General features: G+C 66.0%; 53 protein-coding genes and 4 pseudogenes (1 of these 57 only partly in view). 32 read left to right on the top strand and 25 right to left on the bottom strand.

Annotated features, from left to right (window positions below; genetic code table 11):
- The 3 genes from PHA84_RS16585 to PHA84_RS16575 all read right to left on the bottom strand — a co-directional run.
- Positions 1-172, bottom strand: the beginning of a protein-coding gene (locus PHA84_RS16585; protein ID WP_270889247.1) for an ATP-binding protein. 1,073 nt of this gene lie to the left of the window's left edge; 172 of the gene's 1,245 nt are visible here — the first part of the coding sequence; its start codon is at positions 170-172; its stop codon lies beyond the left edge, outside the window.
- 178 nt (positions 173-350) lie between these two features.
- Complete coding sequence (locus tag PHA84_RS16580) at positions 351-1,796, bottom strand: SCO6880 family protein (protein WP_333742362.1); 1,446 nt, start codon at positions 1,794-1,796, stop codon at positions 351-353.
- Between the two features lie 22 nt (positions 1,797-1,818).
- Positions 1,819-3,057 (bottom strand): hypothetical protein, encoded by a 1,239-nt coding sequence (locus PHA84_RS16575; RefSeq protein WP_270889245.1) that lies wholly within the window; start codon positions 3,055-3,057, stop codon positions 1,819-1,821.
- A 9-nt stretch (positions 3,058-3,066) separates the two neighbouring features.
- Here PHA84_RS16575 and PHA84_RS16570 point away from each other — a divergent pair, with 9 nt between their 5' ends.
- The gene (locus tag PHA84_RS16570) at positions 3,067-3,195 is read left to right on the top strand and encodes a hypothetical protein (protein ID WP_270889244.1); all 129 of its coding nucleotides are present in this window, start codon (positions 3,067-3,069) and stop codon (positions 3,193-3,195) included.
- A gap of 673 nt (positions 3,196-3,868) precedes the next feature.
- Here PHA84_RS16570 and PHA84_RS16565 read toward each other — a convergent pair.
- Positions 3,869-4,153, bottom strand: a complete 285-nt coding sequence (locus tag PHA84_RS16565; RefSeq protein WP_270889243.1) for a DUF6112 family protein — start codon at positions 4,151-4,153, stop codon at positions 3,869-3,871.
- A gap of 83 nt (positions 4,154-4,236) precedes the next feature.
- On the bottom strand, positions 4,237-5,307 hold the full coding sequence (locus PHA84_RS16560; RefSeq protein WP_270889242.1) for a C40 family peptidase: 1,071 nt from the start codon (positions 5,305-5,307) through the stop codon (positions 4,237-4,239).
- A gap of 102 nt (positions 5,308-5,409) precedes the next feature.
- Between PHA84_RS16560 and PHA84_RS16555 the strand changes: the two genes are divergently transcribed.
- Positions 5,410-5,886 carry a hypothetical protein gene (locus PHA84_RS16555; protein WP_270889241.1) on the top strand — a complete coding sequence of 159 codons (477 nt, stop codon included), beginning with the start codon at positions 5,410-5,412 and terminating at the stop codon, positions 5,884-5,886.
- A gap of 16 nt (positions 5,887-5,902) precedes the next feature.
- On the opposite strand, the gene PHA84_RS16550 is transcribed toward PHA84_RS16555, so the two are convergent.
- Together PHA84_RS16550 and PHA84_RS16545 are read right to left on the bottom strand one after the other, a co-directional pair.
- The gene (locus tag PHA84_RS16550) at positions 5,903-6,304 is read right to left on the bottom strand and encodes a hypothetical protein (protein WP_270889240.1); all 402 of its coding nucleotides are present in this window, start codon (positions 6,302-6,304) and stop codon (positions 5,903-5,905) included.
- On the bottom strand, positions 6,301-6,924 hold the full coding sequence (locus PHA84_RS16545; protein ID WP_270889239.1) for a hypothetical protein: 624 nt from the start codon (positions 6,922-6,924) through the stop codon (positions 6,301-6,303). The genes PHA84_RS16550 and PHA84_RS16545 overlap by 4 nt, the downstream gene beginning before the upstream one ends.
- A gap of 138 nt (positions 6,925-7,062) precedes the next feature.
- Between PHA84_RS16545 and PHA84_RS16540 the strand changes: the two genes are divergently transcribed.
- Positions 7,063-7,836, top strand: coding sequence for a helix-turn-helix domain-containing protein (locus PHA84_RS16540; RefSeq protein ID WP_270889238.1), 774 nt, complete (start codon positions 7,063-7,065; stop codon positions 7,834-7,836).
- A gap of 18 nt (positions 7,837-7,854) precedes the next feature.
- Positions 7,855-8,322, top strand: a complete 468-nt coding sequence (locus PHA84_RS16535) for an NUDIX domain-containing protein (RefSeq protein ID WP_270889237.1) — start codon at positions 7,855-7,857, stop codon at positions 8,320-8,322.
- On the opposite strand, the gene PHA84_RS16530 is transcribed toward PHA84_RS16535, so the two are convergent.
- The 3 genes from PHA84_RS16530 to istA (PHA84_RS16520) form a co-directional block, all read right to left on the bottom strand.
- Positions 8,319-8,792, bottom strand: coding sequence for an HD domain-containing protein (locus PHA84_RS16530; RefSeq protein WP_270889236.1), 474 nt, complete (start codon positions 8,790-8,792; stop codon positions 8,319-8,321). The two genes, PHA84_RS16535 and PHA84_RS16530, sit on opposite strands and share 4 nt — an antisense overlap.
- A 502-nt stretch (positions 8,793-9,294) precedes the next feature.
- Positions 9,295-10,113, bottom strand: coding sequence for an IS21-like element helper ATPase IstB (istB, locus tag PHA84_RS16525; protein WP_270889235.1), 819 nt, complete (start codon positions 10,111-10,113; stop codon positions 9,295-9,297).
- Positions 10,113-11,342, bottom strand: coding sequence for an IS21 family transposase (gene istA, locus PHA84_RS16520; protein WP_442952922.1), 1,230 nt, complete (start codon positions 11,340-11,342; stop codon positions 10,113-10,115). The genes istB (PHA84_RS16525) and istA (PHA84_RS16520) overlap by 1 nt, the downstream gene beginning before the upstream one ends.
- 477 nt (positions 11,343-11,819) lie before the next feature.
- Between istA (PHA84_RS16520) and PHA84_RS16515 the strand changes: the two genes are divergently transcribed.
- The 3 genes and pseudogenes from PHA84_RS16515 (at position 11,820) to PHA84_RS16505 (ending at position 16,740) form a co-directional block, all read left to right on the top strand.
- On the top strand, positions 11,820-13,235 hold the full coding sequence (locus PHA84_RS16515) for a ParB/RepB/Spo0J family partition protein (RefSeq protein WP_270889233.1): 1,416 nt from the start codon (positions 11,820-11,822) through the stop codon (positions 13,233-13,235).
- Between the two features lie 257 nt (positions 13,236-13,492).
- Positions 13,493-14,472, top strand: a pseudogene (gene mobF / locus PHA84_RS20845) (MobF family relaxase); the annotation flags it as partial.
- Between the two features lie 153 nt (positions 14,473-14,625).
- Entirely contained in the window at positions 14,626-16,740 is a 2,115-nt protein-coding gene (locus PHA84_RS16505; protein ID WP_442952925.1) for an ATP-dependent DNA helicase, read from the top strand.
- A 298-nt stretch (positions 16,741-17,038) separates the two neighbouring features.
- Here PHA84_RS16505 and PHA84_RS16500 read toward each other — a convergent pair.
- A pseudogene (locus tag PHA84_RS16500) lies at positions 17,039-17,173 on the bottom strand (IS256 family transposase); the annotation flags it as partial.
- Positions 17,174-17,301: 128 nt separating this feature from the next.
- Here PHA84_RS16500 and PHA84_RS16495 point away from each other — a divergent pair.
- Positions 17,302-18,509, top strand: a pseudogene (locus tag PHA84_RS16495) (IS30 family transposase).
- Between the two features lie 583 nt (positions 18,510-19,092).
- Here the strand turns inward: PHA84_RS16495 and PHA84_RS16490 are convergent.
- The gene (locus tag PHA84_RS16490; RefSeq protein WP_270889231.1) at positions 19,093-19,218 is read right to left on the bottom strand and encodes a hypothetical protein; all 126 of its coding nucleotides are present in this window, start codon (positions 19,216-19,218) and stop codon (positions 19,093-19,095) included.
- A gap of 326 nt (positions 19,219-19,544) precedes the next feature.
- Between PHA84_RS16490 and PHA84_RS16485 the strand changes: the two genes are divergently transcribed.
- Positions 19,545-20,795, top strand: a complete 1,251-nt coding sequence (locus PHA84_RS16485) for a glycoside hydrolase family 5 protein (RefSeq protein WP_270889230.1) — start codon at positions 19,545-19,547, stop codon at positions 20,793-20,795.
- Between the two features lie 335 nt (positions 20,796-21,130).
- Here PHA84_RS16485 and PHA84_RS20840 read toward each other — a convergent pair whose 3' ends face one another.
- From PHA84_RS20840 to PHA84_RS16435, 11 genes are all read right to left on the bottom strand, one after another.
- Positions 21,131-21,313 carry an alpha-L-rhamnosidase C-terminal domain-containing protein gene (locus PHA84_RS20840; RefSeq protein ID WP_442952921.1) on the bottom strand — a complete coding sequence of 61 codons (183 nt, stop codon included), beginning with the start codon at positions 21,311-21,313 and terminating at the stop codon, positions 21,131-21,133.
- 199 nt (positions 21,314-21,512) lie between these two features.
- Complete coding sequence (locus tag PHA84_RS16480; protein ID WP_270889229.1) at positions 21,513-22,556, bottom strand: aldo/keto reductase; 1,044 nt, start codon at positions 22,554-22,556, stop codon at positions 21,513-21,515.
- A gap of 65 nt (positions 22,557-22,621) precedes the next feature.
- The gene (locus PHA84_RS16475; RefSeq protein ID WP_270889228.1) at positions 22,622-23,305 is read right to left on the bottom strand and encodes a cyclase family protein; all 684 of its coding nucleotides are present in this window, start codon (positions 23,303-23,305) and stop codon (positions 22,622-22,624) included.
- A 2-nt stretch (positions 23,306-23,307) separates the two neighbouring features.
- Positions 23,308-24,993: a CocE/NonD family hydrolase gene (locus PHA84_RS16470; RefSeq protein WP_270889227.1), complete on the bottom strand. Its 1,686-nt coding sequence runs from the start codon at positions 24,991-24,993 to the stop codon at positions 23,308-23,310.
- 95 nt (positions 24,994-25,088) lie between these two features.
- Positions 25,089-25,829, bottom strand: a complete 741-nt coding sequence (locus tag PHA84_RS16465) for an SDR family NAD(P)-dependent oxidoreductase (RefSeq protein WP_270889226.1) — start codon at positions 25,827-25,829, stop codon at positions 25,089-25,091.
- A gap of 37 nt (positions 25,830-25,866) precedes the next feature.
- Positions 25,867-26,853, bottom strand: coding sequence for a Gfo/Idh/MocA family protein (locus PHA84_RS16460; protein WP_270889225.1), 987 nt, complete (start codon positions 26,851-26,853; stop codon positions 25,867-25,869).
- Positions 26,850-27,743, bottom strand: coding sequence for a sugar phosphate isomerase/epimerase family protein (locus tag PHA84_RS16455; protein ID WP_270889224.1), 894 nt, complete (start codon positions 27,741-27,743; stop codon positions 26,850-26,852). Before PHA84_RS16455 ends, PHA84_RS16460 begins: the two co-directional genes overlap by 4 nt.
- Positions 27,740-28,291, bottom strand: a complete 552-nt coding sequence (locus tag PHA84_RS16450; RefSeq protein ID WP_270889223.1) for a VOC family protein — start codon at positions 28,289-28,291, stop codon at positions 27,740-27,742. Before PHA84_RS16450 ends, PHA84_RS16455 begins: the two co-directional genes overlap by 4 nt.
- A complete protein-coding gene (locus PHA84_RS16445; RefSeq protein ID WP_270889222.1) occupies positions 28,288-29,256 on the bottom strand; it encodes a LacI family DNA-binding transcriptional regulator in 969 nt (322 codons plus the stop codon). The genes PHA84_RS16450 and PHA84_RS16445 overlap by 4 nt, the downstream gene beginning before the upstream one ends.
- Positions 29,257-29,260: 4 nt before the next feature.
- Positions 29,261-30,256 (bottom strand): Gfo/Idh/MocA family protein, encoded by a 996-nt coding sequence (locus PHA84_RS16440; protein ID WP_270889221.1) that lies wholly within the window; start codon positions 30,254-30,256, stop codon positions 29,261-29,263.
- A complete protein-coding gene (locus PHA84_RS16435; protein ID WP_270889220.1) occupies positions 30,253-31,212 on the bottom strand; it encodes a Gfo/Idh/MocA family protein in 960 nt (319 codons plus the stop codon). Before PHA84_RS16435 ends, PHA84_RS16440 begins: the two co-directional genes overlap by 4 nt.
- Positions 31,213-31,696: 484 nt before the next feature.
- On the opposite strand from PHA84_RS16435, the gene PHA84_RS16430 reads away from it, so the two are divergent.
- The 17 genes from PHA84_RS16430 to PHA84_RS16350 all read left to right on the top strand — a co-directional run bounded on the left by PHA84_RS16430 (position 31,697) and on the right by PHA84_RS16350 (position 47,634).
- Positions 31,697-32,668: a phytanoyl-CoA dioxygenase family protein gene (locus PHA84_RS16430; protein WP_270889219.1), complete on the top strand. Its 972-nt coding sequence runs from the start codon at positions 31,697-31,699 to the stop codon at positions 32,666-32,668.
- A gap of 76 nt (positions 32,669-32,744) precedes the next feature.
- Positions 32,745-33,677: a dihydrodipicolinate synthase family protein gene (locus tag PHA84_RS16425; RefSeq protein WP_270889218.1), complete on the top strand. Its 933-nt coding sequence runs from the start codon at positions 32,745-32,747 to the stop codon at positions 33,675-33,677.
- A 70-nt stretch (positions 33,678-33,747) separates the two neighbouring features.
- Positions 33,748-34,299 carry a MaoC family dehydratase gene (locus PHA84_RS16420; RefSeq protein WP_270889217.1) on the top strand — a complete coding sequence of 184 codons (552 nt, stop codon included), beginning with the start codon at positions 33,748-33,750 and terminating at the stop codon, positions 34,297-34,299.
- A gap of 69 nt (positions 34,300-34,368) precedes the next feature.
- Complete coding sequence (locus tag PHA84_RS16415; protein WP_270889216.1) at positions 34,369-35,751, top strand: aldehyde dehydrogenase family protein; 1,383 nt, start codon at positions 34,369-34,371, stop codon at positions 35,749-35,751.
- Complete coding sequence (locus tag PHA84_RS16410; RefSeq protein ID WP_270889215.1) at positions 35,748-36,683, top strand: fumarylacetoacetate hydrolase family protein; 936 nt, start codon at positions 35,748-35,750, stop codon at positions 36,681-36,683. The genes PHA84_RS16415 and PHA84_RS16410 overlap by 4 nt, the downstream gene beginning before the upstream one ends.
- Positions 36,680-37,909 carry a CaiB/BaiF CoA transferase family protein gene (locus PHA84_RS16405; RefSeq protein ID WP_270889214.1) on the top strand — a complete coding sequence of 410 codons (1,230 nt, stop codon included), beginning with the start codon at positions 36,680-36,682 and terminating at the stop codon, positions 37,907-37,909. Before PHA84_RS16410 ends, PHA84_RS16405 begins: the two co-directional genes overlap by 4 nt.
- Positions 37,906-39,051: a glycoside hydrolase family 88 protein gene (locus tag PHA84_RS16400; RefSeq protein WP_270889213.1), complete on the top strand. Its 1,146-nt coding sequence runs from the start codon at positions 37,906-37,908 to the stop codon at positions 39,049-39,051. The genes PHA84_RS16405 and PHA84_RS16400 overlap by 4 nt, the downstream gene beginning before the upstream one ends.
- Before the next feature lie 61 nt (positions 39,052-39,112).
- Complete coding sequence (locus PHA84_RS16395) at positions 39,113-39,829, top strand: sulfite exporter TauE/SafE family protein (protein ID WP_333742360.1); 717 nt, start codon at positions 39,113-39,115, stop codon at positions 39,827-39,829.
- A gap of 49 nt (positions 39,830-39,878) precedes the next feature.
- A complete protein-coding gene (locus PHA84_RS16390) occupies positions 39,879-40,340 on the top strand; it encodes a VOC family protein (protein ID WP_270889211.1) in 462 nt (153 codons plus the stop codon).
- A 288-nt stretch (positions 40,341-40,628) separates the two neighbouring features.
- Positions 40,629-41,276: a hypothetical protein gene (locus tag PHA84_RS16385; protein ID WP_270889210.1), complete on the top strand. Its 648-nt coding sequence runs from the start codon at positions 40,629-40,631 to the stop codon at positions 41,274-41,276.
- Positions 41,273-41,803, top strand: a complete 531-nt coding sequence (locus PHA84_RS16380) for an AAA family ATPase (protein ID WP_270889209.1) — start codon at positions 41,273-41,275, stop codon at positions 41,801-41,803. The genes PHA84_RS16385 and PHA84_RS16380 overlap by 4 nt, the downstream gene beginning before the upstream one ends.
- Positions 41,804-41,918: 115 nt before the next feature.
- Positions 41,919-43,241, top strand: a complete 1,323-nt coding sequence (locus tag PHA84_RS16375) for an extracellular solute-binding protein (RefSeq protein WP_270889208.1) — start codon at positions 41,919-41,921, stop codon at positions 43,239-43,241.
- A 163-nt stretch (positions 43,242-43,404) separates the two neighbouring features.
- Positions 43,405-44,154 (top strand): carbohydrate ABC transporter permease, encoded by a 750-nt coding sequence (locus PHA84_RS16370; protein ID WP_270889207.1) that lies wholly within the window; start codon positions 43,405-43,407, stop codon positions 44,152-44,154.
- A complete protein-coding gene (locus PHA84_RS16365; protein ID WP_270889206.1) occupies positions 44,151-44,996 on the top strand; it encodes a carbohydrate ABC transporter permease in 846 nt (281 codons plus the stop codon). The genes PHA84_RS16370 and PHA84_RS16365 overlap by 4 nt, the downstream gene beginning before the upstream one ends.
- Entirely contained in the window at positions 44,942-45,823 is an 882-nt protein-coding gene (locus tag PHA84_RS16360) for an SDR family NAD(P)-dependent oxidoreductase (protein WP_270889205.1), read from the top strand. The genes PHA84_RS16365 and PHA84_RS16360 overlap by 55 nt, the downstream gene beginning before the upstream one ends.
- A 33-nt stretch (positions 45,824-45,856) precedes the next feature.
- The gene (locus PHA84_RS16355; protein ID WP_270889204.1) at positions 45,857-46,849 is read left to right on the top strand and encodes a Gfo/Idh/MocA family protein; all 993 of its coding nucleotides are present in this window, start codon (positions 45,857-45,859) and stop codon (positions 46,847-46,849) included.
- Positions 46,846-47,634 (top strand): IclR family transcriptional regulator, encoded by a 789-nt coding sequence (locus PHA84_RS16350; RefSeq protein WP_270889203.1) that lies wholly within the window; start codon positions 46,846-46,848, stop codon positions 47,632-47,634. Before PHA84_RS16355 ends, PHA84_RS16350 begins: the two co-directional genes overlap by 4 nt.
- A 333-nt stretch (positions 47,635-47,967) precedes the next feature.
- Here PHA84_RS16350 and istB (PHA84_RS16345) read toward each other — a convergent pair.
- Positions 47,968-48,774, bottom strand: a pseudogene (istB, locus tag PHA84_RS16345) (IS21-like element helper ATPase IstB).
- Positions 48,774-50,036 (bottom strand): IS21 family transposase, encoded by a 1,263-nt coding sequence (gene istA, locus PHA84_RS16340; protein WP_270889202.1) that lies wholly within the window; start codon positions 50,034-50,036, stop codon positions 48,774-48,776. The pseudogene istB (PHA84_RS16345) and the gene istA (PHA84_RS16340) overlap by 1 nt, the downstream one beginning before the upstream one ends.
- A 302-nt stretch (positions 50,037-50,338) precedes the next feature.
- On the opposite strand from istA (PHA84_RS16340), the gene PHA84_RS16335 reads away from it, so the two are divergent.
- The 6 genes from PHA84_RS16335 to PHA84_RS16310 all read left to right on the top strand — a co-directional run bounded on the left by PHA84_RS16335 (position 50,339) and on the right by PHA84_RS16310 (position 56,730).
- Positions 50,339-50,839: a winged helix-turn-helix transcriptional regulator gene (locus tag PHA84_RS16335; RefSeq protein WP_270889201.1), complete on the top strand. Its 501-nt coding sequence runs from the start codon at positions 50,339-50,341 to the stop codon at positions 50,837-50,839.
- Positions 50,840-51,436: 597 nt separating this feature from the next.
- The gene (locus PHA84_RS16330) at positions 51,437-52,147 is read left to right on the top strand and encodes a flavin reductase family protein (protein ID WP_270889200.1); all 711 of its coding nucleotides are present in this window, start codon (positions 51,437-51,439) and stop codon (positions 52,145-52,147) included.
- Positions 52,148-53,185: 1,038 nt separating this feature from the next.
- Positions 53,186-54,364: an alpha/beta fold hydrolase gene (locus PHA84_RS16325; RefSeq protein WP_270889199.1), complete on the top strand. Its 1,179-nt coding sequence runs from the start codon at positions 53,186-53,188 to the stop codon at positions 54,362-54,364.
- Between the two features lie 25 nt (positions 54,365-54,389).
- Complete coding sequence (locus PHA84_RS16320; protein WP_270889198.1) at positions 54,390-55,295, top strand: alpha/beta hydrolase; 906 nt, start codon at positions 54,390-54,392, stop codon at positions 55,293-55,295.
- Positions 55,296-55,339: 44 nt separating this feature from the next.
- A complete protein-coding gene (locus PHA84_RS16315; RefSeq protein ID WP_270889197.1) occupies positions 55,340-56,125 on the top strand; it encodes an enoyl-CoA hydratase/isomerase family protein in 786 nt (261 codons plus the stop codon).
- On the top strand, positions 56,125-56,730 hold the full coding sequence (locus PHA84_RS16310) for a CGNR zinc finger domain-containing protein (RefSeq protein ID WP_270889196.1): 606 nt from the start codon (positions 56,125-56,127) through the stop codon (positions 56,728-56,730). Before PHA84_RS16315 ends, PHA84_RS16310 begins: the two co-directional genes overlap by 1 nt.
- Positions 56,731-57,252 lie beyond the last annotated feature (522 nt).

Genomic DNA, 57,252 nt, shown 5'->3' with positions numbered 1-57,252 from the left:
CTTTGCCAACGACGCCTGCGAGGAGGCAGTTCGGGTTGGTGAGAACGCCCTGGCGATAGAGCTCCCAGGGGTCGAAGCAGAACCCACCTCCGGACCAGGCGTCCTGCCCGACGTAGACGCCTTCGCTGCCAAGGCCTGCCTCCGCGAGGAACGGGTAGGCGCCAGCCAGCACATCGGAGGTCGCTCGGTGCGAGGGTACACGGAACGCTCGGTGTGACCGAAGAGCATCCGGTCCGGTTTCTCCAGCGCGCGGAAGCAGGGCCGGCAGTTCGCTGTCGTGGTTGCGGCGCGAGCGACCGGCCGACCGGCGTCGGAGAGCAGCCCGGGCGGCATACCCGATGGCGGGCATCTCAGCTCACCCGCCGCGCGAGCGGCAGTGCTGCGGCTGTGAAGGCCTGGGCCTGTTGCCCCAGAAGTCGCCGGGTCTCGCAGCCACACTGGATGGCTGCCCGTTCGACGGCTGCGACGGCCGCCTCAAGGTCGTCGGCGGTTGTGGCGGTGATGGTGACCATGCCGGTGAAGCGCAGTTCGGCGTGGCCCGCAACGAGAGCGCGTTCTCGGTCTAGGACGTCGTTGAGCTCGGCCGCGTCGGCGAGGTCGGTGATGGCCCCGATTCTGGCCCGTTGCATTGCATCGGTGGCGTGCTCGACCTTGGCGCGGCGGATGTCGCGGATGGCCTTGCTGACGGGGACTGGTGTCGCGGTGATGGACAGGGTGCGTCGGACGCCGGGCTGAAAGACGAGGGAGTGCAGGAAGTGGCTCGGGACCTCGACGCGCGGCCACTCACGGATCCACAGGACGCATGAATAACCGGTGTCGTGTCGCAGCCGGTGCCACTCCTCGTGGATGGCCATCGGGCCGGCGGCACTAAGTGACGAGTGCAGCGGTCCTGTGGGCCGCTGGTCGATTCCGGGGTCGTAGGCCCCCAGGAGGGTTCGAGCGAGCTGGGTCTCGTCGAGCCAGTGGACGAGCCGCAGCTCGGCCCCGATCAGGGTGGAGCCGAGCGCGTCCATCTCCCGGCTAAGGACGGCGGCGGCTCCGGTGATCCCCCTGCCGGATCGTCGGATGGCCGGCGCCGCCGCCTTGAGGTCGATGGCGATGGCGATCAGGGTGCGGTGGGTGGCCGCCGAGGGGGCGCAGCGCCGCATGAGCTGTTGGTACTGGTGCACAGCCCACTGGTGGTTGTCCTCGCTCCCCCGGGTCTGCCACCAATCAGTGATGGTTCGGCCCGAGTCTGGCAAGGAGGACTCAAGGACCTGGATCCTTGCGGTGGAGCCGTTGGCCAGGGTGGCGAGGCTGCGGCTCCAGCCGTGGACGCGTCGCCCTTGCTCTTCGGGGGACAAGAGTACGTATGCCGGGTGCTGGATCAGGGCGACGGCGGTGAGGGTCTGTTCGTGAGGGTCATGAACCATCGCCGCTCCCGACGGGCCGTCGATGTGAAACCTCAGCGCGCAGGCGTCGCCTGGGAGGGCAAGCGTTCCGGCAGGCCGCGGCGCGTCGGGCCGGGCGAGGAACCGGGTCTGGCCCCTGACACGTCGCGCCAGGAAATGGCCAGCGGTGGGCAGCGTCTCAACCGCAGCGCCGCCGTTCCACGGAGCGAAAGCAAGCGCAACGAAGCTGAGCCACAGGGGAGCGGACATGAGGGCGCCAACGATTCCCATCCACGTGAGGGCGGGGATGACGGTCCCGGCCGCGCCAGCGACGCACACCACCCGTGGGGTCGATAGGCCGAGAATCAGGCCGCGCCGGGGCAGGCGGCCAAACCGAACGGTGAGAGGTTGAGACGCCGCGATCATGTGGCTTTCCGCCTTATCGATGTCAGGGCTGGCTCGGTGGGGTGCGACGTGGCGGCTGCGGTGGCTCTGCCCTCGCTGGTTGGCGAGCGCCCGCCGGCTCCGCAGTTGGACTCTCGGCCTGGGTTGGTGCCGGGGCCGCTCCTGGAGCGATTGCTCCGTCGATGGCGGCCCCACCTGCAGGCGCCTGCGGCGCCGTGGGGGCTGGCGGCGTCGACGGCGGCTCTGTCGTCGCGGCGATTTGAGCCGTTGGCCGAGGCGGTGCTTGGAGAGTGCCGGAAGTGGCATTGGATGCGCCGGTCAGCTTGCCGACCTGCCAGTGCAGGGCGGCGACCTTCTGCGGGGCTGCAACCACCGTGCGAGCGCCGGTGGATGCCTGCGCCGCCGTGAGGTGGGCGGCGTGAAGGGTGTCACCGGCGAAGGAGAACATTTTGATCGCCATCCATGGCGAGAACCCGCCTAGGAGGAGGATTAGCGATCCGGCGGCGAGCTGGGTGCCGGTCTGCGTGACCCCGGCGCCGTCCTGGCCGGCCCCCATGACGACGCTGACGCCGATGCTGAGAATGATCACCAGCAGCAGCTTGGAGACGACCATCGCGCAGACGAACTCGATCCAGCGCCGCGTCCATGCCCGGGTGATGTCGGCGGTTGCTCCGGCGAAGGCCAGGGGTGCCAGGACAGCGGCGATGAGAAGCATCATCTTGCGGACGGTCATGGCCGCCCAGACGATGACGACGGCGACGAGGATGACCGCCGCAAAGAGCAGGGCGACGGCTGGGTTCTGTACGCCTGCCAGCTGGGTGAAGTCGAACATGGCCCCAATCCCGGCCATGTTGGTATCAAGGGTGAACGCGACGACACCCGCACTGAGGGCATCAACGGCGCCAAGCAGGGCCCTCGTAGTGACGAGGGCAAGCGCGGAACCGATAAAGCTGACGACCAGGCCGGTGACGGCGCGGGCCAGTCCACCGGGTTCACGTCGCAGCACCGAGGCGACGACCTGGATGAGAAACAGGCCAAGGCACAGGACGCCGGCGATCGCGGCGGTCGCCGCCATCTCACGCAACAGATGCGGCGAGGCCAGGTCAAGGCTGGTCGCGGTGTCGAGCTGTTTCCACAACCACTGGGTGGCGTCCGTCGCTGCGACGGTGAAGTGCGCGGCTATGCCGGTGAACGCGCCGTCAGCGGCGTTTGCTGCCTGGTCGCCGACCAGGGAGGCCGCTTGGCACAGGGGGCTCACGGCCAGGACCCCCGTACAGCTCACGGTGCCCCCATGGGAACGGCCCGGTACGTGATGACGGCGACGAAGGCCCAGGTGTCGCGGGTCGGAGGACCGACCAGGTTCAAGGTCAGCGCGATGCTCGAGACGGTCGACGTATCAGGCGCACCCGAGCCGGTGTGAAGGGTGACGAGGGCGGTCACCTCCCGGGCCGTGACGCCGGGATCCGAGACTCGGCCTGCCTCGGCAGCGTTCGACCAGACGAGAGGTTCGGTGACTCGCTGCACGGTCGCGGTGGTGTGAGCGCCCAGTGCGCCAAGCCGATCCCACTCCGCGGGAGAGGGAATCGGTGCCGGCCCGGGCCCTTGGCTTGTTACCGAGAAGAGTGCTACCCGGTTGCGCAGCTCTGGGGGAACCAGACCGGTCACCAGCGGCTCGTCGGTTCGTGCGGATTCGGTCTGGACCCACGCCAAGTGCTTCTCGCGGCTGGTCCGGTAGTCCTGGGTGAGCAACCGTTGAACGAAGGCGCGCGCATAGAGGTCTGGTTGGTTGCGGGACTCGTCCGGGGTTTGCAATCCGGCAGTCCGCTTGGTTGGGGTGGGAGGACGAATGGCTTTGAGGCGGGCGATGTCTGCCTCAACGTCGGCGTCGGCTATGGGCGCTCTCGTGGGTCGCGAAGACGGGCCAACCGGGTGGCGCCGCTCGACCGTGTTGGGCGCGGTGCCGGCTCCGCCGTCGGAGTGGCTCCGCTGACGAATGCTCCAGATTGTGGCCGCCAGCACAGCGGTCAGGAGGGGCACCGCCAACATGATGAGTCCGCGCTGCGCTCTTGTGACGCCATGTCGGCGATGGCGCATCATCGAATCGAGGCCCCCGCGTTGGTGAAGAACGTGACGAGGGTGTTGGCGGCGCCGATCAACATGGCCGCGGCCGCCGCCACGATGACGCCGGTCTTTCCCCGCCCCGCGAGGTGCGGATTGGAGGAGTTGGACCCGATCGCCCAGGTGATTGCGGACAAGGCGACTCCGGCAACGGAGGCCACGAGGCCGAAGGTGAGAAGGGCGCCGACGATCTCAGACAGTGCCTGAATGCCCGGCAGGCCTGAGCTGTTGGGGCGGATGTCGATGGCTGGCAGCGCCATGAGGTCTCCTCTCGGTTACGCGAGCCCGGCCCCGCGTCGTAGGGGTAACCCCGGCTACGGGGCACCATGGGAATCGCCGCCGCTCAGGCGATGTGTCGTACGCCCGCCAAACCGCCGCTGATGAACCGCGTCAGCCGTGTCACCCGGACGACGTCACCGCTCTTCGGGGCGTGAACGACCAGCCCGCTCCCCACGTAGAGGCCTACGTGGGTAGGTGAGGCGAGTGAGCCATCCGATCCGGGAATCAGGACCAGGTCGCCGGGGCGTATGGTGTTGATGGATGTGGGGGAGCCCTCGGCGGCTTGGTCCCACGTCGTTCGACCGAGCTGGTGACCCCCTGCCCGCCAGGCCGCCTGTGTGAGCCCCGAGCAGTCGAAGCGGTCAGGGCCGGTGGCACCCCACAAGTAAGGCTTACCGAGCTGGGCCAGCGCGAAGGTCACGGCACGGCGGGCGGCAATGGGGGTGTCGGGCGAGATCCCGTAGCCGGGGGGCAGTCCGAACGATCCAGCATTGGATATCTGGACCGCCGAGCCCGCCGCGGCGCCGCATGTCGCGGTGCCCGCCGTCACGCCGATGTCGTTGAGGATCGCCCGAGCCTGGGCTTGGTGGGTTAGGTAGTTGCCCCCGTAGGCGCTGGAGCCGCCGTTGCCGAGGCTGGGCATGCCGTTGAAGGCGGATTGCTGGACGTCTTGCGCGACCTGCCAGGCCGGCTCGGTTCGCCAGCCTGGGTGGGCCTCGACCGCATCCAGGAATAGGTTGGTGGAGGCGACGGGATCCATGCGGGCGGCGGCTGTGCCCCAGCCTGGCCGTTGTTGGAAGAGCCCCAGGGAGTCGTGGTCGTAGCCGAGTCCTTGGTGGGGGTATGCCGTTCCGGTCGGGTCGTGCGGGTTGGCCAGGGTGCGTAGGTTGGACTCGGTCAGGGCGGTCATCACGGCGATGAGTGCGGCGTCCGGGCCCAGTCTGGCTTCCGCTATGGCTGCGACGATGCGCGCGTTCTCCGCTTGGCCGTCCGTCAGACCGGACAGCGGCCCGGTGGTCGTGCATGCCGGTAGCCGTGTCGGCTCGGGAACCCAGGCCGGGGCCGCTCCCAGGGCCGCCACAGCAACCAGGATGACGGCGGCGCCCACCGCAACCATCGCACGCAACGCAGGCATGGTTGGGAGACGGGCCAGCGGGGGCACCATGGAGCGGCTGGTTGGCGATGTCCCTACCGTGAGGCACAGTGTGAGGGCACCTGTCTTGGGAGGTGATCGGTGGTGAGACTCAAGCGCAGGTCGTCAGGCGACATCGACGCTGCCGCGCTGGTGGTCGCGGACGCCCGGATGCTGGCGCTCGAGTACGCCGGGCTGCGGTCCGCCATGGCCATCGACGCCCATCTCCTGGGTGTGGCGCTTCGACCAGATGAGACCATCCGGCGGGTGGCAGCGACATGGTTTCGCGTGCGACTGGACGGCCAGTGGAGCGAGGCTTCGCCGTCGCAGGTGATGATCACCGACCGCAGGCTCATCCTGCGGCTGGGCAGCGGCGAGCTGGCTTCGTTGTGGTGGGGTTCCCTGATCGGCTTCGAGGCCGACCTTGATGCCGGGCATGTGGTGCTCGACTTTGGTGACGGCCGGCCTCGGCTGTTTTCCGGGGAAGCGTCATCCCTGGTCGCCGTCGCGGCAGTGGCCCAGATCTATGGCGTTACAGCCCTAGCGACCCACCCCTGCCTGGAGCCGCTCAGGGCCAGGTGACGGGCAGCGATTTCGCCTACTGCCTCCCCGCGCGGGCAGCCGGCTGCACCGAGAACACCTTGAGCTGGCGCCTCGCGTACTGGCGATCGACCGGCGAGAGCTGAATGCCGGCGGCATACAACCGAAGCAGCCCCGGCCAACCGCTGGCGGAACCGGCGAGCAGCCGCTGCACCGCTCGCCGCTCGGCTGGCGTATAGCCCAAGTGCTCGAGCATGCGCTTGGTGCACAGGCGCGAGTTGCCGCCAGCGTGCTTCGTCGAGCCGGTGGACACCGGATCGTTCGAGCCTCTCCTGCGGGCGAGCTCGAAGCGTGAGACCAGCAGGTCAAAGGCAGCGTCCAAACGCATGCTTTCGATCTGGGTGTCGTCGATCTCGAGCTCACGGGCCACCCATACGTGAAAGGTCTCCTCCGGTTTCATGCCGCGCCGGTCTCCTCCAGGTCGCACCACGTGACCGGAGCGCCCGGCGGCACATCGGTCAACCCGCGCAGGAGATCTGCCTGAGCCGCGCGGGCCGATCCAAAGGCACCTCGCGTGGCGTGGCCCCTTAATGCGACGTACAGCGCCGTGGGTGAGAGGAGGCGAGCTGTCTGCTCGTGTCGCAGGAGCCACTGCATGGCCGAGATCAGCTCGTCGGTGGCGTGTTCGGGTGTCACCTCCACGGCGTTTCTGGAGCCGTGCGGGGCAACGGTGAACGTGGTGTTCGTGCATACGGCGCGCTGCACCGTGAACCACAGCTCGTCGCGCTGCGTGCTCGTCTCGGAAAGGGAGGAGCAGGCCGCCAGGGCGCGGTGCAGTCGGTGGCCTGCACGTTCTGCATTCGACATGGCCTTCCCGTCCACTTCCCGCAGCACAAGGCCGCAGGTCCCGTTCTCCTCGCACAGGGAACCGTGCGCCCCTCGCTCAAGGGATCCCGGGGAGCCCAACGGCGGACAGTTCGCGCCGCTGACGGCAACATCCACAGGGCGGCCATCGTTGCTTGACAGGTGGCTGCCGTCGGAGGTGGCCAAGCGTTGGCCGGTGTGGAACGTCGATTTCATGGCGGCCGGTCCTCTCGTTCGTGGTCTTCTCCTTGTCACTAGTCAGGCCGCCAACGCTTGACGTTCACACCGCGCATGTGGGACGTTCAGGACGTTTACGTCAGGACAGCTGGCGTCCGGGGCGTCCTGAGGGGTGCTGTGAGCAACGAGCGAATGACCGCCGCCGTCACCCGATCCGGGCTGACGCTGGAGCAGCTCGCCCGCAAAGCCGACGTGGACCCCAAGACCGTGCAGCGGTGGCTCGCCGGTCGGACGCCACACCCACGGCACCGGTACACGATCGCCGCACTGGTGGGAGAGAGCGAAGAGTTCCTATGGCCGGGCGCACGTCGTCGACCGGCGGATGCTCTGGGTGCGGCAGCGGAGCTGGTATCGGCCCACCCACACCGCACGGATCTCAACGCAGACCGTTGGTGGGACTTCTTCAAGACCGCAGGGGCACAAATCGACTTGCTCGGCTACACGCTGTACTTCCTGCCGCACCAGCATCCGCAGCTGGTCGAGCTCCTCCTGGACAAGTGCGAGCAAGGTTGTCGGGTGCGCGTCGCTCTCGCCGACCCGCAGTCCGAGCATGTCCAGCGGCGCGACGCGGAAGAACACGAGGCGATCACCCTCGTGCCCCGAATCAGGTCGACGCTTGACGCCTTCCAGCCGTTGCTCGACTGTCCGAATGCAGACCTGAGGTTTCAGGACGCGCCGCTCTACAACTCGGTCTTCAGGTTCGACGACCAGATGCTCGTCACCCCGCACCTCTACGCGACCCCCGGGAGGTCAGCGCCGTTGCTGCATCTGCGTCGGCTCGGGCCGAACGGAATCTTCTCTCGCTTTTCGGCTCACTTCGAGGGGATATGGTCGGACAGCCGGCCGATCGACCCGGATCGGCCCGCCACGCCGATCCGAGCCGGCACCTGAACCGCAAAGGAGGCAACAATGGGCCGCCGCGACTTCTACGACGACCCAGCGGCTCCGGCGGCAAACTCCTTGGTTCCGGCGGCGTCGGCCGTCGTCGTCGACGACCGCGGCCGGATCGTGCTCCAGCGGCGGCGCGACAATGAGATGTGGGCGCTGCCCGGTGGCGCTATGGAGATCGGTGAGTCCGTGGCTGACTGTGCGATTCGTGAGACCCGCGAGGAGACTGGGCTCGAGGTCCAGGTTTCAGCTATTGTGGGCATCTATAGCGACCCCAAACATGTGTTCGCTTACGACAACGGCGAAGTCCGTCAGGAGTTCTCGATCTGCGTCCTGGCCCGAGTCAGCGGCGGCAGCATCAAGGTGAGCGACGAATCCCACGAGGTAAAGGCCTTCGCACCCGAGGAGATCGCGGAGCTACCCATGGTCCCGTCAATCCGTTTGCGGATCAGCGACTACCTCACCGGCCAAACTCCCGCCATCCGTTAGACAGACACCCCAGCCGCCTCGCATAGATGGCGGATCTGCTCACGGCCACGCTCAAAGTCAGGCACGCCCTCAAGGACCGCACGAGACACCACGTGGTCATCGCCATAGCGACGCACAATCTCGATGACACGTTCCTCGAGGCTGACCGGTCGGCCGTCCGGACTCGTTGTGAGGTCGCAGAACGTCAACGCTGTGTCGAGGATCGTTCCCTCATAGGGGAACTCAGCCTCATACCCCTGGAACCCACGCAGCTGCGCCTCGTATCTGGCGTTGGTGTGATGGGCAACCAGGCGAGCCAGGTCCTCCTCGCCGACCGACCGGAGGAACCGCGCGCCATCGATGGGGTGAAAGCCGGTATGAGCCAGATCGCGCGAGTAGCCGATGTCATGCAGGTATGCCGCTGCAACCAACCGCTCGTGATCAGCACCGACGAAGGGGAGAGACGCAGCGCGTGCTGCGACGGTTTGCACGTGTCTCCATCGACGCCCCAACGGCGGCATGTAGCGCTCCGCCACGGCGCGCGCCCATACAAGCCGGTCGCCCACGAGGACCACGTTACTCACACAGGTCCGCCGGAGGCCGATGAACGCTGAGGCTGCTTCACCACCATTCGGCGGACAACCGCGGGGCGGACTTGCCATCTGCGGAAGGGCTGGTGCGACGCATCTCACTGAATCTGGTCTCGCGTCAGCCCGGCATCACGGGCCATCTGTCGCACGACCTTCACGGACTCATCGGTAAGCCGGGCGGCGCGCCCCGCTCCGGACACCCGCACCAGCTCGACCATCGCCCTCGCCACCTCGGCCTGCGCCGATGCGACACGATCCTCATGCTTCCTCCGAAGCTCGAGAGCACGATGTACCGCCCGCAGGGCCGTGGCCTCTGCCGTCTGCTCCTCGCGCAGGCGAGTTGTGGACGGCGCTCCAAGACTGGTCGATACCGGCGCTTGAAAAGTGATCGGTTGTAGGGAGTCTAAGACTCGGTCTGGTCGGTGGTGGTGCGGATGCTGGGGAGGCTTTCGATGCCGCGCCCGCGCAGGCGGTAGCTGGCGCCCTTGAGGGTCAGGACGTCGGCGTGGTGGACGATCCGGTCGATCATGGCGGCGGCGACGGCCTGGTCGCCGAACACGCCGCCCCAGCCGCTGAAGGGCAGGTTCGAGGTCAGGATCAGCGAGGCGTGTTCGTAGCGGGATGAGACGAGCTGGAAGAACAGGTTCGCGGCGTCTTGCTCAAAGGGCAGGTAGCCGACCTCGTCGATGATGATCAGTCCGTAGCGCCGCAGTCGGGCGAGCTCGTTGGGGAGTCGGCCTGCTCGGTGGGCCTCGGTGAGGCGGGTGACCCAGTCGGTCGCGGTCGCGAACAACACGCGGTGTCCGTGGTTGGCGGCGGCGACGCCCAGGGCGGTGGCCAGGTGGGTCTTGCCGGTGCCGGGCGGCCCGAGGAGGACGACGTTGCGGGCCTCGGTGAGGAACCCGCCCGATGCCAGGGCACCGACCTGTTGGCGGATCGCGGGTTGGGCATCGAAGTGGAAGTCCTCCAACGTCTTGACTCCACTGAACCCCGCGGCCCGGATCCGCAGCCGAGCGCCGGAGGCGTTGCGGGCCGATACTTCGCGTTCCAGGACGGCGGCGAGGTAGTCCTCGTGGGTCCACCCGGCGTCGCGGGCGTGGTCGGCCAGACGGGCGGCTGCCTCGGTGATCCGCGGGGCCTTCAACGAGGCGGCGAGGTAGGTGATCTGCTTGACCGCCTCCGTGCTCGCTGCCGTGCCGGAGGTCTTCTTGGTCGGTGCCATCAGCTGACTCCGTCCTGATCATCGAGTCGATCGGCAAGGCCGAAGGCGCGGTCGTAGTCGCTTAGGTCTCGGAGGAGCTCATCACCGGCGTCTCCGACCGCGCGGGGCTGTTGGAACTGCTTGCGCAGCCACGCCGCGGCTTCGACATGCGCCGGGTCCGTGATCGTCATCCCGCGCGCCCAGACACGCTCGTGTTCAGCAACGATGCGGCCCTCGGCGCGGACCCTGACGCGGTCCAGGTCGGCGGCCACGTCGACCATCCGGCCGATCACGGCCGGGTCGACGGAGTAGTCGTTGGTGTCGAGCCGGACGTAATAGTCGCGGCCCAGCCGGATCTTGTTGCGCCAGCCCAGGTGCAGCGGGATCGGCGGCAGCGGCAACATCGCCGCACGATCGGCGTCGAGCAGATCAATAGGTGCGGCCTTGATCGTGCGGACCACCCGCGCGTTCGCCCGGGCCAGCCACTCGGCGAACTGGGCGTTGAAGTCGCCCGGCGAGGTGAACGTCCGACCAGGCATGAAGGAGGTCTCAAACCATCCGTTGCGCCGCTCCACCACGCCCTTGGACTCCGGATCCCTGGGCGGCAGCAGCACCAGCTTGGTGGCCAGGGTGCCCATGAACGAGGTGACGCCCTCGGCACGGCGTTGCCCGCGCCCGATGCCGGGCTCGTTGTCCCAGATCAGCCGTCGCGGGACCCGCCCGAGCTGCTGGATCAGCTCCCAGGAGCCCAGCAGCAGGTCCTCGGTCTTGCGGGTCGGGATCATCCGCCCGGTGGTGAACCGCGAATGCGCGGCGGTGATCACCAACACCGGCAACAGCTTCGCGCTGCCGTCCTCGAGCGGGATCTTGCGCGGCGGGAACCACAGATCACACTGCGCCGCATCGCCGGCCGTCCACACGATCCGATCGGCCGGATCGACCGGCCGCTGCTCGGGACGTAACCGTCGCACGTTCTCACTGAACCACCGGATCGAGCCAGTCCATCCCACCCGCTCGGCCAGCACCGTCGCCGGCATGTCCGGGACCTCGGTTAACAACGCCCGCACATGCGGCTCGAACTCCGTGAACGACGTCGGCCCGGGCGACCGCTCATACCTCGGCGGCGAGTCGGAGTTCACCGCCTTAATGACCGTAGTCCGCGAGATCCCCAACCCGTCCGCGATCCGTGCCTTCGGCACCCCGTCCGCAGCCAGCCTCCTGATCAGCGCCCAGTCCTCCAAAGTGATCACACTCCAATCGTTGAGTGATCACTTTTCACCGCCGAAACTGTTCAGTTTTCGAGCGCCGCCGACACGAGTCCTGACATCGGACTCGATCGGATTCGGGGCCATCGGAACTCCTGGTCGGCGACGGGGACGACTCAGCAACGGCGAGACAGGGTCACCATCCGTCACGGCGTGGGGATGTAGACCCGGACATCGACGGCCCTGGCGGGCCGGCTGTGCTGAATGCCGCCGGCTCCGGGGGTTGATGGTTGCCGGGCGCGGCTCGCCTGGAGGTACACCCGGCCGTCTCGCCGTCAAGCGGCCGGGACCCGGGGTGGTTCTGGAAGGTGCTCCGCACCTGCGCGTGGCCGGGTGGGGTGGGCGGGTTGGCCGCTTGACTGCGAGCCTCCACGGCCGGGTGTACCCGCTGCGTGCGGGCAGGCCCCCAAAACCGGGGGGCCAGCCCACCCACCCAGGAAGCACGCGAAAGGAAGAACCCTGATGAACAACAACACCCGCCCCGACGCCCAGGTGACCATCGAGATGGTGGACCCGGCCTCCCTGGTGCTGGCCGACAACGTCCGCAGCACCGCCGCCCTCGACCAGGCGTTTGTGGCCTCGATCAAGGAGCACGGGGTCCTGCAAGCCATCACCGGCACCCGCGACGACAACGGCCAGATCCGGGTCCGGTACGGGCAACGCCGCACCCTGGCCGCGATCGAGGCCGGCCTGGGCGCCGTCCCAGTCATGGTCGTGCAGGCCACCGGTGACGACGCGGACCGGATCGTGCAGCAGCTCGGCGAGAACGACCACCGCCAGGACCTGTCGGCCGCGGACCGGTTGGGCGCCTACGAGCAGCTCGCCGCCCTCGGGCTGACCGCCGCGCAGATCACCCGCCGCACCCGCCGCCCCAAGGCCGAGGTGCAGGCCGCCCTCACGGTCACCGGGTCCGAGCTGGCCGCGAAGGCGGTCGGCCGTTTCGAGTTCCTCACCCTGGACCAGGCGGCGACCATCGCCGACTTCGACGACGACCCCGACACGGTCAAACTACTGACGGTCGCGGCGAGGGAAGGCCAGTTCGAGCACCTTGCCCAACGTCTGCGCGACGACCGCGACCGCGACCAGGCCCGCACCGCCCTCGTTGAGCAACTGACCGGGCAGGGCGTGAACGTGGTCGAGCAGCCCGCCTACGACGACGCCACGGTTCGCCCGTTGCACCGGCTCGCCCCAACCCACGGCGGGGCCCCGTTCGACGCGGACGGGCACGCGTCCTGTGCCGGGCACGCCGCGTACGTCACCGTCAGCCCCCGGTGGGCCGACGACGACACCGGGAGGGAGGTCCGCGTGTACGAGGCCCAGGCGACGTTCGTGTGCACCCGGTGGAAAGCTGAGGGGCACGTCGACACCTACGCCCGGGGGAGTGACGCCAAACCCAAGGCGGCCGCCCTGAGCCCGCAGCAGCGGGAGCAGGCCAAGGCCGAACGCCGCGACGTGGTCGAGTCCAACAAGGCGTGGGACGCCGCCGAACCGGTGCGCCGGTCGTGGGTGGCCCAGTTCCTGACCCGCAAGACCCCACCCAAGGGCACCGCCAGCATCGTCGCCCACCTGGTCACCCAGCACGGCGACGCCCTCAGCACCGTCGGTGGGGACCACTTGGCGGCGGAATGGTTCGGCCTCACCCCCGCCTCCTACGGCGCCAGCACCGGGTGGGGCGCGCTGATCGACAAGGCCACCGAACCACGGGCCACCGTGATCGCCCTCGGCCGCCTGCTCGCCGGATGCGAAAAGGACACCAGCCGCGACTCCTGGCGGCGCGTGTCACCGCGCACGTCGGCGTACTTGCGGTTCCTGGCCGCCAACGGGTACGACCTGTCCGAGGTAGAGAAACGCGCCGCCGGACTCACCAAGAAGAAGTAACCCACCGCGCCGACCAGGACGGGCCGCCCCACTGGGCGGCCCGTCACTCATGCCCCCCGTCCGTCGCCCTGAGCCACCCAAGCTTCGCCACGTCCAGACCCGACCGCCGAACCCTCGCCACCGGCTCCCTCCCGGCTCGCCACCGTCGCCGTCCGCCGGCTCCCCGGAACCGCACGCCCCCGACGCTCGGCCCTCACCGCCGATTCCTGCACCAACCACCGAGCCACACGTCAGGCACCAAGGTGGGCCGTGGCCCGATGGTGCCCCGTCGTGGTCGTTGCCTTGGCGTGACGATGTCGATGCGGCGGATGACGTTGGGGGCGGGGTTCCGGTACCTGATGTCCTCGGTCGCGCGCGCCGACCGGGAGGGCCCGACGGCGGACCCGTTGACGGCCTACTACAGCCAAGAGGGCACCCCACCGGGCCGGTTCCTCGGGTCCGGGCTGGCTGGTCTGGACGGCGGCAACGGAGTCGAGCCGGGGTCGGTCGTGACCGAGGAGCAGCTGTGGCGGATGCTCGGGATGCTGCAGGACCCGATCACCGGTCAACCGCTGGGGCGTGCCCCTGCGGCGGACCGCCCCGCTTGCCGCGACACCGGGAGGCCGCGACCGGTGTCGCGGACGGTGGCCGGGTTCGACCTGACCTTCTCCCCACCCAAGTCCGTATCGGTCGCGTGGGCGCTGGCCGATGGGCCGACCCGGGAACGGATCTACGCGGCGCACCAGGAGGCGTTGGAGTTCGTCATCGGCTACGCGGAGCGGGAGGTGTTCACCACCCGCACCGGCAAGGGGGGGTGGTCTCCGAGCCAGTGCGTGGCGTGGTCGCGACCGGGTTTGACCACTGGGACTCCCGCGCGGGGGACCCTCAGCTGCACACCCACGTGGTCGTGCTGAACAGGGTCCAGGCCGCTTCGGACGGGGCGTGGCGCACCCTCGACTCGAGGGCGTTGTTCAAGGCGAACGTGGCCCTGTCCGAGCTCTACAACGGCGCCTTGATGGACCTGCTGACCGCCGACCTGGGGTGGGGGTGGGAAGCTCAGCGCCGCGCCCGTTCCAACGCTCCGACGTGGGAGGTGGCCGGGGTCGGCAAGGCGTTGCGGGAGGAGTTCTCGCAACGGTCGACCGCGATCAACGCCGCCGCCGGTGACCTGATCGCGGGCTTCGCCGCCAGCCACGGGCGGCAGCCCACCGCGGCCGAGGTGATCCGCCTTCGTCAGCAGGCCACCGTGCAAACCCGGCCAGTCAAGGAGCTGCGGCCGCTGGCCGAGCTTGTCGGGGGCTGGCGTGAGCGGGCGGAGCCGCACCTTGGCATTGAGCCGCGGACGTGGGTGGCGACACTGGCGGACAGGTGCGAGCTGCCCGCCCTGAGTGCGGCCGCCCTCGGGGACGGGATGCTCAAGGACGCGGCCACCGTGGTGGTGGATGCGGTGGCCGCCAGGCGGGCGACGTTCACCCGCTCCAACGTGCTGGCCGAGGCGCTGCGGCAGCTGCACGGGGTCCGGTTCACCACCCCGCACGAGCGTGCTCAGGCGGCTGAACGCGTCACCACCATGGCGCTGGGTGCCTCGGTGCAGCTCACCCCAGCCGAGCGAACGTCGCGCGTCCCCGCGACGCTGCAACGGCTCGACGGGTCCACCCGTCTGCGGGCCCGGGACGCGACCATCTACACCACGACCGGGGTGCTGCGGGCGGAGGAACAGCTCCTCGCCGCCGGTCGTGAAACCAACGGGCCCGCAGTCCCCGCGGACATTGCGGCGGTGGCGGCGGCTGCGCCGTTGTCGGGGCGGGCTGCTGGTCGCCGGCTCACGGCCGAGCAGGCCGACGCGGTCTGCCGGGTGGTCACCTCCGGACGCGCCCTCGACGTGCTGGTGGGTGCGGCCGGGACGGGGAAGTCGACCGCCATGGCGGGTGTGCGGGCCGCGTGGGAGGCGGCGTTCGGGCCCGGGAGCGTGGTCGGGCTGGCCCCCTCCGCGGCAGCCGCTGAGGTGCTTGGGGACGCGGTCGGGGTGCCGACGGAGAACACCGCCAAGTGGCTCACCGAACAGCCTCGGCAGGACCAGCGCCTTGCTGAGCTTGCCTCCCTGCAAGCCAAGCTGCGCGGCGCCAGCCCCTGCCTGCGGACCCGGGCCTTGAGCCGCCGTGCCCGACAGGTCAGGGGCGAGCTGGACCGGTGGCGGCTGCGGCCGGGGCAGCTGGTCATCGTTGACGAAGCCTCCATGGCCGGCACCCTCGAGCTCGACACCCTGGTGGCCCAAGCCCGCGCGGTCGGGGCGAAGGTGGTGCTGGTTGGGGACCCGGCCCAGTTGTCCCCGGTCGCCGCGGGCGGCGCCTTCCGGCTGCTGGTCACCGACCGGGGCGACGCGCCCGAGCTGGTCGACGTCCGCCGCTTCCGGCACGAATGGGAACGCACCGCCAGCCTGGCCCTGCGCGACGGCCGCCCCACCGCCGCCACCGCCTACTTCCACCATGGTCGCGTCCGCGACGGCGACCGCGACACCGTGCTCGAAGCGATCTACCAGGCCTGGCGGGCGGATGTTCGCGCCGGCCGAGCCTCGCTGATGGTGGCCGCGGACACCGCGACGGTGGCCGAGCTCAACGCCCGCGCCCGCGCCGACCTGGTCGCCGCCGGTCAGGTCGCGCCCGACGGGGTGTCGGCCGCGGACGGGACGACCATTGGGGCCGGTGACGTGGTGGTCACCCGGCTCAACCAGCGCGACCTTCAAACAGCCACCGGGTGGGTCAAGAACGGCGACCAGTGGACCGTGGCCGCCATCCACCAGGACGGGTCGCTCACCGTCCACCGCACCGGCAAGGCAGGGACGGCGACCCGGCTGCCGGCTGACTACGTGCGTGAGCACGTCGACCTCGGGTACGCCACCACCGCCCACCGGGCCCAGGGCCGCACCGTCGACACCTGCCACGCCTACGTCAGCGCCGCGACCGCCCGCGAACCGCTGTATGTGATGGCGACCAGGGGCCGGGAGGCCAACCGGCTCTACGTCGACACCAGTTACGACCCGGACACCGACACCGCGCACGACCTGGGCGACCCGGTCCCGGTCGAAGAAGTTCTCAAGAGGGTGCTCGCCACCTCCGGTGCCGAGGTCTCAGCGACCCAAACCCGCAACCACGAGACTGCCGCGGCCAGCGATCCGGCCCGGCTGGAGGCCGAAGGCGCAGCCATCCAGCACCACCGGCGCCAGCAGCGGTACACCGAGCTGCTGCTCGCCGCCGGCGTCCCGCCCGGGGACATCCAAACAGCCAAGACCGCCGACCGCTGGCGCCCCCTGCTGGAACGCATGCGCCACGCCGAACGGTCCGGCCTGGACCTGCACGCGGCCCTGCAGGCCCTTCGTCATTTGGAGGACCGCGGCAGGCCGCTGCTGACTCGAGTAGACGCCGGCCTGGCAGCGTGGACCGCCGACCACGACACACGCCAAACGCGCGACCCATGGACGCAGCACCAGCCCTCCGTCACCCCCCAGCAGGGTCCTCGGCTGTCGTGACGCCATCCGGACCGAACCATCGTCGGCAGCGCCCGATCAGGACGAGCCGAACAGCCGTGCGTACCACCAATTTTCGGCGACCGGGCCGAACCGCCGACCTTCCGCTTTTCAGGTGCCGGCGGTCCTCGTCGCACGTCTGAAGAGGCCTGTCGCGCATGGCCGTCGATCCTCCGAGTCTGGTGTCTGCTGGTTGTGTCCCCTCGCGTTGCTGTCAGTGCTGCTGTCGGACCACCATCCGCTTGTAGTCCCACCATGGAGGGGTTCACGAGCGTTAACGCTCGTCAAAATTTGGGCCGGTGCCGCTCTTCTCGCTCGCCTCGGCCTCGATCAGCTCCTGCATCACCAGCCGAACCGACTCGCGGATCAGATCGACACCCTCACCGGCGCGGAACGCCTCGAGCAGCTCGGACACGGCAGACTGGGACAACGCCATCGGTGGGACTCCTTCGGATGAGTACTTGGCCGTACACACCGAAGATCCCGCCGATGGCCCCTACAGTTCCGGAGCCCCGCCGATCACTCCCAAAGTCCACCACTGGGCGGGACGCTCACGCGCCCACAGTGGGCCAAGCGCCAGCGGTTCATGGAGCTGCGGGCGCGGGGGTTCAGCATCCGCGCGGCGGCTCGAGAGGTCGGCGCGTCGCGCAGCGCGGGCAACAACTGGGCTCGCGGGTACAAGACCTACCGCAACGGTGTTCTGGTCGGGTTCGTGCCCCCGCTGGACCGCCTCGCGGTTCGCCAGGTCAGCGCCCGGTTCCTGTCCGAGGACGAGCGGATCGAGATCGCCGACCTGCGCCGTGCCGGGCTGAGCATCCGTCAGATCGCCCACCGGCTCGGTAGGGCGCCCTCGACGGTCTCGCGCGAGCTGCGCCGCAACGCCACCGGCCGCGGCGGCTACCGCCCGTTCGCGGCCCACCGGAAGGCGACCGCCCGTCGTGCGCGGCATCACCGGCGCCGCCTGGAGACCAACCGCGAGCTGCGAGATCTCGTCGCGCACCTGCTGGCGCAGCGGTGGAGCCCGAACCAGATCAGCCGGCACCTGAAGGGGCCGGTTTCCGCAGGACCGCTCAATGCGCCTTTGCCATGAGAGCATCTACCAGGCCGTCTATCAGCCCGGATCGGTGGTGTTCGGGCCATCACGGCTGGCCCCGCACCACCGTTCGCCCTTGCGCACCGGCCGCGATCACCGGCGTGCCGATCAACGGGTCGAGCGGCGCCGGCCGCGGTTCGAGCAGCCGATGCTGTCGATCCATCAGCGCCCGTTCCTGCCCCAGGACCGTTCGCAGGCCGGACACTGGGAGGGCGACCTCATCATCGGCAAGGGCCAGCGGTCGGCGATCGGCACCCTCGTCGAACGCAAGACCCGCCTGGTACGGCTGCTACACCTTCCCCGACGCGACGGCGACACCCTCCACGAAGCGTTGAAGCACCGCATGGGCGACCTACCGGCTCACCTCCTGCGCTCGATCACCTGGGACCAGGGCACGGAGATGGCCCGTCACCTCACCATCGCCAAAACTCTGGGGGCACCGGTCTACTTCTGTGACTCCCACTCGCCCTGGCAGCGCGGCTCCAACGAGAACATGAACGGACTGCTGCGCGACTACTTCCCGAAAGGAACCAACCTGAGCACGCACTCTGCGAACCACCTGCTGGGGGTCGAGAACGAGCTCAACAGGCGACCCAGACTCGTCCTCAACAACCGCGCGCCAGCCGACCTCTTCGCCGCGCTGCTAGCCTCCCAGAACCAGCCAGTGTTGCGACGTTGACTAGAACCCACCCTGCCGCTATGGCCTCGTTTTCAAGCGTCGTCGACAACCGGTTGCCAACACACAGCCAGCTGGTCGAGCAGGCCCGCTGTTGGCTGGCTGGGTCCGAAGCCCTGCCACGCCGAACAGCTCGGCGAGGAACCGGACGTGCAGGTCAGCCAGAGGGGCCGACGCCTCGAAGTGGGTAAACGTCACGTTCAGCTGGCATCTGGGATAGGGCGGAGGCAGTCCCGATGACCGCGTCCAGCGCTCTGGCTCGGGATTAGGCATAGTCAAGGGCGATCTCGGGCAGACTTTGCCGCACCGGGACGCCGGTCTCTTCCCTAATCCTCTCAAGCAGGTGTCCTACTAGGGCGTTGCACCGATAACTAGCTCCACCACGCCCCCAACGTCATCACCCTGACCCAGGTCCCCGATGAGGGCGATCGTGGTCCCAGTGGGAAACCGTTCTTCTTCCGAAGCGCCAACCTAAAGGGAGACCTTGGAGGATCGCCTGCTCGACTTCCGCGAGATTGGACCCTCGTTCGAAGTTGACGGGGTAGATGAGGATTCGTTCGCCCGGTTGGCCACTGACCACCTCGGACTAGATGTACTCGGCCATGCGTCCTTCGCGAGCATGCCGGCGCTCCTCCATGGCCGGCCCCGTGTCGGGCTGCTCGACGCCGGCCTGGTCCGTGAAGCCGCTGCCCCTCCCATACTTAATTTCCATCTGTCAGAACTAAACTCCAGAGTATGGACTTCTTTGCTGGTGCCCTCTAGGCTCCCAGCCATCGACGGCCAATGGCCGCAGTGCCTGCTGCTGCCGCAAGCTCTATAGGAGGAGCTCGTATGCGTAGAACAGTTGGATGCCCCGCCGGCACGTGGGTCAAGACCGCCCGTGCGATCGCACGAGCACTGGTCGTTCTGCCCCTGGCGGTCATGGCCGTGCCAACCCCTGCTGCCTCGGCGGCGACCGCGGATAGCGCAGTGGGCCACCTCGGGCGTTGGTTCACTGACTCACGGGGCAGGGTTTTGATCTTCCATGGCGCAGACACCGTGACCAACGACTCAACGTTCGATCTGAACGCCGACCCGAAGGTCATGCGGAGCCTGGGCTTCAACTCCACTAAGATATACGTGGCTTGGGAAAGCATCGAGCCTCAAGCCGGAACCTATGACGACGGGTTCTTGAAGAATCTGCTGACGATGCAGCAGGCGCTATGGGCTAACGGCATCTACAGCTCGCTGGACATCGAGGGCGGCGCTTCCTGGGCGGGTGGTAGTGAAGAGGGCTACTACACCCTTCCCGGCGGTGGGCGGATTCCCGATCCGACCGGGGTGCTCAGTGGCGGCCAAGGCTTTCCTGTCAACAACCAGGGAACCCAGAACTTTTACGACAACGCCACCGGACCCGGCGGAGTGGGGGTGCAGGATCGCTGGGACGCCATGCTCACGCACTTCGCGGCGTTTTTCCACAACACTCCCGGCATCTCCTCGTACAGCATCATCAACGAGCCGGTGCCCCCGCCCGCGGAGGCCCCTTCCGGTCCCGACGGGAACCCTCACTTCGACATCGACATCCTCGCCCCGTTCTACCGCAAGTCAATGGCAGCGATACGCGAGGGTGACGCAAACAGGCTGATCGCCTTCGAGCCGTCCGCCAACTTCAACCTCGACACCCAGCCGAGCTGGCTGCCCAAGTTGGGGGATCCAAACGTAGTCTTCGATTACCACGAGTATGTGGACGCCGCCGCCTCCCCCTACAGCGGCCTGCCTCTTGGCTCCTCGCGGGAGCAGGAGGCGCAGGTTGTGGCGGACCGCAACAACGCTCCTGCCTTCAACGGCGAGCGGTTCTTCAGTATCGAGGGCCTTGACCACCTTGACCAGGCAATGCAGGGGTTCAATTACTTCCTGTACACGCCCACGGGCAGCATCGGATACCCGAACCCGCTCGTTCAGTTGAATGCATGCCCTCAGCAGGTCCTCCCGGGTCTCACCGGGGGTCGAGGAGGGTTCGCTTCGTGCTTCGCCCGACCATACCCGAGGGCGACCGCCGGCACGCCGACCGGATGGTCGTTCGACTCCATTACGAAAGCGTTCACCTTCGCCTACAACACGCTTCAGCCGAATGGCAAGATCGGGACCGCGACGACCGAGGTCTTCCTGCCCAAAGCGGTCTATAACAACGGCTACAGCCTGTCACTGCAGGGCGCCAAAGTGGTCCAGACCGGGGTGGACGGACAGCTCTTGAGCCTTCAGGCCGATCCGGGTGCCGCCTCTGTCTCGATGACCGTCACCGCAAAATGAGCGTTGAGCGAAAGCCAGGGAGGGACCGTCCCTTAAGGAGCGTCTCGTGAATGGTTGATAGTTGGCCACTCTATGAAGTCCTCAAGGCATCGAAGCCCGGTCAGGAACGACTGTTCAGCGCCACTGAAATCTACTTCCAATGAGAAACGAATGACGATCCCTTAGGTGTCGTCCCTTAGCTGAGCGAGACGGCGCTACTGAGAGGATGCCTCCATCCGCCGGATGGAGGCATCCTCTCAAATGGTTGCACCACGCATCCCTCTACGAAGCCGCCGCCGCCGCTTGACATAGGAGCAAGTGGACGCAACCGTGTGCCTTGCCACATTCCGGCCCGCTCAGCGGTTGCGTTGAATGTGGTGCTCCCCTTGTGACAACTTCATCACCCCATTGGGGCCATTCAACGTGGCAGTCGCCCCCCCCGGGACCCGAACCGCGATATCAAGGCCAGATTCGTCGCATTGCCAGGTAACCTGCGCATCGCCATAGACCGTTCGATGCGACAGGCGCCCCCCGCTCACCCTTGTCGAGCCGTGCGTTGAGTCGGACGTTGGTCGCGATCACGGCGTCTGCGAGGCTGATCCGGACGAGCGTGTCGTTGGCGGGCGTCGTGTTCGTCGCTGCTGTCATGGTGCTGCCTCCCTGCTTCACCCCCGGCGAGGCGGCCGCTGTACCGGAAGGTAGCTGACGGCGCCTTTCCAGCCCAGGCCCCGAGCCGCGTTACGCTTGCGGAGCGGGGCGGCGCCTTGCTTGGGGGGCCAGCCATGGCGGCTGCCAGGCACGGTCAAGAGGATTTAGCGTCTCTCCTGGTCGGACGCAACCATCGATGGCGTCCAGCGTGGAGGCGTCCAGGCGGAGGTCGATACTTTCGAGCAAACTGGTCATTTGTTCTTCGGTTCTCGGCCCAATCAGCACAGACGAGACGGCCGGATGCTCGGCGGCGAAGGCAATGGCCAGGTTGGCGAGTGACAAGCCTGCCTCGGCGGCGACGACGTTGAGTTTGTCGATGACGTCGAATTTGCGCTGGTTCTCGGCAACGGACGGATCGAAACGCGCTGCCGTTACTGGGAGGGTGTTGGCCCTTGCGTCGGCGGGCGCAGGAACACCACGCTTGTACTTTCCAGTTAGCCAGCCGCCACCAAGAGGGCTGTAGGTGATCGCGCCCATCCCCTTTTGCATGAGCACCTTGAAAACGTCTCGTTCGTTGTGCCGGACCAGAATGGAGTACGGCAGCTGCTCCGACACGAACCGCTCGAGGCCGCGTTGCTCAGACAACCAAGAGCATTCGTTTACGTGAAACGCTGGAAAGGTCGAGCTCGCGATGTAGCGGACCTTACCTTGCCGGACGATGTCAGTAAGAGCGCGCAACGTCTCAGAGATATCAGTGTCAAAGTCAGGGCGATGGATGTGAAGGAGGTCGATGTGGTCGACACCCAAGCGGCGCAAGCTTCCCTCGACTGCCTTGAATATCCAATAGCGGGAGTTGCCGGAGTTGTTGATCGCACCTTCACCGACGGGAAAGTGGACCTTCGACGAGAGAATAACGTCGTTTCGTCGAGTGCCTAGCGCGCGGCCAACAATCTCCTCAGATCGCCCGTCAGCATAGTGGTCCGCGGTGTCGATGAGATTGATACCGACATCGAGTGCTTGATCGAGGATCCTCTTGCAGGACTCCTCATCAGTGTTGCCGTGCCCGAACATCATGGTCCCGAGCGAACGCGCACTCACCTTGACGCCGGTGTTGCCGAGCAGTCGGTATTCCATCAAACTTCTCCTCTTCGATCGATCCCGCATGGGCCTTCTGTTCATGTAAGGAAGCGGCGGTCGACCTAATGAAGCTCCGCGACCACTCGTGCGGGGGCGCCGTCGCTGCCGGCCAGGGCGATGGGCAGCGCGTACAGGCGGAACCGTCGACCGCGGATCAGGTCCAAGCCCGTCAGTTGCTCAGTGATCAGGACGCCCCCCTCCATGAGAATCCTGTGGACTGGCCAGTCGAAGTACTCTGGACGGGATCCGTCCGGCATGTCCGGCGAGGGAGTGTCCAGCGCCAGCATGCGCACCCGCAGGCCGACCAAGGCATGGGCTAGGTCGAGAGACAAGAAGGGAAACTGCTCGTACTCGGTGGCCGTGCCGTACCTGCTGTCCCATCCCGAGTGGAGACACACCATGGCGTCTGGTCCGAAGGCTTCCACCTGTGGGGCCACATCGAAGGCTGGGATTTCCTCGCCCGCTTGCCGGTGGACAGAGACGACGATGCCGTCGCCGACGAATCGGTCAAGCGAAACCTCGGTGATGGATTCGCCGCCCGGCACGAAGTGCGACGGGGCGTCGACGTGCGTACCGGTATGCGCATGGAAGGACGCGTGGGTGATGCTCATGCCGTCGGTGTCAATTGAGCTGAGCTTCGTGATAGTGGGCGCGGGGTACCTGGGACTGTGGAACATCCCGTTTTCGATTGGCTGGCTCAAGTCGACGAGTTCACGGCCAACGGGCCAGGCGTCATTGTTGTCCACTCTTACGCGCCCGCCGTGGAGGCGGGGATGACCGGGAGGACCACGCGAGACAGACGGTGTGCGTCATGGGCGACCTGCTGTCGTGCAAGGCGCGAGCGGATACCGACTTCGGTCGGCTCGCCGGTGTTGAGGTTGCGATCCCATCGCGGGAAATTGCTGGACGTGATCTGCACGCGGATCCGGTGGCCGGGGCGAAAGACGTAGCTTGTGGACCACAGGTCGACCGTCTGGTGCGTGAATTCGTCTGGAGACACCGAGGACCGGACTATGCCGTCCACGATGTTCAAGGAGACGCCATCCGCGTCGACGTCACAAAGTCTGACGACCCAGTCGGTGGTGGGCGCATCGGTCGCGACGGTCAAGTGCGCCAGGATGCGCCCCGTGACCTCGATGTCCGCGAGGAGGGGAGCGCTCGTGTAGGTCAGCACGTCAGCCCGAGCCTCGGTAGAGGTCTGGTCCTTGGGGCCGGCTTCGAACTCGCTGGACATCGACAGTGCCCCACCAACCGTCGCCACGGGATCCGCGGGGTCGTAGGTGAATGAGTCAGGGTCCTCGTCGGCGCTGGGGGCCTCGTAGTCGAGGCGGCCTTCGGCGCGTAGATACAAGCTTGTGTCGACGGCGCGCGACAGCGGCCATTCATGCTCTGCCCGCCAATGGTTCGTGCCCATGACGAACAGGAGGACCGGCGGGAGTGCTGCGCGGCGTGTCTGTCTTGCGACCTCTGGAGCGAGCCATTGTGAGAGCCAGTCCAGCTCGAGATCTGCCAATCGGCCGCGGAAGCCCATGACATCAATGGCCGCTCCCGTCCCGAAGTTGACGTCCCCCACCTGGCCGGTCGTGTTGGAGTGGGACCATGGCCCCATGATCAGCGTCGCGGGTCGGCCAGCCGCCCGCGATGCGGTGAAGTTGTCGAGGGTGCCCTGACAGAAGATGTCGTACCAGGCGCCCGTGTGCAGTGTGGGGAGGTCGACTTCCGCCTGCCTTCCGGCGAGGGTGCAAACTTGCCGCCGGACCGGCTCGTGGGGCGAACGCTGGGAACCGAGCTCGGGGATATCGTGACGATCAAACACTGGATGCTGCCCAGTCGGCAGCTCCCAGTACGCCGCGTGAGCAACCGCGTCCACGTCGGCCACCAGGCTCGCGAGTGCTTGGTCAAGCGCCGCCGGATCGCCTACGTGGCGGCGAGCAAGAAGATCGAACCCCTGTGCGAGGGCCCACGAGACCGCGTTCCCGAGCTCGTACGCCCCGCCCCGGGCGAAAAGACCATCCCTGGGGTCGGAGAACACCATTCTTGGTGAGATGGCCTTCAGCTCAGGTGGCTGGGCGAGAGCGGCCATCCACTGGGTGTAGGCGAAGTAGCTAGTGCCGAACATGCCGACGGACCCGTTCGAATGAGGCAGGTCAGCCGCCCAGCGGACGGTGTCGTAGCCGTCATTGCCTTCGGACGTCCACGGTTCCCAGTCACCGTCGGAGGCGAAGCGTCCTCGTGTGTCCTGAACAACGACGACGAATCCACGGCGTGCCGCACCGATGGGGTCGAGCATGGCGATGAACTTAGGGGTGTTCTTGCCATACGGCAGACGGGTCAACAGAACGGGGCGACGACCTTCGGTTGCCGGCCTGTAGATGTCGGCACGAAGAGTCACGCCGTCGCGCATGGTCGCCGGCACGTCGAAATCAAGGATCACCTCATGTACGGAGCGCCACGAATCCTGTTGAGTCGCAGTCCGCGCGGCCCCCAGCATGGTGTGAGGTTCGCGAGGGCCAGCCGCGTCCGGGGTGGTCACGAGCCCATCCCCAAGTGGGCTCCTCCAGCAACGTCAAGACTTACGCCCGTGATGTATCGGTTCTGCGGGTTCGTGAGGAACAGCGCAGCGTTCGAGACCTCGTCGGGCTGGGCGAACCGTTGCATTGGCAGTTGAGCGGCACGCTCCTTTCGCGCCTGACTGGCACCGTCGGCGTCGACGCCCACACCTTCGGCGAATTGAGCCCACATACTGGTGTCTACGGGCCCGGGGGTGATGGCATTAACCGAGATGCCTGCTGGCCCCAAGATCTGCGCCATGGACCACATGATGTGCAGCACGGCGATCTTGCTCGCGTTGTAGGGCAGGTACGTACGCCGGCCCTCCTTCGCCGCTACGGATGAGAAGAGCAGCATCGTGCCCTTGGTGTCCCGGTCCAGCATGGCGCGTGCGGTTTCGCGGACGATGGTGAACGTGCCGCTGGCGTTGACCGTCATGATGCGCTCGAACTCGCCAGTGCTGGTCCTCAGCGGATCAGCCGTTTGCCCGAGGATGCCGGCCGCATGGACGAGAGCGTCGATTCGGCCGTACGTCGAGACGACGTCTGCCACAACTTGGGCCGTGGCAGCCTCATCGGTGATGTCCAGGTCGAAATACCCGGCGCCAAGCTCCAGTCTTCTGGGGCCCCTATCCGATCCGAGGACGGTGGCACCGGATTCGACGAACGCGGTGAGCACGGAGGCGCCGATGCCACCGTTGGCACCGGTGACGAGCACCACCTGGTCTTGAACAGATAACATTGAGGCCTCTCAGACGCTACTTCTTGGCATGACTGGACCAGATCCGGCCTTCCTGCTCCTCCGTGGGAAGTCCGGCGGAGGACAGGATCCTCTCGAGAAGCAGTTGGGTCTTCGCGGCTTCCGATCCGGAAGTCAGGGGCTCCTGGCGGTCCCGAACGCGGTCGAGGAAATGGTGGACGGCAGCCGCGAAGCCGAACGTCTGGGTCGCAGTGGCCCACCCAAACGCCTCCGGTGACATCTCACGAACCGTGGTCGTGTTGTCGCGGGTGACTGCGACGTGATCTGGTGCAGTGATCGTCGTTGTGACGCCTTCCCCGTAAGCATCGAGCTTCTCGCTCCAGGCGCCTGCGTTTCGAGCTGCCATGAGCACGCCCGTGTTGCCGTTGTCAAAGCGAATCAGAGCGCTGACGCCGTCTTCCTGCCACGGGTCACTACCGGCCGCATAGGCAGTGACGTCAGCGGGCTCGCCAGCGCAGTACCAGCGGAGAAGATCGACCATGTGGATGGCGTTCTCGAACGTGGCGCGATACTCAGATCCCGCTCGGTTCTTCTGCGCAACGCAGAAACTGGCACCGCCAGCGGAGAAGGCAGCCCGACCAGCCTCATAGACCGGCGCAAAGCGGCGGTTGAAGCCCACCATAAGGATCCGTCCGCCGCGCTCTGCCTCGTCGGCGAGGGCTTGCGCGTCATCGGCACTGGTCGCCAGAGGCTTCTCACAAAACACGTCGACGCCGGCAGCCAGTGCGGCGCGCGTCCCGTTCACGTGTTCCGACCGAGGGGTGAGAACAAAGACTGCGTCGAGCTCTTCGGCGGCGAGCATCTCATCCATGGTCGGATAGGCAGCTCGCAATCCCCAGCGACGGAGCAACGGTTGCGGATCGGAACGCCGGGTGACGAGCGCGCGAAGCTCGACGTCATCGCGATGCACGAGCGTCGGGAGCTGGGCGATGCTGGCGATGTTTCCAGCGCCCGCTACCCCGATCCGGAGGGCCTTGCCCGTCACTGAGTCTGCTCGATCGAGGCAAGCATGGTCCGCACGGCCCGGGCGGACTCCGCGAAGCCGACGGCAGGCTCCGGGAGGTCCTGCGGGTGCCATCGGTACTCGTACTCGAGAGTGAGCACGTCGTCGTATCCGCGGCGCACGAGTTCGCGAAGGATGTCGGTCCAAGGAAGCACACCCGTGCCCACCACGCGAGACATGACGGCGCGTTCTTCGGCTTTGACCCGCGCCGTGTCGGAGGCTCGGAATGGTGCGTCGGGATCCTTGAAGACCAGGTCCTTGACGTGCACGTGGCCGACCAGGTCGCCTTGGATCTCGAAGGCTTCCGTCCAAGCCTCATCGTGCGTGAAGGTGAGGTTGGCTTGGTCGTACAGGACTCGCACGGCTGGGGAGCCGACCTCCCGCACAAGCCGTGCTGTGTCGGCCGCGGTCTGCGTCATGGTGCCGAAGTGGTTCTCCACGCACAGAATCACGCCCGCGGCTGCCGCATCATTGGCAAGGACCTGTAGCGCTGTGCGCAGCTGCTCCCAGTGAGCGGCCTGGTCGGCGTCGCCAGGATGCCAGCTTCCCGCATACACGCGAATCTTGCGGGCCCCGACTTCCTGCGCAGCCTCGATGCATGCTCGGAACTCATCGACACCTTCTTGCCAATGTTTGGGGTCCACATCGTTGATGCTCGTGGTGTAGGGCGTCAGGCCAACGATGGGCATCCCCTCGGCCGAGGCACTGGCAGCGGCCTGCTTGGCCGACTTGATGTCGAACGGCCTGATGGCCGCCGCGTAGTCGTCCTGGTAGATCACCTCCGCGGCATCCAAGCCTGCGGTCTTGAAAAGGCGTAACGCTTGGTCGAGCTCATAGCCGGGAGTGCCTAGGGTGTGTCCGGCGATAATCATGGTTGGGTACTGCTCCTGTCTGCGGAACGGCGCCAATCCGCCGGTCCGACGAAGTTCGGTGGGTTCTGCACCCGGGAGCGGTCCACCAGCTCCATGAGCAGTCCCCATGGCGTCACGAAGTACGTCCAACGATTACCTGCGACAGTGGGGCTATCGCGGCCGACCTCCTTGCGCTCGCCCAGGATTCGGACACCCGGAACGCGGCTCAGATGGGCAATCGCTTCATCCACGTCCTCGACCGCGAAGCACAGATGGTGCCCGCCCCGGTCGCTGTGTCGAGGGTGTTCAGTTCTCTGGTCTGAGGTTCGCCATTGGAACAACTCGATGTTGAGGTTGGGTGGGAGCCGAAGCATGCTCAGTTCGAGCGCTGCGTCCATCGGCACCTCGAAGTTCACGGGCATGGCCGACGCATCGGGGCCCCGACGCGACCTGTACAGCTCCTCGGCTCCTAGGACTTCGACGAAGAAGTCGACGGCCTCGTCGAGGTCGGGCACGGTGAACGCCGCATGGTCCACATGCATCAGCCCAGGAAGTCGTCGCGTGCTCAACGAGCCAACCCCGTCGATGAGCGAATCAAGAGTCGTGGTTGCAGGGCCACGTGTTCAATCTGGCCTGTCTCGGCTGACCGCTCGGCAAGCTCAATCGCGATGCGCCCCATTTCCGTGATTGGCTGGCGTACTGAGGTCAACGGTGGATTGCTGCTCGCGCCGAGCTCCAGACCGTCGAATCCAACCACAGAAACTTCCTTCGGCACCGATAGCCCTCGTGAACCGAGGGCGCTGATGAGTCCAAAGGCGACCAGATCATTTGCGGCGATGACCGCTGACGGTCGCCGTTCCATGTCGGCGAGTTGTTCGGCCGCCCGCTGGCCGGCTTCTATCCCCGTCCTCTCGTTGAACTCGAGGGACTCCATGTGGTGGCTGGCGGCCAAGGCGTGATAGGCCTCCCGTCGGTCTGCGGCGGTGTGCGTGCCAATGATCCCGGCGATGTATGCGATGGACGTGTGGCCCAAAGCGACAAGGTGGTCGAAGGCCAGCTGGATACCCTTGACGTTGTCGACCGTCACAGTAGGGACGTTGTGCTCGGGCTCCATCCGGTCTATGACGACGAGGCGGCTACCGAAGCCGAACGACTCGAACTCGGTCGGATCCAGCTGCTTGAGTGGTGCGATCACACCGAACGGCGCGTACATCGACCTCATGGCGTGCAGGTAACCGGCCGTTGCAGCAGGGTCGTTCTCAGTCACGCACAGCACGAGCTGATATCCGCGTTCGCCTGCGGCGGCGGTCATGGCTTTGGCAAGTTCTGCGAAGAACGGGTTGGTGATTTCGGGAACGATGAGCGGCACGAGCGTGCTGCTCTTGGTGCGAAGTGCCTGGGCTAGGGGGCTCATGGTGTAACCCATCGAGGCTGCCACGCGCAGCACGTGGTCGCGCGTCTCCTGCTTCACGGCCTCTGGCCGTGAGAAGGCTCTGGACACGGTGGACTTGTGAACACCAGCAGCGGTCGCCACGTCCTCAATGCGAGGTGTCGGCATCATGGCTCCCCTTTCGCGTCAGGGAGTAGGCCTCCCATATCACCGCCATGGTGGCCTCGAGGTCGCTGATGCCTGGAAGCCCGGGAAACCCCTGACTGAGTTCCTCCGCAACGCGGTGGACGAAGGGGGCGTACAACGGATCACTGTCCACGTCGAGGTCTGAGGTCTCCGTGGTTCCCTTGACTGACGTAAAACTGGCCTGTCCGTCCGACCACACGGTTGCCGTGCCCTTCGCGCCGATCCGCATGTACGCACAGTGACGCTTCAGCGGCGAGTCAGGGAATGCGTAGCCCACCTGGATGGCTGCGACGCGACCATCGTTCGTGCTCAAGGTGAGGGAGGCGAAGTCTTCGATGGCGGTGTCGTGCAGGGTCGATGACAACGCCGCCCCGACCGTCACGTCGGTGGCCCCAGTGGAACGAAGGAACAGATCGACGAAATGCGGGGCCAGGTTGATCATGCAGCCTCCGCCGGCGCGTCGGGGGTCCACCATCCAAGGACTGCCGTTCCGGAGGTAACGATCCGGCGGACCTGCAATGAACTGGACGCTTTCGTAGACAGCGGCTCCAGCGCGCGCGAGCCAGGCGTCGGTGGGCCCTTCCCGCTGCACAAGGGGAACAGCGACCCCCACGCCTGCTGCCTGGGCAGCGGCCTTGATCTCGACCACCTGTTGGAGCGAGATCCCCGCGGGTTTCTCGACCACCAGCGGGATGCCCTTCTCGATCAGGGCCAGACAGATCTCGCGCATGCTTTCATGGGGAGCAAAGACGTATGCCAACTCTGCGTTCCCATGCGCGTCGAGCATCGCGCGCCAGGACGAGTACAAGGGGGCTTCCCACATTTCGGCGAAGGAGCTCGCCCGGGCCTCGTCGGCATCGCTGACGGCGATCACCTCGTGGGCCTGTGCGATTGCCTCCGCGTACAGGGGTACATGCCAGTGCGACGGGCTCACGACTAGGGTCTTTGCCTTGCTCATACCGAAGCGTGCCCCTTCCGCAGGATCTCGTCCGCCAGCTTGGTCGCGCGAAGGGCTTGGGAGTAGCCGACAACCGGCTTCTCACCACGAGCAAACCGAATGGCGGCCCCCGCCTGTTCGAAGAAGAGATCAACCTCAGGGAAGTGACGCACGACCTCGGGCCCAAGACGATCCCATTCGTGCAAGGACCAGTTCGACCAAAGTCGCCGACCCTCGTGAGCCACGACGTCGATCTCGAAGAACCAGTCCGAGCGATTGAGCCCAGTGGTGTGTTGCCACGGGTTCCAGTAGGACTCCAGTCGGAACAGCGGCCCGTCTTGAAAGCTCATCGTGGCAGCGGAGTAGTCCGGTACGGATGCGTTGAACAAGTGACCGCTCGCATGGGCGTCGTGAACGATGCCTTCGCCGGGGAACAGAGAAGCGACGTACTCAATCGCGTGAACTCCGTTCACGACGGTTACGCCGCCCTCCTGGGGCGCGGCTCGCCAGGATGAAACCTCCAGCTTGCGCGCCGCGGACCGGGCGCTGACGCTGATGACGTTGGAGGACGCGACCCACGTGGCCAGAGCTTTGGCTGCAGGATGGTGGTGGAGCATGTACCCAACCATCAAGCGGTCCTCGACCAACGGATGACCGGCTAATACCGCAGCGTTGGCGGACGACGAGCCGAGCGGCTTCTCCACGAGAACGCGTAGACCTAGGTCCAGCAAGCTGGCACACACTTGAGGCTGCATGCTGCTGGGGAGCGCTACGACGGCCAAGTCGACAGACTCCGGGGAGAGGCTCTGTGGTGACGAGAGCACCTCGGCGCCGACCTGTTGTGCCAGGTCGGCAGTTCGCGTACTCGGGTCGAGCAGAGCCACGATCTCCGCGCCGTGGGCCTGCAGTGCGGCCACATGGCGGCCGCCCGCCCACCCAGCAGCCCCGATGACCGCCACACGAACCGGCCGCGTCATGTCGTCGCTGTCTGAAGAGCCCGGCTATGGCGGGAAGGAACGCTCAGCGCGAGGAAGACCAAGTGCACATGCGCCTCCATGATCTGCTTTCCTTCAGGATTGGGCCGGCCAGCCGCACCTGCCTGACCGTCGCCTCGGGTTGGTCCACTATGTGGTAGATCGCTTGCGCCGCCATACAACATCGACTCAAAATATCGATTGCTGAGATCGGTTGCAGCAACTCTAGGGCCAGCAGTTGCAGCGTGTCAACGACAGTCCAAGCTGGCTCCAGGGCGCAGGAAGGCGACTCGCATAGCCAGGGGGTAGGCGAGTTGCCGACCACGTGTAGAACCGGGTAGTATTCGGATATAGGACATGTCGTTCGGATATGCGAATTGCCCCCTTGGTACGAGGGACTGGCGAGCCGGCGAGTGCCCATAGATCTCGAGGTGCCTCATCAAAGGGGACCTACCGCTAGCAGGCCCACAGGAGGTTGTTGTTCCCCATGACCGTTACCGTCGCATCTCCCCTGAGAGACGAGCTCTTTCGCAACGGATACGTCGTCGTCCCAGATGTCATCGATCCGACCACGGTCATCAAGCCGGTGCTTGAGGAGTACGCAAGGGTTCTTGACGAACTTGCCGCGGATCTGGCCGCCCAAGGCCAGATCAGCAGCACCTACGCGCACCTCCCCTTCGAGGCCCGACTGATCCAAATTGCCAAGGAGAGCGGGTCGACTCACACCCAGCACTTCGACGTCACGCTCCCTCAGAACAACATCCGGGCCGACACGCCCATCCACCTGGGCGATGCAGTCTTCAAGCTGCTGACATGCCCCAGCGTCCTGGACATTGTGGAGCAGATTCTTGGACCGGAGATCTCGGTCAATCCCGTGCAGCACGTACGCCTGAAGCTGCCCGCCCACGCGCTGGGAGACGACCCGGACCCGATGATGGGGAAGTCGCCCTGGCATCAGGACGGCGCGGTTGTGCTCGAGGAAGCTGACGAGACCGAGATCCTGACGGTGTGGATTCCGCTCGGCGAAGCCAACGAGGAAAACGGCTGCATGCGTGTCATCCCTACCGACCGGAGCGCGGAACTGGCCAACCACTGTCCCTCGCCGGTCAAGGGCGCGCACATTCCCGACGCCCAGGTTGACCAGGCGGCGGGAGTAACGCTCCCGATGTCGGCGGGAAGCATCCTGTTGCTACACACGCGAACCGTGCACGACTCCCTTCCGAACCGGACGGCGGATCGGCTTCGTGTCAGCCTTGATCTTCGCTACCAGCCGACCGGCCAGCCGAGTGGGCGAGAACAGTTCCCGTCGTTCGTCGTGAGGAGCGAGACGTATCCCGAGCGGGTGACGACTGAGCCGACTGACTGGCGCAATGGCTGGCTCGAGGCGCGGAGCCGTCTTGCCCAGGACGAGGTGCCCACCTTCAACCGCTGGGACCCCAACTCTCCGCTGTGTGCATGAGCGGGTCTTGCAGTTTCACTACACATGTGGGCTTTGGTGCAACAAGCCCACGAATCATGATCGTTGAGGAGAAGAGTTGAAGTACGAGAAGGATGCCTTTCGGGGTGTTATCCCAGCCGGATTTCTTCCCATGGTGGGAGATGGAGACATCGACTGGGACACCCTGGGCAGCTACGTGGAGTACCTTGTCGAAGGCCAGCCGTGCGCAGTGGCCTTCAACATGGAGGCTGGCGAGGTGGCCGCTCTTGAGGTAGATGAGCAGCTTCAGGTGACCGCTGCCGTGGCGGATCGCGTCGCAGGTCGGCTGCCAGTCGTCAGCGGATTGGTGGCCGGCTCCACCCGGCGAGCCAAGGAGCTGGCGCGTGAGCAGGTCGCCGCCGGCGCCGATGCTCTCGTCGTCTTTCCGCCGTTGCCCACCTTTCTCGGCCAGCCGCTGTCGGTCGAGATGGTGTACGCATACCACTCGGAGATCGCGGACGCGGTGCCGGAGACCCCGCTCATCGCATTCCAGCTCCCGCGCTCCTATGGCGCGTACTACGGTTCCGAGGCCCTTGCCAAGCTGAGCGGAATCCCGAGTCTGGTTGCGATGAAGGAGGCCTCATTCGATCCGGCCAGCTTCGGAGAGGCACTTGCTGCGACTCGCTCGGCGCCCGACCCGATCGTGCTCCTGACGGGCAGCGATACCGCGATCCTGGAATACCTCGTCCTCGGCGCAGAAGGCACTCTCATCGGATTTGCCGCAATAGCAACGGATCTCAATGTTGCAATGTGGAGGGCCGCGCGTGCCGGTGACTACTCAAAGGCCCGAGAGATCTGGGACCGGCTGCGGCCGCTTGCCACGTATTGCTGGAGCCCGCCCATCCGCGACATGCGTCCGCGGATGAAGGAAGCGCTCGTCCTCTCGGGAATCTTCCCGAGTGCGACGGTCCGGGCACCGCAGCTGTCGGTGACGCCCGAGGAGGTCGACGCGATTCGACAGGCCCTACGAGAGGGCGACTTACTGCCCTAGCGGCGACGCTCACCGGGAGCCGCGACGGTCAACCCGGTCCGAGGAGGAAATCGATGTGAACGGAGCCCCCATGCCCGGCCAGACGTTGGGTGATGGCACCCAGGACTATCCCGGCGACCCCCTCGGTCATCTTGTCGACCAAGAAACGCTGTTTCGCAAGACGGTGTCGGAGTCCGACGTGTATCTGTTCGCTGGCATCACCGGCGATCTCAGCGAGAACCACGTCGATCGGCAAGCCATGCAAGACACCGAGTACGGCGAGCGGATCGCCCATGGGATGTTGGTGTTGTCCTTCATGTCCACAGGATCCACTCGCCTCATCGAGCGTGTCGGTGGTCTTGCCGTGTCGTATGGGTATGACCATGTCCGGTTCGTCGCTCCCGTCTACTTCGGCGACACGATCACCGTCCACTACCGCGTCACAGGCGTGGACCCCGAGAGATCCCGCAGCTTTGCGGACGTGCGCGTGATGAATCAGCGCAGCGAAGTTGTGGCGGTGGCACAGCACATCCTCGCCTGGCGTGAGCGTCGCCAAGCCGCAGCCGTCGATGATCAGCAACCGAAGGATGGCGCAGCGACCGACGACGGGCAAGCGCCGTCAAAGGATCCGAGCCTCTCCTAGGCGGGGCCTTCAACCAGTCACACGTCGCCCGTGACCATACCCCTGAGCCGGGCGCGGAGGAGAGCGTACATGTCCAGCATTCGCAGCTATTCACCGCAAGACCCCACCGACCTCGTTGTGGAAGCACCAGCCTTCACCAGTGCGGATGTTGCTCGGTCGATCAGCCGTGGCGCCGAAGCTCACCATGCTTGGTCGCGGGCGTCGCCGCATGAGCGGGCCGGGGCTCTGGAGAAGGCCGCGTCGGCGCTTCAGGACGCTACCAGCGAGCTCAGTCGGCTCATCGTGCGCGAGGTGGGCAAACCCGTTGCCGAGGCGACGGCAGAGGTAGCGCGCGGCGTGGCGATCCTGAAGTATTTCGCTGCCCAGGCGTTCGAGCCCGACGGGGAAGTGCTTCCCGGTAACGATGGCCGAACACTTCTCATGGTGCGTCGGCGCTCTCATGGGCTGGTCGGCCTCATCACCCCATGGAATTTCCCCATGGCCATTCCGCTTTGGAAGGCTGCCCCCGCGCTGGCTTTCGGAAACTCCGTCATCCTGAAGCCTGCCGAGCAGGCGTCAGCAGTGGCACTGCGCCTCGCTGACATGCTTCAGCAGTGGCTTCCGCAGCATGTGTTTCAGGTAGCGACGGGGGGCCCGGAGGCCGGCACGGCGCTGGTGGACGGCGCTGACTGCGTCTCGTTCACCGGGTCCGCCGCAGTGGGGCGCCAGGTTGCCCGGAGCGCGGTTGACCGGGGGATACCGGTCCAGTGCGAGATGGGTGGTCAGAACGCCAGCATCGTGATGCCGGACGCAGCGCCGGAACCTACCGCGGCCAGCATCGCGGCGGCCGCCATGGGATATGCCGGCCAGAAGTGCACGGCAACAAGCCGGGTGATTGTTGTTGGCGATCGCCCTGACTTTGCGGAAGCGTTCGTCGCGGCCGTGCGAGCGCTCTCCGTCGGCGATCCCAGCGACCCGGCGGTGGAAGTCGGGCCGCTGATCACGGAGACGGCGAGGGATCGTGCCGCCACCGCCGTGGCCACCGCGTCGAACCAGGGTGCGCGCGTGCTCTTCGGAGGAGGTCGTATGACCGACAGGCAAGGCCATTTCATGACTCCCGCCGTGGTTTCGATTAATGACCAGAGTCACCCCATTGCCCAGGAGGAGGTCTTCGGGCCCGTCTGCGCCTTGCTGACGGCGGACGACCTGCCCCAGGCGATCGACGCAGCAAACGCAGTCAAGTACGGACTGGCCGCATCGGTCTACACGTCAGACCTGGCCGTCGCACTCGACGCGGTGGACGGCCTGGACGTTGGGATGGTCAAGGTCAATCAACCAACCACCGGCGTGGACTTCTACGCCCCATTCGGCGGCAACAAGGCCTCGAGCTACGGGCCACGGGAGCAGGGAAAGGCAGCGCAAGTGTTCTACACCAGTACGCGCACCATCTCGATGAGCGGGGTACGACCGTGAAGGGCCAGGCGGTGTGGCGGATCGGTACTCCCAGCGGCGTTCGTATCGCGCGTGGTCCCGTGACCGAAGGGCCGAGGGAACTGCTGCCCGTCGACAGCATCTCGGAGTTGCTGTCCGGCGACGGCCCCTCGCTGGTGGACATGCTGCGAACTGATTCCTGCGGCCCCGTACCAAGCGGGAGTGAGCTACTGGCCCCAGTCGACGAGCAGGAGATCTGGGCGAGTGGCGTGACTTTCGAACGGTCGCGAGACGCGCGTAACGAGGAGGCGGTCACAAGCGACGTCTATGACCGCGTGTACACCGCTGACCGTCCCGAACTTTTCTTCAAGGCTCCTGCGTGGCGAGCACGCGGTGAAGGCGCCCCGATCGGCATTCGGTCTGACTCGTCGTGGAATGTGCCCGAGCCGGAATTGGGCCTGGTCGTCGACGCCCGCGGTGGACTCGTTGCCTACACGGTCGGCAATGACGTCTCCTCGCGCAGCATCGAAGGCGAGAATCCCCTTTACCTGCCGCAAGCCAAGGTCTTTGACGGGGCATGCGCCGTCGGGCCGTCCCTCGTACCCGTTGAGTGCGCGCCGCCCTTTGAGGAGCTGGTCATCCACATGACGGTGACACGTGCCGACAAGGCCGTGTTCGAAGACGAGGTTCGCCTGTCAAGCATGCGGCGCACACCCGAAGAACTTGTCGACTGGCTCTTCCGGGCGCTGCCCTTCCCTAAGGGTTTCGTCCTCTTGTCCGGTACTTCCATGGTTCCCCCAGCGGAGTTCACGCTCCAGTATGGGGACTCGATCTCCATCCGAGTCCCCGGCGTGGGGACTCTCACCAACTTTGTCGGTGCGATCGGTAAGAACGACCCGCACGAGGGGGACTCGGTCCCAGGTCACGTTCCGGCGCATGCGGGCCGACGTCACGGCAACGGGTATCAGCCGTGACAGAGCCACCCTTGGCACTCCTGTCCGGCGTCCGCGTCGTGGCGTTCACGCAGTTCCTGCTGGGTCCCGTTGCGACCCAGTACCTGGCAGACATGGGTGCCGACGTTATCAAGGTGGAGGCGCCGGGAAGCGGTGCCTGGGAACGCTCATGGGCCGGCGGAGACACCTTCTTGAACGGGGTCAGCGCCTTCTTCCTGCTTTCTCATCGGAACGTCCGCAGCGTTGCGTTGGACCTCAAGTCCGAGGCCGGCCGGGAGGCGGTGTTGCGGCTCATCTCGACAGCCGATGTGGTCGTGGAGAATTTCAGACCCTCCGTCATGGATCGGCTTGGGTTGGGGTTTGAAGCCGTTCGGGCGATCAAGCCTGACATCATCTACGCGTCTGCGTCGGGATACGGTGCAGACGGGCCGAGTCGGGATCTCCCTGGCCAGGACATGCTGCTGCAGGCCATCACTGGCCTCGCCGCTGCCACTGGGCGATCCGAAACCGGCCCGTTGGCGGCCGGTGCTCCAGTCGTGGACCAGCATGCGGCGAGCCTGCTGGCCATGGGCATCTTGGCCGCGCTCGTACACAAGGAGCGGACAGGATCCGGCCAACAGATCCAGGTGAACATGGTCGAGGCGGCGTTGGACCTCCAGCTGGAGCCGTTGACCTACCACCTCAACGGCGGGTCCCTGCGTACGCCGGCATTGGGTATGGGTTCCATGTTCCACCCCGCCCCCTACGGCATCTATGCGGTCATGGGCGGGCATCTCGCGCTCTCACTGTCTCCCTTGAGCACGTTGGCCCGGGCGCTCGGGAGCCCCGACGAACTGGAGCCGTTCAAAGACGATCAGGCTCTGAGTCATCGCGAAGAGATCACGCGGGTAGTTGCCGGACTCCTGGCAGACCAAACCTTGGGACACTTGCTGGAGGTTTTACGAGGCGCCGGAGTGTGGTGTGCACCAGTGAATGACTATGCCGGCGTCGAATCAGACCCAGCGGTGGTTCACCTAGGCTGCATTGCGGCGTTCGACCACCCGCGCGCGGGCCGAGTGCGGACGGTCAGGCATCCCATCCGCTACTCGGACGCTGAACCCCGCATCCGTCATGTTCCTCCCGAGGTGGGTGAACACACCTCAGATGTCCTTGCAGAGATCGGTTACCCAGCGGCCGAGGTGCAGAGGCTCACTGGCGGTGTGCATCCTCCGGCACCAGAAACTCCGGAAGAAAAGGATCATGGATGACCTTGATCGAGCCGTTACATGGCGCACTGCAGCGATGTGTTGACAACGCTGATGCGCTGATCGGGCTGCCGGACTTCCCCTACGCAACCAAGGACGGCAGGTGGCAGACCGTCGGTGCATCCGATGCTGGCTTCATGCCGGCGCACGGAAGCTGGACGGTCGGCTTCGCCCCTGGCCTCCTGTGGCTGGCGTACCGAATCACGGGGGATCAGCGTTACGTCGATGCTGCCCTCGAGCGGTGCGCTCGCTTCACGCACCGCAAGGGGGACGGCACGACTCACGACATAGGTTTCGTCTTCACCCCTAGCTTCATCCAGGGCTACCGGCTCACCGGAGAGAAGTGGCTTCGTGAGGCAGCGCTGGAGGCCGCCATTACCTTGGCTGCCCGCTACAACCGCGAGGGCAAATTTCTTCGCGCTTGGGGGCCCCTGAACAGTACCGAGCGCGCCGGCGAAACGACCATCGATGCCATGATGAACCTGGAGCTGCTCTATTGGGCGGCCGAGGAGTCGTCGAGCAGGGAGCTAGCGACAATGGCGACTTCCCATGCGGAGACGTCCGCACGCTTTCTGGTCAGGCCTGATGGATCCACCTTCCACGCCTATGCCTTCGACCCCATGACTGGAACGCCCCTTCGCGGATTCACGCATCAGGGACTGTCGGACGACTCGGTCTGGTCACGTGGCCAAGCGTGGGCGATCTACGGGTTCGCCAGAGCAGCTCAATGGACAGGAAGCCACGACTTCACTGCCGTGAGTGGCAGATGTGCTGACCTCTTCCTGAGACGCCTCGCGGAGCGACCAGTACCACCGTGGGACTTCGACTCAGCGGCTCAGGACCCTCTCGACTCGTCCGCCGGCGCCATCACAGCCGCAGGCCTCCTGACCCTGTCCTCTATACACGCAGACAGAGACGCAGCCCGGCACTATCAAGCGGCAGCCACGGATCTGCTTGTGGGATTGACCGAACACTGTTCAACGGCCCTTCACGAAGGTCACGAAGGGCTGCTGACCTCAGGGACCTGGCACCTGGCCGCCGACTTCGCAGTAGGCGAGGCACTGATCTATGGTGACTATTACTACATGGAGGCACTGCAGCGACTCCAAGAGTTGCAGGAGTCGACCTACGGGGCGCAGCCGTGAGTATCACCAGTCTCTGCTTAGGTGCACACCCTGATCGACACCACATCGGGCGGCTGACGGTATGTGGCTAGAGCCCGCTGCCTATCTGATCGTCTTCGCCATGATTGCTGGCGCCCTTGCCAACTCGCTATCCGGGATGGGATTCGGGCTCGTTTGCGCTCCTCTCCTGGCGTTGGTGATGGACCCCCGTCAAGCTGCCGCCCTGACGATTCTCATGTCCTCGCCCAGCGGAGCTCTGGTTCTGTTCCATGATCGTCGATCGGTGCATCTGAAGGAGGCGGCCCTCATCCTCGTCCCGGGGGTTCTCACCGCCCCCCTGTGGGCCATTGCCATTGCGGATTTGAACCAGACCAGCCTGGCCCGCGCCGCGGGCGTGACCGTCCTGCTGAGTGTCGCGCTCGTAGCGGTCGGGTTTCGTTCGCAGCGTATGACGGGCACGGGTGGTGCGGTGGTCGCCGGCGCTGCCTCCAGCGGCATGACTCTGCTTGCTGCGGTGGGGGGCCCACCGGTGGCGCTCTACGCGATGAACGCTGGTTGGAGTGCCTCTCGAGTACGAGCCACGCTCCAGACCGTCTTCCTTCCCCTGAATGGAGTTGCTCTGATAGCGCTCGGCCTGCCGCAGTGGCACTCGTCGGTGTATCTCCCCGCCCTGGTGGGCTTGGCCACGGGCTTGCTTGTCGGAGCACGCGTCGTCCGGTACGTGGGTCCGAGGCTGGCTCGCAACCTCACCCTGCTGCTGGCGGCCGCCAGTGCGACCACGCTCCTCTTCGCCGCCTAGGTCACCGCTTCACGCACAAGAACAGCTTCGAGAACTGAGAGGTAGCGACATGGCCACCAAGATTCGGCACCACCACAGCGCGCTGCACGTGCGGAGCCTTGAACGTAGCGCAAGCTTTTACGTCGACGGGCTCGGCCTGAAGCGAGTGCAGGAGTGGAGGTCGGGGCCCTACATCGGTGAGATGTTTGCTCGACCCGGTGTCGGAGTGAGTGCCTTGATGCTCGCGACGGAGGATGACGCGTTTCAGCTGGAACTAGTCCAAGTAGACGACCCGCCGCCCGCGGTAGATCCGTCGCAGGCAAGTCCCGGCACTGCACATTTGGCGTTCACGGGGATCGACGTGGCAGAGGTCTTCGACAGGATGATGTCCCTCGGCTACGGCTCTCTTTCGAGGCCCGTCGCTCCTTCCAGCGGCCCGAACGCGGGCGGTCTGCTCGTCTACCTGCTCGACCCGGACGGGAACCGGGTGGAGCTCATTCAGCCGCCGAACTGGAACTCGGTCAGGGCCTGAGCACACTTCGCCTCTCGCCCGTTCTCGCACGAGCGAGTTACTGACACGTCCGGTGACGACCGTCGATCGGTCGACCACCTGTTGCTGCCGCTGCCAACCGGTCGTCGGTGACGGCGTAACACGACGTCCCGGTGTTGAGCGGAAGGGCTCTTGGCACAGCGGGCCCTCGCCGTGGCCTCGCTGACGGCCCGGAGACCACTTTCTGAGATCGGTTGCTGAGATCGGTTGCATTTCATAGTTGCGGATGTCACAGTGGCGTGACGAGGTTGATGGCCAGAAGGGGCGACGATGCTCACCAAGCTGCAAACACTGAGCACCATCCACGACGCGGGCGCAGTCCTGATCGTGCGACTTGCGGACTCCGACACCGCCGAGCGGGTGGCACACGCGGCTGTCGAGGGCGGTTTCAGAGCTCTCGAGATCACGCTTTCCATTCCGGGCGCCGTGGGTGTTATCAACCGGCTAGCCGCGAGGTACGGCTCGGACGGGGTGGCAATCGGGGCGGGGACTGTGCTCGACGGGCACGCCGCGTACGAGTGCATCAGTGCCGGCGCGTCGTTCCTCGTGAGCCCCCAGCTCAACCGGGAGATGATTCGTGTTGCCAACCGCTATCAGGCGGTCACGGTCAGCGGGGCCTTCACCCCGACTGAGCTGCTGGAATCGGCCGAGGCTGGTGCGGACATCCTCAAGCTGTTCCCGACCGAGGGAGTCAGCATTCCGTACGCAAAGGCTGTGCTGGCGCCGCTGTCACACCTCCCTGTCATGCCGGCGGGAGGCGTCACCACCGACAACGTCAAGGACTGGTTCGCCGCGGGGGTTGCAGCGGTCGGAGTGGGAAGCGCTGTCACCAAGGCGTGGCAGCCTGATGGTGACTTCGGCAGAGTCTCCAGCGCGGCGCGCGAGTTCCTCGCCGCCGTTCGGGGCGCGCGGCAGTGAGCGAACCACTTCTGCGCGTCGTCATCGGGACGGCCGGCTCTGGCAAGTCCACAGTCGCGCAGCGGCTGGCTAAGGAGCATGGAGCCGCGTACCTGGACAAGGACACCCTCGGCGCCAGGTTTGTTGAGGCGGCTCTTTCGACAGCTGGGCATGAGCCGGGTGATCGTGAGTCGAACGCCTACTACCGCGAGCACATCCTCCCGCTCGAGTACGACTCCCTTCTGGACGTCGCCGGAGCCAATCTTCGCCTTGGTCACTCAGTGGTCGTGGACGCGCCCTTCACGCCTTACCTGGGCGACCCCCGCTTCATCGCAGACGCAGCGGAACGCTTCACGTGGCCCGCTGGCCTGCACGTTGAGGTGATCCGCGTGCGGGTCGCTCCCGAGGTGCTGCAGGACCGCCTCAGGAATCGCGCCTTGGAGAGAGATCGCTGGAAGCTCGCCAACTGGGACGAGTACTGGACCCAGCACGGCGGGCGCCCATGCCTGTGGGCAGGGGTCCATCTGACGGAAGTGTGGAACCAGTAGGAGCGGGACCCGCCCGCGAGTCAAAACCAGGAATAACCCTTGTCCGACACAGCACCGCGTTCTAGGCTATATTCGCATATGGGACTACGTGTTCGTATAACCGAACGGAGCAGTAATGTCTGATGGACTTTCTCGTCGCGGCTTTCTCGGGGCCACGGCTGCCCTGGGTGGGGGTGCGTTGCTCACCGCGTGTGCCGGTGGCGGCAGCGGTAGCGGCAGCAGCGGTAGCGGCGGCGGTGCCAGCGGCCAGATCACGTACAACACCTTCCTCGACCCGGCGAACACCAAGGACCCTCGGGCTGTCGCACAGACCAAGGCCATCGCCGCCTTCGAGAAGGCGAACCCGAAGATCAAGGTTCGGGTGAACGTAGACCCCTCTGGCGGGAACGTCGGGAAGGCCATCGCTGCGCGCGCTGACCAGCCGGACGTGTGGCGGGCAACCAACTTCGTCGTCCCCCAGTTCGTGAAGCAGAACGGCTTCGCATCGCTCGACAAGTACATCGAGCGCGACGGCCTGGACAAGAACGACTGGCTGCTGCCCCTGTCCCTCAACCAGATTGACGGCGAGACGTTCTCTCTGCAGATGGACTACCGCATTCCGGTGCTGCTGTACCGGGCGGACGCCTACAAGGCGGCTGGCATCAGCACGCCGCCCGCAACCTTCGAGGACGTCAAGCGCAACGCTGCTGCCCTGTCCGCCAAGGGGAAGATGTCCTTCCCGATCGGCCTGGGGGCTGGTGGTGGCTTCTTCCCCGGCCAAGCGTTCCTTGAGTTCCTCGGCGCGCCCATGCTTGCGGAAAAGTCTGGGGGCAAGCTCTTCGCGCCCGACGGCAAGGAGCCGCAGTTCGACAAGGCCGCAGTCCAGGACCTCGCCACCGTGGTCCAGGACCTGTATGCCAGCAAGGCGTCGACGAAGGCTGCCCTCAACTGGGGCTACACGGAGACCCACCAGGCGCTGCAGACCGGCAGCGCGAGCAGTGCGACGTTCGGTGTCTACCGCTTCAACTCACTCAAGGGCTCGGGTGCTACTGACCTCGCATGGGCGCCCGCGCCGGCGTTCGACGCGGCAGGCAAGCAGGCAGTCCAAGGGCAGACCATCGCGATCAACAACAACTCCAAGAAGAAGGACGCCGCCTGGGCGTTCCTGAAGTTCATGACCAGCGCGGAGACACAGGCCAACCTGGCCCACGGTGGCGAAGTGGTATCTCGGAAGTCCGCTTACACCAACCCCTACTTCCAGCAACCGGAAGCGAAGAACCTGACCGGCTGGAAGGACCTCATCCAGCAGCGGGGCCAGGTAGTCGCCTATTCAGTCAACTACGCCGCCTTCGGTGAGATCGTGAGCAAGGCGATCTCGGGGATGATCCTGCAGAACGGCTCCCCGGGAGCCGCAGCCGACGAGATCATGAAGAACTATGCCGACAAGATCCGAGGCTAAGCCGCGCGCCCGCCAAGGAGGCGGGGCGCAAAACACACCACCACGTGCCAGAAAGCGGCTAGGAACGACTCGCGCGGCGCCACTGGTCGCGCCAGCTGCCCTCCTCATGGCTGTGGTGTTCCTGATCCCAGTCCTAATCGTGGTCTGGGTCAGCCTGCACCGCATGGACTATTTCGAGGTGGGCGACTTCGCGGGCCTTGGTCAGTACGCGGATCTCTTTAAGAGTTCGGCCTTCTGGGAGCAGCTTAAAGTCACGCTGATTTACGTCTTCGGCACCCTGGTGGTGGCCGTGGTTGCCAGCTTTGCCATGGCCATACTGCTGCAGGGCACAGGCCGTTATCGACCGTTCTTCAGGGCGGCGCTGCTGTTGCCGTGGGCGTTGTCCCAAGCGACCGTGGCGATCGCCTGGGTTTGGATGCTCAACGCCCAGTACGGTCCTGTGTCGTACCTGGCACAGAAGCTCGGCCTTCCCGAGTCGCTGCTATTGGGAAGTCCCAAGCTTGCGCTCCCGCTCCTCATCGCCGTGACAGCCTGGTGGGCGACGCCGTATGGAATGGTCCTCTTTGATGCGGCGCTGCAGTCGCTGCCGGTCGAGCTCTATGAGGCGGCCGCTGTGGATGGCGCCAAGGCGCGGCATGCCTTCGTCCACCTCACCTTGCCAATGATGAGGTCGACGATCGCCGCGGCCTCGACGTTCCTCGCCCTGTTGCTCTTCGCGATCGTCACGTTGCCGTTGGTCCTCACCGGGGGCGGTCCGTTGAACAAGACAGAAACACTCAGTCTGAACCTGTTCACCGAATCCATCATCGGTGGCCAGACCGTTGGCCGGGGTGCTGCTGTGGCGATCGTGGTCATGCTGGCCAACGTGATCTTCGGTGTCGCGATGCTGCGCTATGGGAGGGACAAGACGTGATCGGCCCGCTATCTGATCCCACCAAGGCACGACCGGCGCCGACCATCGCGCTGTCGGTTCTCGTGGTGGTCGCGTTGGCGCCAGTACTGTGGCTGGTGTTGACGTCCTTCAAGCCGTCTGATCAGACGGTCACGTTCCCGCCGCAGTTCATCCCCAAGACCGTGACGCTCGAGGCGTACAAGGCTGCACTAGGGAACTCGGCGTTCCTGCAGAGCTTCGCCAACTCGGCGATCTTCGCGGTGGGCGCCACCCTCGTGAGCATCGGGATCGCCCTCCCGGCCGCTTACGCAGTCGCTCGCCTCCCCTTCAAAGGCAAGACAAGCCTTGTGGTGGGCCTGGCAGTCGCCAACATGATTCCCGGCGTTGCGTTGCTTCTGCCGCTGCTGTTCATGGCAGACCGCACCGGCCTGGTCGACACGTACCTGGTGGTCATCATCGTGTATGCCGCACAGTTCCTGCCGCAAGCACTTTGGTTCTGTAGAACGTACATCGAGGCCATCCCCGACGAGCTCGAACAGGCTGCGCTGATCGATGGTTGCAATCGCTTCGGGGCCTTTCGCCGGATCACCCTGCGTCTCATCACACCTGGTCTGGCGGCCATCTTCGTCCTCGGCGTCATGTTCGTCTGGAACGACTACATCGTTGTTGCGACGTTGACCCGCAGTCCGGAGATGCAGTCCGTCCAGGTGCGCTTGGTGAACGAACTGTTCAACGCGATCGGAATCTCCTGGGGCACCGTGACGGCCTATGTCACGCTGTCGATGCTTCCCATCGTGATCTTCTTCCTATGGATGCAGCGCTGGTTCGTGCGCGGTATCGCTACCGGAGCAATGAAGGGATGAGAGAGGATCAGATGACTGACACGGACACAGCATTGGCGACAGGCGTGTCGGCAGGTAGTTTGAGCGGCCGGGTCGCCCTGGTGACGGGTGCCGCGGCGGGCATCGGTGCGGGCATTGCCACTGCGTTGGCGGGGCAGGGTGCGATCGTTGCTGCCCTGGATCGGGACGGTGACCGGGCGGCAGCTACGGCCGAAGCCTGCGGTTCCTCCGCCCTGTCGTTGACGGTTGACGTGAGCCGCGAAGAAGACGTGGCCCGTGCGGTGGGTCAGGTCGTGAGCGAGGCGGGCCGCATCGACATTCTCATCAATGCGGCAGGGGTCCTGGGAGAAACGGCGTCCCTGATGGAGGTCCCCGCCAGTGAGTGGAACCGGATCTTCGCGATCAACGCGTTGGGCGCCTTCCTCTGCCTCAAGGAGGCGGCCGCTCACATGATCGACGGCGCACGGGGTGGGTCCATCGTCAACGTCGCCTCCATTGCAGCGAAGGAAGGGCGGATGGATTTTGCTCCCTACGCGGCCAGCAAGGCGGCGGTCCTGAGCCTGACGTGGTCCTCGGCGCTACGGCTTGCTCCACATCAGATTCGGGTCAATGCTCTGTGTCCGGCGGCGGTGGACACGGAGTTCTGGCAACGCCTCGAGAACATCAAGCAGGAGCAGGGATCAGAGCCAGGAGCGACCCGCGCAGCGCGTGCCGCCGCCATCCCGCTCGGGCGCTTCGCTTACCCCCGCGAGGTTGCCGCGGCGGCCCTCTACCTGTGTTCCGACGACGCGGCGTTCGTGACTGGAACGAGCATCGATCTCACTGGTGCCGCGCACACTGGGTCGTGACCTGGTGCTGACAACCAAACCGCGCCAGCTCGCATGACCTTGCATGGCTCAGCCGGTACAAAGATCGCCGTCCTCGGCGTCTCGCATTGGCACCTGCCGCTGTACTTGCCGGGTTTCTCTGAAGCGGACGTCGTCGGTGTGTGGGACCGAGTCCCCGCGAGGGCTGAGCGTCTTGCGGGAGCGATCGGGACAACGGCATACGGTTCGAGGGCGTCGCTGCTCGACCAAGGCATTGATCTCGCGTTCGTTTTTGGCGATCCCTGGGAGATGCTGGACTATTCCAGGGAGTGCTTGGGGCGAGGCATTCCGATCTCGGTTGAGAAGCCGGCGGCGCCATCCCTCCATGAGCTGGAAGAGCTCGTCGCGGAGGTTGATCGCTCAGGGGTGAATGCCTTCACCCCCCTGGTATTCCGCTTCAGCGGGATCCCGGCTGCGATCAAGAATCTAGGGCCGGTGGGCGATCTGCACGCCCAGTATCTGACCGGTCCCTCGAGCCGATACGTCGCCGGGGGCTTCGACTGGGCTGTCAAGGAGTCCGTCCTCGGCGCAGGCTGCCTCGGCAACCTGGGTCCCCACTTTGTCGACCTCTTCTCCCTTGCGGTGGGAACCACCGGCCTCGCCACGAAGTACGTCGAGGCTCGCCGCCCCGGGCCAGGCGAGGCAGATGACCGTGCGCTCGTCGTGCTCGGATCGGGGGAGGGTCGCACCGCGACAATCGACGTGGGTTACACCACGCCGCATGCTCAGCTCTCCGTAGGACCCTCCGTCGTCGTGACTGGGAGTCATGGGACGCTGGTGGTCACCGACAAGAGCGCCACACTGATGCACGTGGACGGGAGCACCTCGGATCCCTGCCCACCGCTGCAATGGCAAACCTTGTTTCTTGACTACGTGCGGGCAGTGGTGGCTAACCCGGTAGGAGGCAGTGAGCTTCCGGATGTGGCGGACCTCAGGAATGCCTATCGGACCCTGAGTAGACCTCCTGAGGCAGGAGTGCCCTCAAGATCATCTACAGTGACGGCGTGAGTGCGTCCCCCGACGGCGTAAAGAGCCACCAGCACAGCCAGACGGCACAACGAACCCTCGATGTGCTGAGGTTGCTGGCTGCGAGTAAGGAGGGCCTGACCCTCGCAGCCGTCGCACGTGCTGTCCAGGCTCCGAAGGGCAGCCTGTATCCCATCCTTGCCACGATGCAGTCGTCTGGCTTCGTTGACCGTGAGCAGCGATCCGGGCAGTACTTCTTGTCGCCGAAGGTGCTCGAGCTCTCCAAGACCTACCTGGCGCAGATGGACACAGTTGATGCATTCAACGCCGTGAGCCCGTCCTTCGTCGATCGCATTGATGAGACCATGCAGATGGCCGTGCGAAGCGGAACGGACATCATCTACGTCGCGCGGCGGGACAGTACTCAGCCTGTTCGTCTGGTCTCAACGGTCGGGCAGCGCCTTCCAGCGCATGCGACTGCCCTGGGCAAGTGCCTCCTTTCGGAATGCAGCGAGGAAGAACTGGTGGCGTTGTACCCGGCCTCCGAACTCCAGCGCTTCACCGACCGGACCATAGGGTTCCGCGAGGCACTCATCGCCGCAGTTGCGGAGGTGAGGGACGCCGGTGCGGCTGAGGACTGGGAAGAGATAACGGCTGGGCTGTGTTGCGCGGCCGCGCCGATCCGAGACGCTTCTGGACGGGTTGTAGCCGCAGTTAGCTTCTCGATGCCAGTCGCGCGGGCAGATACAGCCAACTGGCACAACTTGCGGGCTGCCATCAGAGAAGCTGCCGCCGAGATCTCTCAACGTATCGGCTTCCGCAGTTGACCGACAGGCGGCGTCGCGACCTCTGAGTCCATTCACATCGCTCTTAGCTCAAAATGTGGCGTGCCGACAAGGGACGAGTTGTCCGAGCAGCTCCTTGGCGTCGGATGTGCCTGTCCGGCCACGGTGGGCCATCGAGCGGTCGTGCGGAAGCTGCGGTGAAGTCTGTGCGGGAGGTCAAGTCCCGCGATGTGGATGCTCCTTCTGCTGCTTGACAGCAATAGGAGCATCCACTCTGAAGGACGCAACTGTCACCGATGTCCAGAGGGACTTACTGTCGGCGGCGCTCCAATCCTGGTCGGTTTCGGCGCCTGAAAAGTGAACGGTTTGAGCAGTCTAGTTCTCGGTTCCGGGGGTGGTGGTGCGGATGCTGGGGAGGCTGTCGATGCCTCTGCCTCGGAGCCTGTAGCTGGCGCCCTTGAGGGTCAGGACGTCGGCGTGGTGGACGATCCGGTCGATCATCGCGGCGGCGACGGCTTGGTCACCGAACACTGCGCCTCAGCCGCTGAAGGGCAGGTTGGAGGTGAGCACGAGTGAGGCGTGTTCGTAGCGTGAGGACACCAGTTGGAAGAACAGGTTTGCGGCGTCTTGTTCGAAGGGGAGGTAGCCGACCTCGTCGACGATGATCAGCCCGTAGCGGCGGAGCCGGGCGAGCTCGTTGGGGAGCCGGCCGGCGCGGTGGGCGTCGGTGAGGCGGGTGACCCAGTCGGTCGCGGTCGCGAACAGGACCCGTTGGCCTTGGCTGGCTGCGACCACACCGAGCGCGGTCGCCAGATGCGTCTTGCCCGTTCCGGGTGGGCCGAGCAGGACGATGTTGCGGGCCTCGGTCAGGAACGCCCCGGAGGCCAGCGACGAGATCTGCTGCCGTAGCGCGGGTTGGGCGTCGAAGTCGAAGTCCTCTAACGTCTTGGGCGCGGGGAACCCGGCGGCTCGGATCCGCAGCCGGGCGCCGGAGGCGTTGCGGGCGCTGACTTCACGTTCGAGGACCGCGGCGAGGTAGTCCTCGAACGACCAGTTGGCATCCCTGGCCTGGTCGGCGAGCCGGGTCGCGGCCTCGGTGATCCGCGGCGCCTTCAGCGACGCGGCCAGGTAGTGCAGCTGCTTGATGGACTGCGGTGTGACGGTGGTCTTGGTCGTGGTCATCAGCTGCCTACCTGCGTGTCGCCGTCCTGGGTGTCGACGCCTTGACCGGTGTCGGTGTCGGTGAGTCCGAAGGCGCGGTCGTAGTCGGCCAGGTCCCGGACCAGGTCCCGGGCCGGGTCGCCGACGACCAGACGGCGGTCTTGTTGGAACCGGCGCCGCAACACCGCAGCGGTCTCGACATGGGTGGGGTCGGTGAGCGTGGTCCCACGCGCCCACACCCGTGGGTGTTCGGCCACGATCCGGCCGTCGGCGCGCACTCTGACCCGGTCGAGGTCCGCGCTCACATCGACCAGCCGGCCGATGACCGCAGGGTTGACGGAGTAGTCGTTGGTGTCGAGACGGACGTAGTAGTCGCGGCCCAGCCGGATCCGGTTGCGCCAGCCCAGGTGCAGCGGGATCGGCGGCAACGGCAGCATCGCTGCCAGGTCGGCTTCCAACCGCTGGGTCGGGGCGACCCCGATCGTGCGGACCATCCGGGTGTTCGCCGTGGCCAGCCAGCCGCCCAGCTGGGTGTTGAAATCGGCCGGGGACGCAAAGGACCGGCCAGGCATGAACGAGGTCTCGAACCAGCCGTTGCGCCGCTCCAGCAGACCCTTGGACTCCGGGTCGTTCGGTGGCAGCAGCACCAGCCGGGTCGCCAGGGTCCCCATGAACGCGGCAACCCCCTCCGCACGACGCTGACCGCGGCCGATGCCACCCTCGTTGTCCCAGATCAACCGGCGCGGGACCCGGCCGAGCTGTTTGAGCAGCTCCCACGACCCCAGCAGCAGGTCCTCGGTCTTGCGGGTCGGGATCATCCGGGCCAACGTGAACCGTGAGTGCGCAGCCGACATGACCAGCACCGGCAACAGCGTGCTGCTCCCGTCCTCGAGCGGGATCTTCCGCGGCGCGAACCACAAGTCACACTGCGCCGCATCACCGGGCTCCCACACCAACCGGTCCGCCGGATCGACAGGCCGCTGCTGCGGCCGCAGCCGCCTGACGTTCTCGCTGAACCACCGAATCGATCCCGCCCAGCCGACCCGCTCGGCCAACACCGTGGCCGGCATGTCCGGGGTCTCCTCCAACAACGCCCGCACCCTCGCCTCGAACACCGTGAACGACGTCGGCTGGGGCGCCCGGTCATACCGCGGCGGCTCATCAGAGCTCACCGCCTTGATCACCGTGGTCCGCGAGATCCCCAAACGCGCCGCGATCCGCGACTTCGGAACCCCCTCAGCAGCCAGCCTCCTGATCAGCGCCCAGTCCTCCAAAGTGATCACTCTCCAATCGTCGAGTGTTCACTTGTCACCGCCGAAACTGTTCAGTTTTCGAGCGCCGTCGACACTTACGACCGCGTACCTACGGAGACCTAGGTCCGCGGCGTGTTGTGCCGGCCTCGCGCTGCTCCCTGCTGGCGCCTGTGCGAGGGCGGCCTTGGGCCGGGATCGCGCCAAGGCTGGCCGTCGGCATGGTGGATGCCTGGCTCATCTGGCGGCTCACGCGCGAGCACGCGACGGAATTCGGAAACGATCGCCTAGCCCTCAACTGCGAGGTTTCATCTTGAGACCCGTATGCTGGGGTCATGAGGAGGGCATCATTTGCGGACTGGCCATGCTCCATCGCGCAGACGGTGGACCTGCTGGGGGACGGGTGGACGCCGCTGGTGATGCGGGAGGCCTTCTACGGCATCCGCAGGTTCGATGAGTTCCAGCACGAGCTTGGGATTCCTCGGAATACGCTGACTGACCGGCTGCGTCGATTGGTCGACGAGGGCCTCCTGGAAAAGGAGATGTACGACGGTCAGCCGCGGCGCTACGAGTACCTGCTAACCGACAAGGGTAGGGACTTCTTCGGGGTGTTAGCGGCAATGTCCCGATGGGGTGACCGGTGGTTGGCCGGCGACGATGGGGCCCCAGTCATCTTGCATCACGCCACTTGCGCTCAGGACACTCACGCCGAGGTGGTCTGTGCGGCCTGCATGGAGCCGATGCGGGCCGAGGACAGCTCGATGCGCATTGGTCCCGGCTACCCGGAACGGCTCAAGAGTCGACCCGAAGTCCAACGCCGCTTCGCGATTGATTGACGGCGCAGCGCCTGACGTCAACATGTCCGCAGGATTGCGGTTGCTCATGGCATGGGCCCGCCAAGTTGGTGGCTCGGCCCCAGTCGCAGAGGCGGGGGCTCCGCGCGAGGGCGCCCGGAGGGTTCTTGATGATGGCGCTGACCGGGTGGGTCTGGTCCTCGGCCCTTGGCCAGCCGGCGACGAACAAGCCGTTCGAGCGGTGTCGCGGACGTCTCATCCTTGGCATTGCGCGACGAGATCGCGTGTAGTCCGGTTCGGCGAGCCCGGCATGCATGTGCGCGAGCTCCAAGGATAGGGGTCGAAAGTCCCTTGTTGTCCTATGCCGCCTTCCGGGCGCAGGTCCCGTCCCAGCGCCTCCGGCCCCCCGGATCCTGCTCGATCCAGCATTCACACCTGGCCAACAGGCGTCGACATGCGACCTGCGCACGTTCCCATCGGCACCGCTCCCCATCACTAGCACACGTTCCGGTCTCCCCAGGCCAATCCTCCGCCGGTGCGCAAGGGTCCTGCACGGTATTCACAAAGTCGGACTCAGCGGTTGACAAGGAGGGTCTAATAACGAGACTCTCTGGCCCTCCAACACTAAGGACCCCCGAAATGATCATCGACTCAGAGGACCTCGACGAGACGTCGGCCTACAAGCTGCTCATCGGAAGCATCATCCCGCGGCCCATCGCCTGGGTGAGCACGGTTTCGACGGAAGGGGTCGGCAACATAGCCCCGATCTCCTTCTTCACGTGCGTGGGGCGCAAGCCTCCACGGATCTCACTCTCGATCCAGCCCCGGTCGGACCGGGTCACGCTCAAGGACACATTCGTCAACATCCGCGATACGGGAGAGTTCGTGACGAACCTCGCGACCCTTCCGCAGGTGACGGCGGTCCATCGCAGCGCCATCGAGTTCGAGCCCGACGTGGACGAGTTCGAGGCGATCGGCGTGGAGCGCGAGGCCTCGGCCATGGTCAAGCCGCCACGGATCAAGGGAGCCCCGATCGCCCTGGAGTGCAAGGTCTCCATGCTCGTGCCGTCCCCGGACGGCCTGAGCCACCTCGTGGTAGGCGATGTGGTCGGCTTCAACATCCGCGACGACCTGTACGTGAACGGACGCGTCGACTTCGGTGGCATCCACCCGGTAGGCCGTCTAGCGGCGGAGTACACCCTGGTCGACAACGCCTTCGTACCCCCACTCGACGAGAAGCTGATGGTCGAGCTCACGGGACGGCGAATGAAGAGACTCGACGCGCTGGGCGAGTCCTACTCCGCCATCGACGGGCCAACCTGGACGCCGGCCGGCAGCGTGGTGGGGTAGTGCAAGGTCGGGCCAGCGCTCCAGGGGACCGCTGACGCTCGATGCCCTGTCACGCAGGGCCGGCCCCTCGGATCTTTCCGGTCGACGCTGGCGGCGCCCCAAGAGCACCGGCTTGGGGCCTTGTGCCGGGCCGGCCGCCTTCCTGGGATCCCGCCGCTCGAAGAACCGTGAGAGTGCGGTCGCGCCGACGTCGCCGGTGCGGAACCAGCCGTTTGGGGCCGCGGCTGCGGTCGCGTCGTCATCGTTGAACTAGCCAAGGATCGGAGTGCTGCCTCAGAGGTATGCCTCGCCGTAATTTCCCCCCGTCGGCCCCCACATCCACGCACCGTTCGGCGACCACCGGGGCGGCCAGGCCGACGTAGATTTGCGATCCCCTGGCGCAGCCGCCTTCGGCGACGAGCAGGGACGAGCAGGGACAGGGCGGCGCCCCCGCCAGCGAGGACTAGACCGTTCCGCACCGCGGTTCCCGCGAGCGGCAGGCGATTCGAGCAGCATTGCAAGTACAGGAACGCCTACATTTCTCCACTGGGAGTGGACCGATGTGGACGCCGTCGGGTTCGGTAGAACTCCCCCACGACTGTCGACATAGCGGTCCAGGCAGGAATCGCGACCTCACCTTGGACAAATAGCCGCAGAACCGCCTCAACACCTCGGGCGGCTCGAGGCGTTGGACCCGGCCAAAGTCTGGCCGGCCACAAGCTGCCCGCATCTCGGACGACCCGGTGGTCCTGGAGGCATCGCCGCGGTATTTGACGGACTTCACGCGGCCGGCCGAAGAGCGCGACGCCCGAGGAGTGGTACTCCTGCGATGCCGCCTCTCCGTCCGTCCATGCCAAGCCGTGAGCGCCTTTGGGGACGCCTTGGCCCTCTTCGCAGCGGTCGGGGCCGACGGCACCGGACGCGCAGAGGGCTGCATGGAAATTCGCCGGAATCTGCCGTCGACTGCCTCTTGTGGGAAAGAGGTAACAGTCCTATGGTTCTTTCATCTAGTAGCGAGGACGCGGGTCCTCGTCCCTCGAAGAGAACAGGACCACGCTCATGACCAGTTCCACCGACGAACTCCTCCAACCTGGAAGCGACGACCTCGCGGTCGTGTTGGTACATGGATTCCTCGACGATCGACACGCGTGGGACGACGTGGTGAACCGTCTGGTCACCGACGTCGAGACGATCCAGGTCGACCTCTATGGCTGTGGCGAGAAGGCCGATGTCCCGGGCCCGTTCACCTACGACCGGCTCGCGGCCGAGGTGGGCGCCGTGGTGGACCGGCTGGACAAGCCGTTCGTGATCGTGGGACAGAGCATGGGCGCAGCGATCGCCGAACTGGTCGCTGCCGACCGTCACCAGACCGCCCGCGGCCTGGTGCTCATGACTCCGGTGCCGCTCGCAGGGACGAACCTGCCGGACGAGGCCGTCGAGCCCTTTCGGTCGCTCGGCGAACGCGGCTCGGAGGCACAGCGCGCGGCACGTCGACAGCTGTCGGTCGCGTTGGCCGATGATGACCTGGACCGGCTTGTGGAGGCAGGCACTCAACTTCGGCCCGAGGTTGTCCGAGAGTTGGCGGACACATGGAACAACGGGCACAACGACGGGCAGAAGAAGAGCAGGTACGGCGGCCCGGTGCTGGTGCTGCGGGGGAGCGGCGACCCGTTCGTCACGGACGAGCTTACGGCCGCCGCCGTCGTGCCACGGTTCACATCGGTGCGTACAGAGGTGATCGAGGACGCCGGACATTGGGCCCACGTCGAGCAGCCGGCTCAGGTTGCCGCGGTGCTCGACACGTTCATCGAGGAATGTCGCTCCTCCGCGGGAGGAGGCGCCGGGTGGACGCGCGCCTTTGCCGAGAAGTCCGCCGATTCCTTTGCGGAGGCATTCGCTGAGGACGTCGTTCTCGAGGCTGCCGTACTGATGATTCCCGTCGAGGGCCGCGGAAACGTCAAACAGGTCATGGGCGTGGCGAGCAACATCTACGACGCCCTGGAGTTCACCCACGAGGCCACGAAGGGAGACCGCACCTACCTCGAGTGGGAGGCTGTCGCCTTCGGCGAAGTCCGGCTCAGCGGTATCACGGTGCTCACCAGGAACGAAGCGGGCCAGGTCACGCGAGCCGCCATCCACCACCGGCCCCTCTCGGCCGGCCTCCGCTTCTCCGCCGAGCTCCGTCGCCGGTTAGCCGGCGTTATCGACGCCGCCCACTTCTACCCTAACGACATCTGATCCGGCCTCGAAGGAGCTGACGACCATGGTTCGACGAACTGACGTCGAGTTCCCGGCTGAGGGTGAGGTCACCCTGCGAGGCTGGCTCTTCGAGCCAGACGGTCCCGGACCGCACCCAGGGATCACGATGGCGCACGGCTATGCCGGCACCAAGGAGCACGGCATCGAGCCGTTCGCCCTAGCATTTGCCGAGGCAGGGTTCGCGGTCCTGCTCCATGACCACAGGTCCTTCGGCGCCAGTGATGGCAGCCCTCGTCAGGACGTTGACCCATGGCAGCAGATCAAGGACTGGCGACGAGCCATCTCCTTCCTCGAGGCGCACCCCGCCGTTGACCCCGACCGGATCGGGGTGTGGGGCACCAGCTTCGCCGGCGGCCACGCGATCGTTCTCTCAGCCACCGACCCTCGAGTGAAGTGCGTGGTCTCGCAGGTGCCGATCATCAACGGCTACGAGCAGATGCAGCGCCGAGTGCAGCCTGACAGCATGGCGGCCTTGGAGGAGATGCTGGCTGCGGACGAGCGCGCCCAGGCCCGGGGCGAGACGCCGACCACGCAGGCCGTCGTCAGCAAGGACCCGACGGTTCCGGCCTCGTACCGGGCCTCGGACGCCGTGGAGTTCTACCTCCAGCCGATCCCGGACGGCATCTGGGAGAACTCGGTCACCGTGCGCTCGACCCGCGCGGCGCGGATGTACGAACCGGGCAACTGGATCGCCCGGATCTCCCCGACGCCATTGCTCATGGTGGTGGCCACTTATGACACGGTTACCCCGACCGATCTCGCACTGGACGCATACGAGCGAGCACTCCAGCCCAAGCGCCTGTGCCTGGTCCCCGGTGGACACTTCGAGCCGTACCTGTCCCAGTTCACCCGGGCCAGCGGTGAAGCTGTCGCATGGTTCCGCACCCACCTCCTGAACAGTTCCCCGTGAGCCCCCACCTCTCACAGCCCCACCTGTCACAAAGAGGAGCAGCAATGTCGCATGTGACCCATCACATGGAGGACCAGGTCGCCGTTCTCGTGCTGAACCACGCACCGCAGAACCGGATCGACGACCAGATGGTCGCCGAGCTGGCGGAATCGATGGACGCCATCGAGAGCACCGCCCGGGCGGTCGTGCTCAGGGCCGAGGGTGCCGACTTCAGCTTCGGTGGCGACATCCGAACGTGGCCGGGTACGCCGACGAACGAACTGCGCGCCACATTCACCCGCTATCTAGACGTCTTCAACCGCTTCGAGCGGCTTCCCGTGCCGGTGGTCGCGGCCGTCCAGGGGCTGTGCCTCGGGGGTGGGTTCGAACTCGCGCTTCGCGCCGATGTGATCCTTGCGGGCGAGTCGGCGCACTTCGGGCACCCCGAGCAGACGATCGCGATCAGTACAATCATGGGCGGGATCTACCGGGTCGCCGAACGCGCTGGCCGCGCACGCGCCCTGGAGTGGGCGCTGACCTCCGAGCGGGTACCTGCTCGCACGATGGCCGAGGCGGGTGTGGTCAATCGGGTGGTCGCGGACGACGTTCTGTATGAGGAGGCCCTCGAGCTGGCCTCGAAGTTGGCGCACGGGCCCACCCGCGCCCACGCCGCGCACAAGGCGCTACTGCGTGCCTGGTCCGCGGGGGGCGTTGTGGCCGCCGATCAGGCCATGTTCGACGTCTCGATGCCGCTGTTCGAGACGCACGATGCTCAGATGGCACTGCGTGGCGCCGTGGAGGCGCTCGCGTCGGGCCGGGCCCGACCCGACTTCGAGTTCGAGGGGCGCTGATGAGCTGGCCGGCCACCACCCGTTACCAACTCGACGCCGCACCTGCCAGCCTCGCGCTGGTGCAGGACTTCGTGAACACGCTCCCGGCGGGGATTCCGCGAGGGACGGACCTCCTGGCCGATCTGCCGGCGGCACAGGCCTGGCTCGACGCTGCAGTCGAAGAATGGGCCCGCGCGCGAGAGGTCGCCGGGACCGCCGTCGTACTGGGCGAGGCCGACCTCGTGCATCTGCGGGCACTTCGGACTGACCTGGTCGGACTCATCCGTGCCGGCGCCGGCGCCGATAACGCGGAGGAAGAACATCGAATCTCCCTTTCAGCGACCAGCCTCCTACAGGTGGGCGACGCTGGCCGGGTGCGAGCGCTGCCGTCGGGAAAGGGCTGGCGGTACGTTGCCTCCCTCCTGCTCATTGAGATCTACGACGCCCAGCGCGTCAACACCTGGCGACGGCTCAAGACCTGCCGCAACCACCGCTGCTCGGCCGCCTTCTTCGACCGCTCCCGCAATAACAGCCGCGCGTGGCACGACGTCGGGGTCTGCGGCAACCTCGCCAACCTGCAAGCGCATCGCGCACGGAAACGGGCTCAGAACAGCCAGGGTCAGTGAGCGGGTCATTGGCGAGGTAACGCCGCCTGGACCGAGCCCGAAACAGAAAACGTGTGTCGACGTCCCGGAGATCAACCCTCAGGACGCCTGGATCTTCCCCAGCCGGTAACGCACCTTTCTTGACGGCGATGGGCCGGGCCATTGCCTTGCGCTGCCAAATGTCGACCAAGGGCGAGGAAGGCGTCGACGGTTTTCACGTACTCCGAGCCGCCCTTCTCATCCGCGGCACGGATCTTCCATGATCGCAGCAGTCCGTCTCGCAACGTGCTGCCGATCCTCACGGACTGACAAACGAGTGGCAGCTCGCGCGCGCCAAGGACACCGGCTTATCTCGCCGCAGAAGGTTCGCTTGACTGGTCCCCACCCGTCGACGACGTTGTTCGTGGTGGCGATCGACGCATGGCCCATGTGAGCGTCCCGCCCAGTGGTGGACTTTGGGAGTGATCGGCGCGGCTTCGGAGGTGTTGGGGCCATCGGCGGGATCTTCGGTGTGTACGGCCAAGTACTCATCCGAAGGAGTCC

The sequence above is a fragment of the Pedococcus sp. 5OH_020 genome (assembly GCF_027812955.1).
Lineage (GTDB): Bacteria > Actinomycetota > Actinomycetes > Actinomycetales > Dermatophilaceae > Pedococcus.
Note: the sequence above shows the minus strand (reverse complement) of the source record. Positions and strands in the feature narration are given on the sequence as shown.

Excerpts from the sequence above, each read along its gene's own strand:
- PHA84_RS16580 (WP_333742362.1), bottom strand. The coding sequence starts at position 1,796 with ATGATCGCGGCGTCTCAACCTCTCACCGTTCGGTTTGGCCGCCTGCCC.
- PHA84_RS16570 (WP_270889244.1), top strand. The coding sequence starts at position 3,067 with ATGGGAACGGCCCGGTACGTGATGACGGCGACGAAGGCCCAGGTGTCG.
- PHA84_RS16565 (WP_270889243.1), bottom strand. The coding sequence starts at position 4,153 with ATGGCGCTGCCAGCCATCGACATCCGCCCCAACAGCTCAGGCCTGCCG.
- PHA84_RS16560 (WP_270889242.1), bottom strand. The coding sequence starts at position 5,307 with ATGCCTGCGTTGCGTGCGATGGTTGCGGTGGGCGCCGCCGTCATCCTG.
- PHA84_RS16550 (WP_270889240.1), bottom strand. The coding sequence starts at position 6,304 with ATGAAACCGGAGGAGACCTTTCACGTATGGGTGGCCCGTGAGCTCGAG.
- PHA84_RS16545 (WP_270889239.1), bottom strand. The coding sequence starts at position 6,924 with ATGAAATCGACGTTCCACACCGGCCAACGCTTGGCCACCTCCGACGGC.
- PHA84_RS16535 (WP_270889237.1), top strand. The coding sequence starts at position 7,855 with ATGGGCCGCCGCGACTTCTACGACGACCCAGCGGCTCCGGCGGCAAAC.
- istB (WP_270889235.1), bottom strand. The coding sequence starts at position 10,113 with ATGGCACCGACCAAGAAGACCTCCGGCACGGCAGCGAGCACGGAGGCG.
- PHA84_RS16515 (WP_270889233.1), top strand. The coding sequence starts at position 11,820 with ATGAACAACAACACCCGCCCCGACGCCCAGGTGACCATCGAGATGGTG.
- PHA84_RS16505 (WP_442952925.1), top strand. The coding sequence starts at position 14,626 with ATGCTCAAGGACGCGGCCACCGTGGTGGTGGATGCGGTGGCCGCCAGG.
- PHA84_RS16490 (WP_270889231.1), bottom strand. The coding sequence starts at position 19,218 with ATGGAAATTAAGTATGGGAGGGGCAGCGGCTTCACGGACCAGGCCGGC.
- PHA84_RS16480 (WP_270889229.1), bottom strand. The coding sequence starts at position 22,556 with ATGGAATACCGACTGCTCGGCAACACCGGCGTCAAGGTGAGTGCGCGT.
- PHA84_RS16455 (WP_270889224.1), bottom strand. The coding sequence starts at position 27,743 with ATGATTATCGCCGGACACACCCTAGGCACTCCCGGCTATGAGCTCGAC.
- PHA84_RS16440 (WP_270889221.1), bottom strand. The coding sequence starts at position 30,256 with ATGAGCAAGGCAAAGACCCTAGTCGTGAGCCCGTCGCACTGGCATGTA.
- PHA84_RS16435 (WP_270889220.1), bottom strand. The coding sequence starts at position 31,212 with ATGACGCGGCCGGTTCGTGTGGCGGTCATCGGGGCTGCTGGGTGGGCG.
- PHA84_RS16430 (WP_270889219.1), top strand. The coding sequence starts at position 31,697 with ATGACCGTTACCGTCGCATCTCCCCTGAGAGACGAGCTCTTTCGCAAC.
- PHA84_RS16420 (WP_270889217.1), top strand. The coding sequence starts at position 33,748 with ATGCCCGGCCAGACGTTGGGTGATGGCACCCAGGACTATCCCGGCGAC.
- PHA84_RS16415 (WP_270889216.1), top strand. The coding sequence starts at position 34,369 with ATGTCCAGCATTCGCAGCTATTCACCGCAAGACCCCACCGACCTCGTT.
- PHA84_RS16400 (WP_270889213.1), top strand. The coding sequence starts at position 37,906 with ATGACCTTGATCGAGCCGTTACATGGCGCACTGCAGCGATGTGTTGAC.
- PHA84_RS16395 (WP_333742360.1), top strand. The coding sequence starts at position 39,113 with ATGTGGCTAGAGCCCGCTGCCTATCTGATCGTCTTCGCCATGATTGCT.
- PHA84_RS16390 (WP_270889211.1), top strand. The coding sequence starts at position 39,879 with ATGGCCACCAAGATTCGGCACCACCACAGCGCGCTGCACGTGCGGAGC.
- PHA84_RS16385 (WP_270889210.1), top strand. The coding sequence starts at position 40,629 with ATGCTCACCAAGCTGCAAACACTGAGCACCATCCACGACGCGGGCGCA.
- PHA84_RS16375 (WP_270889208.1), top strand. The coding sequence starts at position 41,919 with ATGTCTGATGGACTTTCTCGTCGCGGCTTTCTCGGGGCCACGGCTGCC.
- PHA84_RS16370 (WP_270889207.1), top strand. The coding sequence starts at position 43,405 with ATGGACTATTTCGAGGTGGGCGACTTCGCGGGCCTTGGTCAGTACGCG.
- PHA84_RS16360 (WP_270889205.1), top strand. The coding sequence starts at position 44,942 with ATGGATGCAGCGCTGGTTCGTGCGCGGTATCGCTACCGGAGCAATGAA.
- PHA84_RS16355 (WP_270889204.1), top strand. The coding sequence starts at position 45,857 with ATGACCTTGCATGGCTCAGCCGGTACAAAGATCGCCGTCCTCGGCGTC.
- PHA84_RS16335 (WP_270889201.1), top strand. The coding sequence starts at position 50,339 with ATGAGGAGGGCATCATTTGCGGACTGGCCATGCTCCATCGCGCAGACG.
- PHA84_RS16330 (WP_270889200.1), top strand. The coding sequence starts at position 51,437 with ATGATCATCGACTCAGAGGACCTCGACGAGACGTCGGCCTACAAGCTG.
- PHA84_RS16325 (WP_270889199.1), top strand. The coding sequence starts at position 53,186 with ATGACCAGTTCCACCGACGAACTCCTCCAACCTGGAAGCGACGACCTC.
- PHA84_RS16320 (WP_270889198.1), top strand. The coding sequence starts at position 54,390 with ATGGTTCGACGAACTGACGTCGAGTTCCCGGCTGAGGGTGAGGTCACC.
- PHA84_RS16315 (WP_270889197.1), top strand. The coding sequence starts at position 55,340 with ATGTCGCATGTGACCCATCACATGGAGGACCAGGTCGCCGTTCTCGTG.
- PHA84_RS16310 (WP_270889196.1), top strand. The coding sequence starts at position 56,125 with ATGAGCTGGCCGGCCACCACCCGTTACCAACTCGACGCCGCACCTGCC.